This window comes from Leisingera sp. F5, from assembly GCF_001593695.1.
In genome coordinates this window covers 1-55,908 of record NZ_LUKH01000005.1, presented here as the reverse complement: position 1 = coordinate 55,908, position 55,908 = coordinate 1, and the positions used below count along the sequence as shown (strand labels likewise).

Here is a 55,908-nt window from a genome sequence, read left to right as displayed (position 1 = left end):
AAAGAAGCAGAATGCCTCAGATCAAAAGTGGGCCGCCTGCACTTCTTTCAGTTCAGGGATCACATCGGCTGTACCATGGCGCGTGACCATCAGCGCCGCAGCCTGCGCGGCCAGCAACATAGCTTTTGCCATCGGCAAGCCCTGGTCCAGACCCGAAAGTACATATCCGGTGAAAGTGTCCCCTGCCCCTGTGGTATCTACAGGCGTAACCGGAAGAGCGGGAACATCCAGCACATCTCCGGTTTCGCCGTCGATATGCCGGGCCCCTTTAGCACCAAGAGTGATAACCACGTCTTTGATGCCAAGCTCATCGGGCGACTTGCCAGACGCCTCTTTCAGCTGTCCGGCTTCCACCTCGTTCAGGATCAAGAAGTCGAGAAACGGAAGAACCGCTTTGACTGCGTCCGCGTCAAAGGGGGCGGCGGCGTAGCAGACCCGCATCCCCTGATCGCGGCCCGCACGGGCAGCTTCGGCCTGCATATTGGTTTCATTCTGCATCACCAGAATGTCGCCTGCATTAGCCTGTGAAAGCGCTTGGTCCAACTGATCCTGGGTCAGCGCACGGTTGGCGCCGGGAAACAGGATGATCTGGTTTTCCCCCTCCGGCTCCACCGCAATGATGGCGTGGCCGGTTGGGATGTCCACCTGGGCAATGTCTTGAATTCCAGTGCCATAATCCTTCAACCGCTCGACTGCCCAAGCCCCGTCAGGCCCAACAGCACCGATGTGATTAATCTCGCTGCCAGCGCGGGCGGCGGCAACGGACATGTTGGCGCCTTTCCCGCCTAGAAATCTGTCAAGGCGTTGGGCGGCAAGGGTTTCCCCCGCCGCCGGCAGATGCGGCAAGGCATAGACCATGTCCGCATTGATTGATCCCAGGTTCCAGATTGCCATTCAGATCACCCGATGTTGCAGGCTGCCAGTACCGCCATATTCAAAATGTCATTGGTGGTGGAGGTGGTCGAGCAGATCTGGATCGGCTTGTCGATACCGGACAGGATCGGGCCGATAACCGTGGCGCCGCCCATTTCCTGCATAAGCTTGACCGAAATCGAGGCTGAATGGCGGGCCGGCACAATCAGGATGTTGGCCGGGCCGGTCAAACGCTGGAACGGGTAATACCGCTGGGCCCGCTCGTTGAGCGCCACATCAACGGTCATCTCGCCTTCGTATTCGAAATCAACACCGCGTTTATCCAGAACGGTGGGCGCGACATGCATCTTTTCCGCACGTTCCGACACTGGGTAACCGAAGGTGGAGAAGCTGACAAAGGCCACCCGCGGTTCAAGCCCCATATGGCGGGCGACGCCCACGGCACGTTCAGCGATATTTGCGAGGTGGTTCTCATCCGGCCACTCATGCACCAACGTATCCCCGATCAGCACGATCCGCCCCTTGTGCAGCAGCGCAGTCACGCCAGCGGCACCATGATCGGCATCGGCATCAAAAACATGGTTGATCCGTTCCAGAACATGGGCCGATTTCCGGGTTGCGCCGGTGACCAGACCGTCGCCATGCCCATGCGCCAGCATCAGGCTGGCAAACACGTGCCGGTCACGCCCCACCAACCGGTGAATATCCTTGTGATCAAAGCCTTTACGCTGCAAGCGGCTGTACAGGAAACCCTTGTACAAATCGAAATTCGGCGTGTTGGCAGCGTTAACAATTTCCAGCTCACGCACGGCATCGCCAAGGCCGGCCTTTTCCAGCTTGGCCCGCACATCTTCCTGCCGGCCCACAACCAGAGATTTTCCAAAGCCGGAACGCTGATACATCACTGCAGCGCGCAGAGCGCGGGGATCGTCACCCTCAGCGAAGATCATCCGGGACTGGGCTGAACGGGCACGGGCATTCAATCCGCGCAGAATAGAGGCGGTCGGATCCATGCGGGATTTCAAACCCACCTCATAGGCATCCATGTCCACGATCGGACGGCGAGCGGCACCGGTATCCATGCCTGCCCTGGCCACCGCCAGCGGGATCCGGTGGATTAGCCGGGGATCAAAGGGAGTCGGAATGATATAGTCGCGGCCAAAAGACAGAGACTTGCCATAGGCCAGCGCCACTTCGTCCGGCACATCCTCGCGCGCAAGGGCGGCCAGAGCATGGGCACATGCGATCTTCATTTCGTCGTTAATGGCGCGGGCGTGGATATCCAGCGCGCCGCGGAACAGGTAGGGGAAGCCCAGCACGTTGTTGACCTGGTTCGGGTAATCGGACCGGCCGGTGGCGACGATGGCATCGACACGCACCTCATGCGCCTCTTCAGGAGTGATTTCCGGATCCGGGTTTGCCATCGCAAAAATCACCGGATTGTCGGCCATCGCGGCCACCATTTCCTGGGTTACCGCGCCCTTGACCGATACGCCCAGAAAGACGTCGGCACCGCGCATGGCTTCTTCCAGAGTGCGCAGATCCGTGGTGATCGCGTGGGCCGATTTCCACTGGTTCATGCCCTCGGTACGGCCCTGATAAATCACGCCTTTGGTGTCGCAAACGATGCAGTTTTCGTGCCGCGCGCCCATGGCTTTCAGCAGCTCGATACAGGCAATACCGGCTGCCCCTGCCCCATTCAGGACGATCTTCACATCCTCAATCTTCTTGCCCGACAGATGCAGCGCGTTGATCAGGCCGGCCGCGCAGATCACCGCAGTGCCGTGCTGATCATCGTGGAAGACGGGAATGTCCATCTCTTCCTTGAGCTTCTGCTCAATGATGAAACACTCCGGCGCCTTGATGTCTTCCAGGTTGATGCCGCCAAAGGTCGGCCCCATCAGCTTAACCGCTTCGATGAACTTGTCCGGATCCTCGGTATCCAGTTCGATGTCGATTGAGTTCACGTCGGCGAAGCGTTTGAACAGGACAGATTTGCCCTCCATCACCGGCTTAGAGCCCAAAGCCCCCAGATTGCCCAGACCCAGCACCGCCGTGCCGTTTGATATCACCGCAACCAAGTTGCCCTTGTTGGTGTAATCATAGGCGGTCTCAGGATTTGCCGCGATTGCTTCGCAAGGCACCGCAACCCCCGGAGAGTAGGCCAAAGACAGATCCCGCTGCGTTGTCATCGGGACAGTGGCATTGATCTCCCATTTGCCCGGAGACGGCTCCAGGTGAAACGCCAGGGCTTCCTCATCGGTGATCTTTGTTTTGGGCATTTTATCTCGTGTCCTCTCCTCGTCGCGGTCCGTCTTAGCCCAGCCAACCGCGCCCCTCAATCCGGGCTTTCAAGAATCTGTATAGCCAGAATTGAGATAAATGCGACTAAAGGGCGATGGATAGCGCCAGATTTTCACCTTAAAGTAGACGCCCGTCTGCTGTAATTTATTAATAGGTATTAACACGCACCTGTAAGCCAGGTGGCGCTGCGCGCTCGAACTCATGAGCCTGAAAAGCACGTGTCAGAATGACATTTGTCCGCCCGGAACACGGGCCTAGGATCAAAGGAATAATGAGGAATGATAAGTTTCCAAAACAATTCCGGCGCGATGGTTGCCTTGCAGACATTGGGTGGCGTCAATAGCCAGCTCGACACCGTGCAATACAGCATATCCACCGGCAAAGAAGTCAACACGGCGCAAGATAACGCCGCCCTCTGGGCGATCTCCGAACTGATGGATTCAGATATTTCGGGGTTGCGCTCTGTCTCAGACTCATTGTCGCTGGGTGAAGCCACCGTGGCGGTTGCTTCAGCCGGAGCGGAACAAATCACTGACGCTGTAACCGAAATGCGGTCACTGGCAGTTATGGCGGCCAGCGGGATGGGGGATTTCAGCAAATTCGAAGCGGCCCTGTCGCAAAAGACCGAGCAGATCAATTCCATAATCTCATCCTCCAGTTTCAACGGTGTGAACCTTCTGACAACTGATGTGGACGGCAACGGCGGCACATCGCTGACTGTCCCGTCTGCACTATCCGGGGCCGGAGGCGTGACCTCGCTCAGCGTAGATGGCGTGGACTTCGAAGGCAGCCCGCAGTTTGACATTGGCAACCGGACTGCCATCACCGACACTGCCAGCGCGTTGACCGCTCTAGGAGAAATCGAGGGGTTCCTGGCTTACGCAATCGACAGCTCCGCTGCTCTTGGCGCCAGCGCCGGCGGCATTGCCGAACAGAACCAGTTTGTCGGCAAGCTGTCGGATTCGATCACCCAGGGAGTCAGTTCGATGATCGACACCAGCATGGAGGAAGCGGCGACAAAACTTCTGGCGCTGCAGGCGCAGCAACAGTTGAGCACTCTGTCGCTCTCCATTGTCAACACAATGCCCGACACACTGCGCAACCTTTACTGACAGCAGACTGCCGCCGGAGGTCTTGGCGGCAGTCACATCCGGGTTTTCCTCGCACCGCCCCCATTGTACACGTCTTACAACGACGACCTGGGGGATTTTTCATGACCGTAACGCCCATGATGGCGCAGTATCTCGAGATCAAGGCAGCGCATGCGGATGCGTTGCTTTTTTATCGGATGGGCGACTTTTACGAGATGTTCTTTGAGGACGCAGTCAACGCCGCAGAAGCCTTGGACATCGCGCTGACCAAACGCGGCAAGCACAACGGCGAAGACATCCCCATGTGCGGCGTGCCCGTCCATGCCGCCGAAGGCTATCTGCTGACGCTGATCCGCAAGGGCTTTCGCGTTGCCGTGGGCGAGCAGCTGGAAAGCCCGGCCGAAGCCAAAAAGCGGGGTTCCAAATCAGTGGTAAAACGCGATGTGGTGCGGTTGGTGACACCGGGCACCCTGACCGAGGAATCTCTGCTGGAGGCGCGCCGCCACAACTTTCTGGTTTCTTACTCTGAACTCAGGGATGAGGCCGCACTGGCCTGGGCCGACATTTCGACCGGCGCGTTTCACGTGATGCCGGTCGCACGGGTCCGCTTGTCGCCCGAGCTGGCCCGCCTGGCGCCGTCGGAGTTGATCGTTGCTGATGGTCCGGCCTATGACGCTGCCCTCCCTCTGGCTGAAGAATACAAGATCCCGCTCACTCCGCTGGGCAAAGCGAGCTTTGACAGCACCGCTGCGGAAAAGCGCATCTGCACCCTGTTCAGCGTCAGCGCCCTGGATGGTTTCGGCACTTTCACCCGGGCCGAAGTCTCAGCCATGGGCGCGTTGATCGACTATCTGGAAATCACCCAAAAGGGCAAGCTGCCGCTGTTGCAGCCGCCGCAGCAGGAGGCGCAGGACCGGGTGGTGCAGATTGATGCCGCCACCCGCCGCAATCTGGAGCTGACCCGTTCCCTGTCAGGGGGCCGTGCCGGCTCGCTGCTGGCAGTTGTGGACCGCACTGTCACCCCCGGCGGCGCCCGCTTGCTGGAACAACGGCTGTCCAGCCCCTCCCGTAATCTCGATGCGATCCACCAGCGCCTTGCTGCATTGGATTTCGCTGTTGAACAATCTCAGACCGCCGAAGACCTGCGCGCGGCTTTGCGCAAAACACCGGACCTCGATCGGGCGCTCTCTCGCCTGGCGCTGGAGCGCGGCGGCCCGCGCGATCTGGCTGCTATCCGCAACGGGTTGTCGCAGGCCGAAGCAATTGCCGGGTTTTGCGCCGGGCTTGAACTGCCTGCGCTGATGGCCGGGGCCATGTCGGATCTGCAAGGTTTCGACGATTTGCTGTCTCTCCTGGATGCGGCCCTGGTGGCCGAACCGCCGCTTATGGCACGGGACGGCGGTTACATCGCAACCGGCTACGATCCGGAACTGGATGAAGCCCGCACCCTCCGCGACGAGGGGCGCTCAGTGATTGCTTCAATGCAGAAGAAATACGCGGAACACACCGGTGTCACTTCGCTGAAGATCAAACACAACAATGTGCTGGGCTATTTCATCGAAACCACCGCGACACACGCGGACAAAATGATGTCTCCTCCGCTGAACGAAACCTATATTCACCGCCAGACGACTGCCAATCAGGTCCGTTTCACCACAGTGGAGCTGAGCGAGATTGAAACCCGCATCCTGAATGCCGGAAACTTGGCGCTTGAGATTGAAAAGCGGCTCTATACTGGACTTTCCAGGGCAATTCTGGAAACAGCCGCCCGCCTGAACACCGCCGCCCGCGGGCTGGCCGAACTGGATCTGCTGGCCGGGCTGGCCGATTTGGCGCGTGGCGAAAACTGGACCCGCCCCAAAGTCGACAACAGCCGCGCGTTTCACGTGGAAGGCGGCCGCCACCCGGTGGTGGAACAGGCCCTGCGCCAGCAAGGCGGCGAAACCTTTGTGGCCAATGACTGCGATCTGTCAGCCCAGGACGGTGCCGCAGTCTGGCTGCTCACTGGCCCCAATATGGCCGGTAAATCGACCTTCCTGCGCCAGAACGCACTGATTGCACTGCTGGCCCAGATGGGCAGCTATGTCCCTGCGGAAAGCGCCCACATCGGCCTCGTCAGCCAGCTGTTCAGCCGGGTTGGCGCCTCGGACGATCTGGCCCGCGGCCGCTCGACCTTCATGGTGGAGATGGTCGAAACCGCCGCCATTCTGAACCAGGCAGACGACCGCGCCTTGGTGATCCTTGACGAAATCGGCCGCGGCACCGCTACCTATGACGGTCTGTCCATCGCCTGGGCAACGCTGGAGCATCTGCACGAGATAAACCGCTCCCGGGCGCTGTTTGCCACCCACTACCACGAGCTGACCCAACTTGCCGCCAAGCTGGAGGGCGTCGACAACGCCACCGTGGCGGTCAAGGAATGGGAGGGTGAAGTAATCTTCCTGCATGAGGTGCACAAGGGTGCCGCTGACCGTTCCTATGGCGTGCAGGTGGCGCAGCTTGCTGGCCTGCCCGCATCCGTTGTTGCACGTGCCCGCGACGTGCTCGACATGCTGGAACAGAGCAGCCGCGAGGGCGGTTCAAAGATTCAGATCGATGATCTGCCGCTCTTCGCCGCAGCCCCGCCGCCCCAACCCAAAGCCCCAGAGGGTCCTTCGCCGGCGACAGACCTCCTGTCAAAAATCCACCCGGATGACCTGTCGCCACGTGAAGCGCTGGAAATACTCTACAAGCTGAAAGAAGCCGCTGGCTGAAAAGACAAAGAGCGGCCCCATCCGGAGCCGCCCTTTCATCTTTTCAAAAATACTCGCCGAAGGCACAGGTCCGAAGGGCCTGTTTTGTTAGCCTGCCGGTGTCGAGGAAACACCAACCTGTGCCGCCCGCAGCAGACGGTCATGCAGCATGAACCCTTCCGCAGACACCTGAATGATGTCGCCTGCCTTGGTGCCCGGCACCGGTGCTTCGAACATAGCCTCATGCACCTGCGGATCAAACTTGTCGCCAACTTCCGGCGACACAACCCGGATGCCGTGCTTTTCGAACACACCCAGCAGCGAGCGCATGGTCAGTTCCACACCTTCGATCAGCGCCGCCGCAACTTCGCGCTGCTCGTCGGTCGCCGCTTCGATCGCGCGCTTCATGTTGTCGTAAACCGGCAGCATGTCACGGGCCAGTTTCGAGCCACCGTAATTCTCCGCTTCCCGGCGTGCCTTGTCACCGCGCTTGCGGGCGTTCTCAGCATCCGCCAGCGCCCGCATGAACCTGTCCTTCAGCTCATCCCGTTCCGCCCGGAGTGAATCGATTTCCAACGAGGCATCATCAAATTCCTCGGTCTGCCCCGCCAGCTCCTCAGCCTCGGCGGCAGCGATATCATCCAGAAAGTCTTCGTCCTTGAGCTCTGCCATGTTTCACCTCTAACTCCGGTCAGACAACAGTTTGCCGACCAGTTGTGCCGTATAGTCTACAATCGGCACAATCCGTCCGTAATTCAGGCGCGTCGGGCCAATCACCCCTACCGCACCGATGATCTTTCGATCCGCGTTCATATAGGGAGACACCACCAAAGAGGAACCCGAAAGTGAGAAAAGTTTGTTCTCCGAACCGATAAAAATGCGCACGCCGTCACCGTCTTCGGTCAGTTCCAGAAATTCGGCGATATCACGCTTGCGCTCTAAATCATCAAACAAGGTCCGTATCCGCTCCAGCTCCTCCGCCGCACCGGTTTCGGCCAGCAGATTCGCCCGCCCGCGCACAATCAGCCGGGCCTGCTCGCTGTCATCCTGCTCCCAGACCGCCAGCCCGCTTTCAATCATAGCATGTGCCAGGCTGTCGATTTCCTGGCGCCGCGCCGAGATTTCGGTCTGGATCTGCCGCTGCACCTCACTCAGTGTCTTCCCCTCGATCAGCGCATTGAGGAAATTCGCCGCCTCCCGCATCGAACTGGGCGTCTGCCCTGGTGGCGGGGTGAACAGGCGGTTTTCTACATGGCCATCTGAGAACACCAGTACTACCAGCGCCCGGTCGTGCGCCAATGAGACAAACTCGATATGCCGGATCTCCGCCTCATGTTTGGGCGTCAGCACCAGCGACGCGCCTTGCGTCACACCGGACAGCGCCGCACCGACCCGGTCCAGCATCCCGCCGACATCGCCGGCATTCCGCCCAAGTGTCGCATCAATCTTCTCACGGTCCTGCACGTTGAGGTCGCCAACCTCCAGCAACCCATCGACAAACATGCGCAAGCCCATTTGGGTGGGCACCCTGCCAGCGCTTACATGCGGGCTGTCCAGCAGGCCAAGATATTCCAGGTCCTGCATTACGTTACGAACCGTGGCTGCGCTTACCTTTTCGCTCAATGAACGTGTCAGCGTGCGGCTGCCAACTGGATCGCCGCTCTCCAAATAGCTTTCGACCACCGTCCGGAAAACTTCCCGCGAGCGGTCATTCAGGTCTTGCAGAATATTGTTCGCGTCGCTCATCGGTATTCCAGCGTTGCTTGCGGATTCAACATAAGAACCCAAAGCTAGATTGTCATTAAAGAGCAGCGTGGGAAAAGGTCAATCGGGCTTGCATAGCTTGGCGTCCGGGGGATATCCCCAAGCCAGCAAATAAAGGATGTGCCATGCGACCCTCAGGACGAGAACTGAATGAAATGCGCGCCGTGTCGATTGAGACCGGCTTCACCAAACACGCCGAGGGCTCCTGCCTGATCAAGATTGGCGATACCCACGTCCTGTGCACCGCCACCATCGAAGACCGGGTGCCGCCCTTTATCAAGGGAACCGGTCTTGGCTGGGTCACCGCTGAATACGGTATGCTTCCCCGCGCCACCAATACCCGTATGCGCCGCGAGGCTGCATCAGGCAAGCAAGGCGGCCGCACGGTTGAAATCCAGCGTCTGATCGGCCGCGCATTGCGGGCCGGCGTCGACCGCGTGGCTTTGGGCGAGCGTCAGATCACTGTCGACTGTGACGTCCTGCAGGCCGATGGCGGCACCCGTTGCGCCTCGATCACCGGCGGCTGGGTCGCCCTGCGCCTAGCGGTTAACAAGCTGATGAAAGCTGGCGACGTCCACATCGACCCGCTGATGGACCCTGTTTCGGCCGTCTCCTGCGGTATCTATGCAGGCCAGCCGGTGCTGGATCTGGACTACCCGGAGGATTCCGAGGCCGGCGTTGACGGCAACTTTATCATGACTGGCTCGGGCAAGCTGATCGAAGTGCAGATGTCCGCCGAAGGCTCCCTGTTCTCCCGCGATCAGATGAACCAGCTGATGGATCTGGCCGCCAAGGGCACCACAGAGCTGGCAGAGATGCAAAAGGCCGCCTGCAAATGATCCGCAAACTGGAAGGCGGCAAACTGCTTGTCGCCACCCACAACAAGGGCAAGCTGAACGAAATCACCGAGATACTTGCCCCCTTTGGTGTCAGCGTTGCCGGCGCCGGCGAAATGAACCTGCCGGAGCCGGAGGAAACCGAAGACACCTTTGTCGGCAATGCCCGCATCAAGGCTCATGCAGCGGCCAAGGCAACCGGCCTGCCAGCCTTGTCCGACGATTCCGGGATCACTATCGACGCTCTGAATGGTGCCCCGGGCGTCTACACCGCCGATTGGGCAGAAACCCCTAATGGCCGTGACTTCCAAATGGCGATGACCCGCGCCAATAACGAGTTGAACGCAGCCGGCCCCGAGGTCCCCCGCACCGCGCAGTTCCGCTGTACCCTGGTCATTGCCTGGCCCGACGGCCACGACGAAGTGTTCGAAGGCGTGATGCCCGGCCAGCTGGTCTGGCCGATCCGTGGCGCGCATGGGTTTGGTTACGATCCGATGTTCCAGCCGGACGGGTATAGCATCACCTGCGCCGAAATGGACCCAGCGGAAAAGAACAAGATCAGCCACCGCGGCAAGGCAGTTGCCCAGTTCATCCGGGGCTGTTTCGGTGGATGACTGGCGCAATGGGGGCTTTGGCCTCTACGTGCATTGGCCCTTTTGCCAGGCCAAATGCCCCTATTGCGACTTCAACAGTCATGTCTCCGCAAAAATAGACCAAAAACTATGGGTTAGAGCCTATCTGAGCGAACTCGACAGACTCTCGGAACAGCTCTCAGGCCGTGTCCTCAACTCAATATTCTTCGGCGGCGGCACTCCTTCTCTGATGCAGCCGGAAACTGTCGCCGCTGTTATCGATCGGGCACGTGAAATTTGGCCCTTTGCCAATGACATAGAGATCTCTCTTGAAGCAAATCCTGGCTCTGTTGAGGCAGGTCGCTTTGCCGGCTACCGGGACGCCGGAGTCAACAGGATCTCCATGGGCATTCAGGCCCTGAACGACGATGACCTGCGCCGGCTGGGACGTATTCACAGTGTCTCCGAAGCCAAAGCAGCCTTTGATATCGCGCGCAAATGCTTTGACCGAGTCAGCTTTGATCTAATTTATGCCCGCCAGGGCCAAACACTGAAAACCTGGGAAACGGAACTTCGCGAAGCACTTTCCATGGCTATTGACCACCTGTCGCTCTACCAGCTGACAATTGAGGACGGCACCGCTTTTGGTGATCGCTACGCCCGGGGTAAACTGCGCGGTCTGCCGGCCGACGACACCTCTGCGGATATGTATCAGGCGACCCAGGACATCTGCGCGTCTTTTGGCATGGCCGGTTATGAAATCTCCAACCACGCCAAGCCGGGTTCGGAGTCCCGGCATAACCTGATCTACTGGCGATACGGTGACTACGCCGGGATCGGCCCCGGCGCTCATGGCCGTTTGAGTATTGATTGTACCCGGTACGCCACGGAAACCCATCTGGCCCCAGGTGCCTGGCTGGAAGCGGTCAGTAAGGGAAATGGGGAATCCCTGCGCGCTTCTCTTTCGCAGGAAGATGCTGTGGCTGAATACATGATGATGGGGATGCGTCTATCCGAAGGTCTGGATTTAGCACGGTACACTCAACTTTCAGGTGTTAATCTCCCCGAGAGTCGACTTGAGGATCTTGTACAGATGGGCATGATCACTATCTCAGAGAAGAGGCTTCGCGCGACTGATCAAGGACGCGCACTATTGAATGCAGTGCTCCGCGAACTGTTGATGGACTGAAACAATGCGTTTTATCTATGCCGGTCTAGGACTGTTCTGTGTCGGTTTGGCCGTAATAGGTATTGTTCTGCCCTTGCTTCCAACTGTCCCCTTCCTTCTCCTTGCCGCGTTCTTTTTTGCCAACTCATCTGAACGCCTGCACAGTTGGATCGTTGATCACAACATTTTTGGTCCTATGATCCTAGATTGGCGCGACCACGGCGCCATCCGGCCGGGCGCAAAAATGGCGGCAACCGTTTCGATTGCCGCCGTCTTCGGACTATCTCTGCTTCTTGGTGCCCCTGGCTACATAGTAGGGATCCAGGCGGTTGTTCTCTCTTCTGTACTTCTTTTCATCTGGACCCGGCCTAGCGGCTGAGCAGATTGCACAGCTCATCCAGTTGATCCAGGCTTTCGTAGCTGATCGTTACGGCGCCGGCTTCACCGCCAGGCTTATGATCGATAGCCACTTTCATTTTCAGAACCGCCGACAGATCTCCTTCAAGAGCACGGGTATCCGCATCCTTTTCCTGCGGCTTTCTCGGTCTCTTTTCGGCAGACGTCTGAACTCCAGCGGCATCTTTCTTAACCAATGCTTCGGTCGCGCGGACAGATAGCCCCCCCTTGACGATCTTCACGGCAAGATCTGAAGCATTGTCCGAAGTGATCAGTGCCCGGGCATGGCCAGCCGACAGCTTGCGCTCCTGCACCAGGTTTTGAACATCATCCGGCAGGTGCAACAAGCGCACTAGATTAGCAATATGGCTCCGGCTTTTACCAAGTGCTTCGGCCATCCGTTCCTGCGTGTGGCCAAACTTTTCCATCAGCTGTTTGTAGCTCTGCGCCTCTTCCAGTGCATTAAGATCAGAGCGCTGGATGTTTTCAATGATGGCCACTTCCATCATCTCAAGATCCGAGTAATCCCGGATCAACACAGGAACCTCATGCAGCTGGGCAGCCTGAGAGGCGCGCCAGCGGCGTTCACCGGCCACAATCTCGAATCTTCCGCCCGGCCGCGGTCGCACGATCAGCGGTTGCAGAACGCCCTTTTCCTTAATCGAGGCTGTCAGATCATCCAAGTCTTCTTGCAAGAACTGCCGGCGCGGCTGATTTGGGTTGGCAATGACATTTTCGATCGGCACCAGAATTTCTGCATTCCTAGGTGCCTCTGCCTGCGTGCTCACCGGTGCAGGGTTCACATCTGCCATCAACGCTGACAATCCCCGGCCCAGCCCGCGTGGTTTTGTTTTTTTGTCTGCCATGATTGCCTCCGGTAGGTATTTTGCATTTACGCCGCTATCTTGTGATGTTTAGTAAGGATTTCCTCTGCCAGCGCTCGGTATGCCTGTGCGCCAAGGGAGTTTGTGTCATAGTTTAGAACCGGTTGCGCATAAGAAGGTGCCTCGCTCACCCGGACATTGCGCGGGATCTTTGTTTGAAACACCAGATCACCCAGATTATCCCGGGCGTCCTGCTCCACCTGCTGCGACAGATTGTTACGACGATCAAACATAGTCAGGACAATCCCTTCAATCCGAAGGTTTGGGTTCGCTGACTGCCGCACTTCTCTAATTGTCAGCATGAGCTGGGTCACGCCTTCCAAAGCAAAAAATTCACTTTGCAACGGTACCAGAACTGAGTGCGCAGCTACCATTGCATTGACTGTCAGAAGATTCAGCGAGGGCGGGCAATCAATCAGAATATAATCCCAATCATATTCATCCATCGCGGTTTGACGCAGAGCATCATGCAAAAGAAAACTGCGTTTTTCATTGGTAAACAGTTCGATATCAGCCGAGCTAAGATCAACAGTCGCTGGGATGATACACAGATCCTCAATCTCCGTCGTTTGAATGACGTCACTCAGAGATGAGTCTTCAACCAAAAGATCATAAGTTGTCAGATCCCGATCCGACGGTTCTATCCCAAGGCCAGTTGAGGCATTCCCTTGAGGATCAAGGTCGACGACCAACACACGAAGTCCGGTTTCTACCAACGCAGCCGCCAGATTTATGGCTGTTGTTGTCTTCCCAACCCCGCCTTTCTGATTTGCGACCGCGATAATACGAGGCCCCTCAGGGCGGGAATAATCAGACACGTGCCACTTCCCTTATTTTCAGGATTACTGCTTCTTGTTCTGTCAGACTTGTAACCTGTTCCGCATCGAACTGCCATTGCTGCCGCGCGTTATCCACTTCTTTTTTCCAGCTTGCCCCCTTAGGAAACAGCGCTATCCCTTCGGATGACAGATGACGCTCCGAAAATTCCAGCAACGTGGATAAGTCCGCCAAGGCCCGCGCAGACAGAACGTCAGCCGCCTGAGGCGTAACCATTTCAATTCTTTCCGTCAAAACAGTCGCTTTGACGGAACATTCCCGTGCAGCCGTTCTAAGGAATGCAGATTTCCTTTGATCACTTTCGATTAATGTCACCTTCATATTTGGTGCTTCATCTGCAGCCAAAATAGCGATAATCAGACCGGGGAACCCGCCCCCGCTACCTATATCAACCCAATGCTCAACAAAACCAGTGCAACGAAAAACTTGTATAGAATCGGCGATATGGCGCGTCCAAAGATGAGCCAGGCTCGACTTCGATACGAGATTTATTTTCGGGTTCCACCTTTTAATGATCTGTTCAAACATCTCAAGCCTCTGAAATGTTTCACGTGAAACATTAAGACTTTCAAAAAGCATTTCCTTATTCACGCGGATTTCCCCTCTCTGGAAAGACCACGACGCAAACGTGCCAGCAAAAGCGCAAGCGCAGCCGGCGTCATTCCGTCAATACGCGCAGCTTGCGCCAGAGTTTCAGGTCTGGACTGGGATAATTTACTTTGAAGTTCCTTGGAAAGACCTTCAATTCCTTCAAATGAAAAGTCGGCGGGAAAGCGATAACCCTCATCCCTCTTCATCGCCGAAACTTCCCGCTCCTGGCGTGCAATGTAGTTGGCGTAGAGAGCATCACGCTCCAACTGCCGACGGATCTCTTCCCCTACCCCCTCTAATTCCGGCATTAGCGGGATAACATCCTCAAAGGAGACATCAGGAAAAGCAAGAACATCTACACCATTTCGACGGTTTCCATCTTGATTGATACGTATTCCAGCCGAGGAAACCTGCTTGGGTGTAAATGATTGTGATTCCAGGATGTTTCGACCGGAGGTCAGACACTCGATTTTCTCCAAAAACGCAATCCGCCGGCCTTCGCTGACACAACCCAGTTCGATCGCCTTGGGCGTTAGCCTCTGGTCTGCGTTGTCTGCCCGCAAGGAGAGACGAAATTCAGCACGGGATGTAAACATTCGGTAGGGTTCACTGACACCATTTGTGGTGAGATCGTCGATCATTACGCCGATGTAGCTGGTAGACCGGCCAAACGTAACCGGTTCCTCCCCCCGAGCCATACGCGCAGCGTTCAAGCCGGCAACCAACCCCTGTGCGGCGGCTTCCTCATATCCGGTTGTCCCATTTATCTGCCCGGCCAAATACAAACCAGGAACGTCCTTCACAGACAGGTCCAGCTTCAAAACCCGAGGATCTATATAGTCATATTCAATTGCATACCCCGGCTGGAGGATCTCTGCTCTTTCAAGCCCCTTGATGGACCGGACATATGCCTCCTGGACGTCTTGCGGCAGGCTTGTAGAGATACCATTCGGGTAGACTTTGTGATCCGAAACACCCTCCGGCTCCAAAAAGATCTGATGCGATTCCTTGTCAGAAAAGCGAACAATTTTGTCTTCTATCGACGGACAGTATCTTGGACCGACACCTTCAATGTGCCCGCCGTACATTGCTGACCGCTCCAGGTTTTGCCGGATGATGTCATGTGTCTGCGTATTAGTGTGAGTAATCCCGCAGGAAACCTGTTTAGCGCTTATTTCCCTTGTCATAAATGAGAAGAAGACCGGATCATCGTCCCCTGGCTGGGCGTCCAGACTGTCCCAGTCGATAGTACGTCCGTCCAGTCGGGGCGGTGTACCCGTCTTCAGCCGACCTAGCGGCAGCTCAAAACCGTCCAGGCGTTCAGCAAGCTGTACGGAAGGTTTATCACCAATCCGGCCTCCAGGTCTGGAAATGTCTCCAATGTGAATAACCCCACGTAGAAATGTACCAGAGGTGAGAATAACCGTCCTGGCTGGAACTTCACTGCCGTCAGCCAATACTGCCCCTGCAACAGCTTCGCCCGACATGAGGAAGTCCGTCACTTCACCTTCGAGAATATCCAGGTTTGGCTGCGCTTCAGTTAGCCTCAGCATTTCCTGGCGGTATATCGTTCGGTCAGATTGCGCCCTTGGCCCTTGAACTGCAGGTCCCTTCCGGCGATTTAGGAGACGGAATTGTATCCCTGCAAGATCAGCAACACGGCCCATTACACCGTCAAGAGCATCAATTTCCCGGACAAGATGCCCTTTACCCAATCCGCCAATCGCGGGATTACAAGACATCACACCGATTCCATTGCGATCCAGCGTGATCAGTACTGTTTTTGCACCCATTCTTGCGGCGGCGTGAGCGGCTTCCGAGCCGGCATGTCCGCCGCCAACCACAATCACATCATACTTTGAATGTTTCACGTGAAACACTCCTTCACTTTCCCAGACAGAAGCTCGAGAAAATCTCATCAAGGAGATTCTCCACACCAATCCGGCCCACCAGTGTTTCCAGGGCCCGGATTGCCGAACGCATCTCTTCGGCGGCGATATCATAGAATTCCGAGCCACGCGACAGGATTTCCTGTGCCTCGGCCAAACTCACCAATGCAGACAGCATAGCATCCCTGTGTCGAGCGCGAGTCGCTATTCCAGCTTGAGATGACCGATTTTTCAGAACCGATGTGATGTGTTCGACTAACCTGTCGATACCCTCACCCGACCTTCCTGAGATCGCATTTACCGCGTTTTGGCGGAGGTCAGCCTTTGGTTGAAGACGGATATCACCATCCTCCATCGCGACATCCAGAACATCACAATCTTCAGCCAAAAATACACGCATGTCTGCATCTTCCGCGCGTTTCCGCGCTAAAGCGATGCCAATACCTTCAACGTGATCGTCGGTATCCCGCAGACCTGCGGTGTCCAGCAAAGTGACTGGCAATCCGGCCAGATCCATACGCACTTCGATAATATCGCGGGTGGTTCCGGCAAATTCAGATGTGATCGCCGCCTCGCGGCCGGCCAGCGCATTCAACAGTGTGGATTTTCCAACATTTGGTGCACCAACGATGGCCACCTCGAATCCGTTACGGATTCGTTCGGCAATTTTCACTCCATCAGTCTCTCTTTCAAGACCGGCTTGGACTTCAGCCAGCAGTGCCGAAACTTCCGGAGTTACATCAACAGGAACTTCCTCGTCAGCAAAATCAATTGTTACTTCGATCAAGGAAGCCGCGCGAATCAGACTGGTACGCCAAGTTTCAGCCAACTTCCCTAGCCCGCCGGCAAGAATAACCTGTGCCTGCTTGCGCTGTGCGTCGGTTTCCGCGTCAATCAGATCTGCGAGCCCTTCGACCTGAGCCAAGTCCAGGTTTCCGTTTTCCAAAGCGCGCCGGGTGAATTCGCCCGGTTCAGCCATCCGTAAACCAGTAAAGCGGCCTAGATTTTCAAGCACAGCTGATACAACAGCCGTGCTTCCATGCACTTGAAATTCAACAGTATTTTCACCAGTGAAGCTCTTGGGAGCCGTAAAGCTCAAAACCAATGCTTCATCAAGGCGCTCACCTGATTCGTCTTGCAAGATACGCAAGCTTTTGCCCCGCGCCGGCAAAACGCCTCCGCAAAGCTGCGCGCCGGCTTCATGCGCCAAAGGACCTGAGATGCGGATCACCGCAACTCCGGCCTTCCCTTGTGCGGAGGCCAGCGCAAAGATCGTGTCCATGGGATGGCCCTTTTTTATTCGCCCGCCCGGATCAGGTATTCATCGAGTCGAAGAACTCGGTGTTCGACTTTGTCTGCTTCAGTTTGGACAGAAGGAACTCAATCGCATCGGTAGTTCCCATCGGGTTCAGAATACGGCGCAGAACAAAGGTCTTGGCCAGATCGACCTTGTCGACCAGCAAGTCCTCTTTCCGGGTGCCAGACTTGAGGATGTCGATCGCCGGGAACACGCGCTTGTCTGCAATTTTGCGGTCCAGCACGATTTCCGAGTTGCCGGTGCCCTTGAATTCTTCGAAGATCACCTCGTCCATCCGGCTGCCCGTGTCGATCAGTGCAGTAGCGATGATGGTGAGCGAACCGCCCTCTTCGATGTTCCGGGCAGCACCAAAGAAGCGCTTGGGCCGCTGCAGGGCGTTTGCATCAACACCACCGGTCAAAACCTTGCCTGACGACGGCACAACAGTGTTAAAGGCCCTACCAAGTCTTGTGATCGAATCGAGAAGAATAACAACATCTCGTTTATGCTCCACCAGGCGCTTGGCCTTTTCGATCACCATTTCCGACACTGCAACGTGGCGTGTGGCAGGCTCATCAAAGGTAGAAGACACAACCTCGCCTTTCACCGAACGCTGCATGTCGGTCACCTCTTCCGGGCGCTCGTCGATCAGCAGCACGATCAGATAGCACTCGGGATGGTTCTTCTCGATCGAATGCGCGATGTTCTGCAGGATCACCGTTTTACCGGTCCGCGGCGGTGCCACGATCAGCGACCGCTGGCCCTTGCCGATCGGTGCGACCAGGTCGATCACCCGCGCTGAGCGGTCCTTGATGGTGGGATCCTCGACTTCCATCTTCAGCCGTTCATCCGGGTAGAGCGGGGTGAGGTTGTCAAAGGCGATCTTGTGGCGGGCCTTCTCAGGCTCTTCAAAGTTGATCATGGTGACGTTGGTCAGCGCAAAGTAGCGTTCGGTCTCCAGCGGCGCCTTGATCTGGCCGTCAACGGTATCGCCAGTCCGCAGGGAGTACTGACGGATCATGTCAGGCGAGACATAAATATCGTCTGGACCCGGCAGATAGTTAGCCTCAGGCGAGCGAAGGAAACCAAACCCGTCCTGCAACACTTCCAGCACGCCGTCACCGCTGATATCCCAGCCCTCATCCGCGCGTTCACGCAGGATCTGGAACATCATCTCGCCTTTACGCATGGTCGAGGCGTTTTCAATCTCCAGTTCCTCAGCCATAGCCAGCAGAGACTTGGGGCTTTTCGCCTTGAGATCGGACAGATTCAGGGATTGCACGGTCATATAGATACGGCCTCTACTCCCCCGCTTACCCAGGGGTTGGTCACACGACAGGATTGGAAAACACGGTGGCCCGGACGGGCCCGTTGGGAGCCATACATAGGGACTCGTTCCAGATGAGTCAAACGCCGGCTGCAGACGTTCCAGGCCTGACAGGCCCCTTTCTGCACCTCTGTGCTAGAATTTGAAGATCACCGAGACGACAATCACCACCATCAGAGCAGTTGGTACTTCGTTCATCATCCGAAACTGCCGGCCCGACAGCCTGTTCTTCCCTGCAGAAAAGTCGCGGAAGCGGAACAGCAGCCAATGGTGGAACCAGGTCATGGCGATCACGGATACGCCCTTGGTCCAGGGCCATACAAAGCCCCAGTCAACGATCCCAGGGGTCAACACAATGAACAGCCCTGCTGCCCACGACACGTACATTGCGGGTCGCATGATGATCCGGAGGAGCTTCTCTTCCATTTGCAGAAAGATCGGCACTGTGTCCTGGACATTCTCTGCTTGCTCCACGTGATACACGAACAGGCGGGGAAGGTAGAAAAGCCCGGCCATCCAGCTGATTACAGCCATGATATGCAGTGATTTGGCATACGGGTAGAGCGTGAACATCAGGTCGCTCAGGTCCATGGGCAGTTCTCCCCGGTCAGATCTGATCACCCTAATAATTAAAGATATATTAGAAGGATGATGTTTTTGTAGTGTGCATGGATTCCGGTGGATAAGTGAATCCTCCTCCGCTTATCCCCAGCAGGGATAAGATTCCAGATGGGATGGGACAGGCGGCATGGAAATTTTCTGAACGCCTTATAAATCGGGTGTTTTAACGCTGTGTTTACCTATCCGTGCTTGGGGATAAGACCGGGATGATCCGGGGAGAGCCGGCATATCCACGAAAACAAAGTTATCCCGCCCCACAAAGGACGACTCGGCGAACTGAATCCTGAGATTTGAGTCAACCCCGGGAGTCTTTACTTAGCCGCGGAAAACCATACAAAACGTCCTGAAACCGTCTGCTTCTTTCCCACGGGGTTTTCCACATGACTGCCCACATAGTGCTGGCTTCTGGTTCCGAAATCCGGGCGCATCTGCTGCGCCAGGCCGGGATAGAATTTGAAACCGATGTTCCGCGTCTGGACGAGCAGGCGATCAAGTCCGCGCTCTTGGCCGAAGAGGCTTTTCCGCGTGATGTCGCCGATGCGCTGGCAGAAGCCAAGGCACGCAAGATCAGCGGGAAGCACCCCGGAAAGCTGGTATTGGGATGTGATCAGGTTCTTGATTTCGACGGAAATCTCCTTTCAAAACCTGTCAGTGCCGATGAGGCGGTGTCTCAGTTGAAGGAGATGCGGGGCAAACGGCACATGCTGTTGTCTGCCGCCGTGATCTACCGCGACGGTGAGCCCATCTGGCGCCATGTTGGACAAGTCCGTCTGGTCATGCGGAACTGCACTGATGCATATCTCCAGGATTATGTCGCTCGGAACTGGCACAGCATCCGCCATGCAGTGGGCGCTTACAAACTGGAGGAAGAAGGTGTGCGGCTGTTTGCCAGCATTGATGGCAGCTACTTTAATGTCTTGGGATTGCCGTTGATGGAGCTTATCAGTTACTTGGGTTTGCAAGGGGTAATCGAGCAATGACAGTAGCAAAAATCCCGCTCGCCGGCGTGATCGGCTGTCCGGTTGCACATTCCAAATCACCGCAGTTGCACCGTCACTGGCTGAACACCTATGGCATTTCCGGCTACTATGTGCCGATGCATGTGGAACCTGATGATCTGGCCGAAACCGTCCGGTTGATGCCTAAAATGGGGTTTGCAGGTGCTAATGTCACAATTCCGCACAAAGAAAAGGTGATGGAAATTGCGGATAAGGTCACTGACCGGGCTAAACTGATCGGCGCTGCCAACACGCTGATATTTCGCAGGGATGGAACGATCCTGGCTGACAATACTGACGGCTACGGCTTCATCACCAACCTGCATCAAGGAGCACCGGATTGGGATCCGCAGTCCGGCCCGGCAGTTCTGTTGGGCGCGGGCGGTGCCTGCCGTGCGGTTGTTGCCTCATTGCTGGAAGCTGGAGTGCCGGAGATCCTGCTGACCAACCGCACCCGCGGTCGGGCTGACCAGTTGCATTCGGACTTTGGCAACCGTGTCCGGGTGGTCGAATGGGTTCAGGCCGGCAATGTCATCGAGGAGGGTGCGCTGATTGTGAACACCACCTCCTTGGGCATGGTCGGCAAACCGCGTCTGCGGGTTCCGCTGGATGGATTGCAGCGCAATGCAGTTGTGACTGACCTGATTTATGCGCCATTGAAAACCGAGCTTCTGCAGACGGCTGAGGATGCAGGTTGCACTGTGGTCGATGGGCTGGGCATGCTGTTGCATCAAGCGGTGCCCGGGTTCGAACGCTGGTTCGGACACCGCCCTGATGTGGATGCCGCGACGCGGGCGGCGGCTCTCAGATGAGTTTCAGCCTCGGCCTTACCGGCTCCATCGGCATGGGCAAAAGCACCACTGCCAAGCTGTTTGCCGCCCAAGGCTGCGCGGTTTGGGACGCGGATGCGGCTGTTCACCGGCTTTATGGCCAGGGAGGCGCAGCCGTTGCTGCCATGCAGGCGGCGTTCCCCGAGGCAGTCGAAGACGGCGAAGTCAGCCGCGCAGCGCTGAAACGTATCATCGGTGAAAACCCTGAGGCATTGAAGCATATCGAAGCTATTGTGCATCCGCTTGTCGCACGGGACCGGGCAGAGTTCCGGGAAGAAGCGCAAAGCGATATCCTGGTCTTTGACATTCCGTTGCTGTTTGAAACGGGCAATGATGCCGAAATGGACGCAGTGGCCTGCGTGTTCGTGGATGCAGAAACACAGAAGGAGCGGGTTCTTGCCCGCGGCACGATGACGGTTGAGCAATTCAAGCATATCCTTCAAAAGCAGCTGCCGATTGAGGAAAAACGCGCCCGTGCCGACTACGTGATCGAAACAGACACGCTGGAACACGCCAAGACACAGGTGGCTGTAATCCTCGCAGACATCAGAAGTAGGCTTAGCCATGCGTGAAATCGTTCTTGATACCGAGACCACCGGGTTTGATCCGTTTTCCGGCGATCGGATCGTCGAAATCGGAGCGGTGGAGCTTTTCAATCATATGCCCACCGGCAAGACGTACCACGAGTATATCAATCCGGAACGCTCGATGCCGGCCGAAGCGTTTTCGGTTCACGGCATCGGTCCTGATCTGCTGGAACCGCCTCAAAAGCCTGAACCCGGCGCGGTGACGCTGAGGGACAAGCCGGTTTTTGCCAGAGTCGGGCAGAGTTTCCTCGATTTCGTGCAGGATTCTAAACTGGTCATTCACAATGCCAGCTTTGACATGAAGTTCCTGAACGCTGAACTGGATTGGATGGGCCTGCCCAAACTGCCGATGGATCAGGCGCTCGACACGCTGGGGATGGCGCGTAAGCGTTTTCCTGGTTCGCCGGCGACGCTGGATGCGCTGTGCCGCCGCTTCAACATCGACAATACCAACCGGACTCTGCACGGGGCATTGCTCGACTCGGAAATTCTGGCCGATGTCTATCTGGAGCTCATCGGCGGCCGCCAGCCGGATTTCGGCCTGTCTGCTCAATCAACTTCTGGTGCAGCTAAGGCGGAAGATGACTGGCGCCCTGCTCCTCGCCCCTCGGCTTTGCCCCAGCGGATCACTGTGGAGGAGCTGGCAGCGCATGAAGAATTCGTGGCCAAGCTGGGTGATGAGGCTTTGTGGAAGGTTTCCTGAACCCTAGCCTGACCGGCAAAGTAAAAACGCCGCTGAAATCCAGCGGCGTTTTCTATTCCGAATATCCGAAACCTTACTGAGTAGGGGCTGCTGCTGCCGCTTCGGTCTGACGGCGGGCCAATTCGTTGCGGTAAATCGCTACAAAGTCGATGTTGTCCAGGTTCAGCGGCGGGAAGCCGCCGTCGCGGGTCACGTCCGACACGATGCGGCGCAGGAACGGGAAGGTCATGCGCGGGCATTCGATCAGCAGGAACGGGTGCAGCTGATCTTCCGGCACGCCGGCGATGTTGAACACGCCGACATATTCCAGTTCCAGAACAAACAGGACTTCGCCGCCTTCCTTGTTCTTGGATTCAACGGTCAGTTTGGTGACAACCTCATACTGGTTCTCGGCCGAGCGCTTTTTGGCGTCCAGGTTCACCTGCACGCTGACGTCGGGCTGCACGTCGCCGCCGGTGCCTTTTTGCGCCATCACGTTTTCAAACGACATGTCGCGGATGAACTGGCCCAGAATGTTCATCTGGACTTGCGGCTGCTGCTGGGCTTCGCCGTTTTCGGCCATCGGGATACTCCTGAAAATATGCTTTTGACCGTGCTTAGCAGCTTGGTCCGGGTAGCTCAACGGGGGCCGTCAACCCAGCCTGACGGGCCGCTTGGACGCTCACCTGGGGTCACATCTTCGAAATCCCCGTCAATGATATCATCCGGCCTGCCGGTGGTTCCAGGATAGTGGCGGCCCTGCATGCTGCCTGGCCCCATTTGGAACTGTGCAACGGTGACACGGGCCCGAATGTAGCGGTAAACCGCCAGCCGCACCGGCGGCATCAGCAACGCAAAGCCAAAGGCATCGGTAAAGAAACCCGGGGTCAGCAGCAGCGCGCCGGCAAACAGGATCATAGCCCCATGGGCCAAAGGTTCGGCCGGATCGGACAATTGCTGGAACGATGAGCGCAGCTGTCCCATTGCCATGCGGCCTTGGGTTTTCACCAGCCAGGTACCCAGCACCGCCGTCAAAACCACGATGGCCAGGGTCGGCCACAGCCCGATTGCGCCGCCAACTTGAATAAACAAAGCAATTTCAATGATGGGAACCATCAGAAAGGCCAGGAAGAGATACATGAGGGTTTCCTTGCGATCATACACCCGGGCGGTAGACTTGCCCCCGCCCGTCACCTACATAAGGTCTGACCGCTTTGGTTTCAAACAAAGCACGAACGCCTAGCATGAGGTATCCATGGAGTCGCCTGTGATTCAGCTTTTGGTTCTGGCCGGTATTGCTGTGTTTCTGATCCTGCGCTTGAAAAGCGTACTTGGAACACGCGAAGGTTTCGAAAAGCCACCGCTGCCGCAATCCGAAGCGCGGAGCCGCCGCCCCGATCTGGAAGTGATCGAAGGCGGCCCTGACCGCGACATTACCGATTATGTGGCCGATGACAGCCCGCAAGCGCAGGCCTTGGCTGCGATGAAGCGGGTTGAGCCGTCCTTCCAGGTCCAAGAATTCGTTCAGGGTGCACGCGGTGCCTACGAAATGATTTTGATGGGCTTTGAGCATGGCAACCTGGACGATATCCAGCCGTTTCTGGCCGAGGATGTGTTCGAAAGCTTTGTAGATGCCGTTGCGCAGCGTGAGGATCAGGGGTTCAAGATCGAGGCCGAGTTTATCGGCGTGCGCGAAACCACCGTGGCGGATGCCACGTTCGACACACAAACGGGCCGCGCTGAGATCACCATGCGTTTTGTTGGTGAGATGACGTCTGTTGTCCGCGATCGCGGCGGCGATATTGTCGAAGGCGACCCCAAGGCAGTGAAGCGTCAGAAGGACACCTGGGTTTTTGCCCGCAATATGGGTGCCGATGATCCCAACTGGCAGCTGGTTGCGACGGACGCATGATTGCGGCGCTTCGGGGGGCAATTGGGGCAGCTGCGATCGCAGGTGCCGCGATGACCGCCTCCGGGGCGCATTCTGAAACCGTGTCCAGCATCCTGGATTTTGCCCAGCTGGATGGCTGGGAAAAGGATGATCACGCCCAAGCGTTGCAAGTTTTTCTGGGAACCTGCAAGGACTTGAAAGATCCCGACTGGGCTGCCTTGTGCAAGGCAGCGCAATCGCAGCCCCCCGCAGGGGCGCGGGCGTTTTTCGAACTCTTCTTCCGCCCGGTTCTGATTGAGGATGGCGATCCGGCTCTGTTCACCGGCTATTTTGAGCCAGAGCTGAGCGGTTCCCGCTACCCGACAGGCCGGTTTCGCTATCCAGTCTACAAGATGCCGCCTGAGGCGCGCGGCACCGGTTTGTGGCTGCCCCGGCGGGACATTCTGACCAGTGGTGTCATGGAAGCCCGCGGGTTGGAAATTGCCTGGGTGGACGATCCGGTGGAGCTGTTCTTTCTGCAGATCCAGGGGTCTGGCCGGATCCGCTTGCCGGATGGCTCTATGATCCGGGTCGGCTATGGCGGCGCCAATGGCCACACTTATAAATCCATCGGCAAGGAATTGGTGCGTCGCGGTGTCTACAACGCCCATCAGGTCAGCGCCCAAGTGATTAAATCCTGGGTCCGGCGCAACCCTGCTGACGGCAAGGAGTTGCTGTTTCACAATCCGTCTTATGTGTTCTTCCGTGAAGTGCGCAAAGTGGCGGCTTCCAAGGGGCCGCTTGGCGCGATGAACCGCTCGGTCACGCCAATGCGCACCATTGCCGCCGACCCTGCATACACCCCGCTGGGTGCGCCGGTTTGGGTGGAAAAGGACGGGCATATGCCGTTGCGCCGCCTGATGGTGGCGCAAGACACCGGCTCTGCCATCAAGGGCGCGCAGCGGGCTGACGTCTTTGTCGGCACCGGCGATGCAGCTGGCGAGACCGCCGGCACCATGAAAGACCCGGGGAGGATGGTGGTTCTGCTGCCGATCCAGCGGGCCTATGCGATGCTGCCGGAAGACCTTTGAATGACACGGCGGAAACTGACAGGAGATGAGATCGACCTCTGGCACAAGGTCGTGAAACACGCCGAACGTATACATCCAGGTGCGCATTCTACGCCCCCTGCCCTGCCGATGCCGAAACCCAAACCGGTTAAGCAACCTGAGCCAAGACTGGACCCATTTGAGATTGGCAGCCGCGCCAGGCCCAAACCGCTGAAACATGATCTGAAGCCTTCGATTGCCCGCAGCCTGGCCGGGGATCCGGTGCAGATGGATGAAAAATCCTTTCGCCGCATGAAGCGCGGCAAACTTAAGCCGGAAGGCAAGCTCGACCTGCACGGCATGCGCATCGATTCGGCGCACCCTGCCCTCACCCGGTTTATCCTGTCTGCCCAAGCCTCCGGAAAACGGCTGGTGCTGGTAATCACCGGCAAGGGCAAGGACCGCGACGAGCCAGGCCCGATGCCGATCCCGCGCGGGGTGCTGCGCCACAAGGTGCCGCAATGGCTGTCACTGCCGCCGCTGGCGCAAGCAGTGATGCAGGTCACCCCTGCCCACATCAGCCATGGCGGTGAAGGCGCCTATTATGTCTATCTCAGACGCAGCCGGTGACTATCTGTTGTCCGCGGGCGTGCTTTCCAGTGCAACCTTGATGGTGCTGTCCTGGATAACAATCTGACCGGGCAGAATCTTTTGCAGCAGGTCCTGGTTGTGCGTGAATGTGTCTGCGGTTTCCCGTGCACCGTTCAACAGCGCAATCAGCGCCGGCGACGAGGCTGCCACAAAATGCTGCGATTCCGCTTCATCTGCAAAGGCCGTGGTGTCGATCACTTCAACCGGCAGACCGCTGACTGCATCAATACTGTCCAGATTCCCCAGTCTTTCGCGGCCATTCAAGCCGCGCAGGCGCTGTGACAGTGTCAGGACGTTATCTTTTCGTGAAACGAAAATCAGGAACGGCTGTGGCACCTGCGTGAATCTCCGCATCTGGGATTTGAACACGTCAACATCCAGATCAGGTGACATCAGGATGACACCGCCCAGGTTCTGTGCTGTCCAGCCGGGAGTTTTGATCTCCATCTGGCGCAGGGTTTCCATAGTCAGCAGCCCGCCCATGGAATGGGCGACAACCACAATCCGTTCGACTGCGGAAGCGCGCAGTTTGCGCAGCAGAGATTCCAGCCCGTCGCGGGCAAACAGCACGCTGTCGCCATCATAGGCATAGCCCAGCGGACGGCCCTTGCTCGGCCAAGAATAGATGACCGTTGCCCCGGGAACATTAATGTCGTGGGTCAGCTGGGCAGCCCGGAAAGCGGTCTCTGCCTGGGTGGAGTTGAAGCCGTGAACAAAAACCGTGACTTCGCGCTCCTGTTTGGGAAAATTCGCCAGTTCTTGCTTCAGCCGCGCAGAAAAGGCTGCCTCGGTCTCGAACGTCTTTCGTCCCGCCATGGTGAATTCAGTGGAGGGGTCCGGGTTTGCGTAGCCGAACTTCAGCGAGCCGGGCTTATGACCCGGCGGGATTGAAACCGTGAGCTCAAGCAGGCTGACTCCGTCGGTGCGCTCCGACCCAAAGGTGCCGTCCGGCAGCGGTTCGCGGTTTGTGGCTGCGAAAATGGTTTTGGGAGTACCCAGTTCCAACGCCTCAGGAACTGTTGGTGTAAAGGATCTGTCAGTACAGGCCGCCAGAAGGACCATAATCACACCGGAAATCAGGCGCAGCCCGTGCATATTGTTCACCTCAATCAATTGGCGGCAGGCTACTGCACCTGCCGCCAAAGTCCAGTGGCTGCTATAGATCCGGTGTATTAGAGCACGTAACGGCTGACATCCGCGGAACGGCCAAGCTCGCCGAGGTTTTTCTTCACGAAACTCGCGTCCACGGTGACCGCGTCGCCCGACCGGTCAGGCGCAGTAAAGGACAGTTCCTCGAACACCCGTTCCATCACCGTGTAAAGCCGCCGTGCGCCGATGTTTTCCACGGTCTGGTTTACTTCGGCGGCAATTTTGGCCAAGGCGGCGATACCGTCTTCGGTAAAGGTCACCTCAACCTCTTCCGTGCCCATCAATGCAGTGTATTGGAGGGTCAATGCGTTGTCGGTCTCGGTCAGGATGCGCACGAAATCCGCTTCGGTCAGCGCCCGCAGGCTCACCCGGATCGGCAGACGGCCCTGCAGCTCCGGCAGCAGATCCGAGGGTTTGGCGATATGGAACGCGCCGGAGGCAATGAACAGGATGTGGTCGGTCTTGACTGGTCCGTGTTTGGTGCTGACGGTGGTGCCTTCGATCAGCGGCAGCAGATCCCGCTGCACGCCTTCGCGGCTGACGTCGCCGCCGCGGGTCTCCTGGCGCGCGCAGACCTTGTCGATTTCGTCCAGGAAGACGATGCCGTTCTGCTCCACCGATTCCAGCGCGGTGCGGGTGACGGTTTCATCGTCCAGCAGCTTGTCGGCCTCTTCGCTGATCAGCACTTCATAGCTTTCAGAAACGGTCAGTTTCTTGCGGGTGGTGCGCCCACCCATCGCCTTGCCGAACAAGTCGCCCAGGTTCAGCGCACCCATATTGCCTCCGGGCTGGCCGGGGATTTCGAACATATTGCCCATCGGGTTGGATGTGTCTGCAACATCCAATTCGATCACAGTGTCGTCGAGTTCACCCGATTTCAGCTTCTTGCGGAACATTTCGCGGGTGGCTTCGCGCGCGTCTGAGCCGGCGATCGCTTCCAGCACCCGGTTCTCGGCAGCTTTCTGCGCGTTGGCTTTCACATCTTCGCGCATGAATTCGCGAGTCTGGGCGATGGCGCTGTCTGCCAGATCCCGGATGATCTGCTCCACATCGCGGCCCACATATCCGACTTCAGTGAACTTGGTCGCCTCGACTTTGATGAAGGGCGCGCGCGCCAGTTTTGCCAGCCGGCGGGAGATCTCCGTCTTGCCGACACCGGTGGGGCCAATCATCAGGATGTTCTTCGGGTACACCTCATCCCGCAGGTCATCAGCCAGCTGCTTGCGCCGCCAGCGGCTGCGCAGGGCCACGGCAACGGCACGTTTGGCTTCTTTCTGGCCGATGATGAAACGGTCCAGCTCAGAAACGATTTCGCGTGGGGTCAAATCAGTCATGGGTACTTCCGTTTCAGTGGGATGGCGGCAGCCGGTCAAGCGGCAGAACGCCAGACAATAGGGAGAGCAGCGCAGCACGGATATGGCTCCAGAAAGCCCCTAGAGCGACCAGGAACACGCCGAGCGCCAGGATCGTAATGGCGGTGCCTTCACCGTTGAAAACAGTTCCTGCAAGGGTAACGCTATAGCCGATTGCGGCAATCAGGAACGAACGCCGGTCAATGATGATTGCGATCATGGCAAACAGCAGCAGCACACCGAGCAGCAGCATGTTGGAACCTGAGGTGCCGGCGTCCAGCAAGCTGAGCGCAATTGTATTCACCAGGGCCGGCGCCGCAACGACGTGCAGCCAGAAACCTTGGGCCGAGCGTCTGGTTACCCGGTGCGGATCGCTGAGATCAAAGGCCATGGCTGCTGTAAATACGGCAAATCCGACGGCCAGCGTGATCCAGGCAAACGGCCCGCTGGCCGACAGCAGGAAAAGGTCGCTTATGCCGGCAGGCGTGCCTGCCTGTATCGATCCTGATAAGAGGGCGAGAACAAAAACACCCAAGGCGATCAGTGCCATGGCAAAAGGAACGCGAAAGCGCAGCCAGAAAATAGCAATGGCAACGGTTGCCAGCGCAAATGGCAGCGGCAGGCTCGAAAAATCGTTTTGCGCGATCATGAAGGGCTGGGAGTAGCCTGCCGAAAAACCGGTGCCGGCGTTGCCGGCCCACAGAAGTGAGAGTGCGATCGCGGGTGCCACCATGCGGCGTCGGCGTATGAAGTATTCAGACAGCATCCATAGCACGGCTGCACCGGCGATGGCCGAATAGACGGCCTTGTCCTGATAGCCGCCGATTGACCCGGCCAGATCAACCGCTGTGAAGGCCATCCAGCCAGAGGCCAGGATTAACAGCCCGATAACAATGAAGATTTCATTAAATCCCTTGAACAGCTCAAAGGGTTCATCGCCAGGTGCCAAGTTCTCCCGCGCGCCTCTGCGGCTGTGCGCCAATGCCAGAAGCGAGGCAGCTTGGGCCTCGGACAGCAAGCCGGATCCTACAGCAGCCCGCAAATCATTGTTATCAACCTGGGTCACGTCAGTTTTCCTGACCTATGCTCTCAACTGTGAGGTTGCCATTGGTGTAGACGCAGATATCGGCAGCGATGGCCATGGCATCGCGGGCCACATCTTCGGCGGATTTGCCGCTGTCCATCATGCCGCGGGCGGCGGCCAGGGCAAAGTTCCCGCCCGAGCCGATAGCAGCGACATTGTGCTCAGGCTCCAGCACGTCGCCAGCACCGGTGATCACGAGCATGTCCGCACCATCGGTGACGATCAGCATGGCCTCCAGTTTCTGGAGGTATTTATCGGTGCGCCAGTCCTTGGCCAGTTCGACACTGGCGCGTGCAAGCTGGCCGGGAGTCGCCTCTAGCTTGGCTTCCAGCCGCTCCAGCAGGGTGAATGCATCGGCTGTGGATCCGGCAAAACCCGCCACCACGTCAAATCCGCCCGGCGACAGGCGGCGCACCTTGCGGGCCGTGCCTTTTATCACCGTCTGCCCCAGCGACACCTGGCCATCGCCGGCGATGACAACCTGGCCATCTTTCTTCACGCCGATGATGGTGGTGCCGTGCCAGCCGGGGAATTGATCGTCTGCCATTTGTGCCTCCGCTTTGTTGCCCACTATATGGAACCATCCCACCGCCGGCACAAGAGAGCGCACAAAGTCCGGTACCAGGCAGCAGCTGTATGGTTGTCCACAGCTATGCAGAAATTGCAAATCGGGGCTGATAAACCGGCAATTGTGGGACTCAGCTGCACATCCTACATGGGGTTCACAACCGGCACAGGGTCGGCTGTTTCTCAGAAGGACTAGCGCTATGACCACCGCAAACATCTACGCGCCGCTCGGAGCAGTCACCGTTCTCCGCGTGGTCGATGTACTGATCAACGTGAAGACCGCTCTCGTGGAATGGAACGAGACCCGTGAAACCCGCAAGGCTTTGGCACAGTTGTCGGATGCTCAGCTGGAAGACATCGGCATGAACCGTGCTGATATCGCCAATATCTGATATCAGATGATCAACAGTTTTGAATGAGCCGCCCGTAATTGGGCGGCTTTGTTCATTTTGGGACGCTGGTTTTATACTTGCCAGCCTGATCCGGCAGCCAGGCCTCAATAGCAGCCGTGGCGACCACATGACGCGTTCCGGCTTCTGCATCCTCTACATCCAGCCCGCCCATAACGGCGCGCACGCTGGCGCGGCCCCGCGGCAAATCCTGGGACACCAGATCGCAATCCACTGCCTCCGGCTGCTGCACACCGATTGTCACGTCCACCCGCATTTCGCTGTGATCAATCCCGAGCTTCGCAAACAGGGTGATCGACGAATGGTGCAACGCGTCCTGCACCGCGCGGCGGGCAGCCTTGGTGTAATCCTGGCCATACAAATCATTGCCGGTGCCCATTTCCAGGATGATGCGTTTTTCGGTCATTCCGCGGCCTCCATGTCAATGGACACAACCACGGCCGCATTGGCGATCACCGTGCACCCGCCGTGGGGCTTTTCGATATTGAGCCCACCGTCCACAACCCGGATACTGGGCTGGCCGTAAGGAAATATCTTCAGCAGCGCATTGTTGTCCACGGCTTCGGGTTTCTGAACGCCGATCTCTGCCTCGATGATCATGTCTTCTTTCTGGAAATCAAACAGTTCCGCCATGCTGACGGAGTTGTGCCACAGCGCGTCCTTGATCGCGCGGCGGGCAGCTTCGGTGTAATCTTCGCGCCTGAGCGATGTGCCCATGCCGAATTCCACCAATACCCGAGTCTTGGCCATAGTGCCTCCTGTACCTGTTCCGGGCGGGACCGTTGCAGGCAATGGACGCAATGGAAAGAGCCAGTTTACTGTCCGCAGATACACCAGCGCTTGCGTGCAATAAAAAAGGGCTGTCCCCGCGGGGACAGCCCTCTGAAATCCGCGAAAAGGATCAGGCTCAGATCGAGTCTTCGATCCAGCTTTGCAGCGCGGCTTTGGGCGCGGCGCCGGCACGGTTCGAAACCACTTGCCCATCCTTGAAGATAAACAGCGCCGGAATACCGCGCACGCCCATGGCGGCGGCCGAATTCGGGTTGTTGTCGACATCGACCTTGGCAATTTTCACCTTGCCGCCGAATTCCGCGGCCAACTCTTCCAGAGCGGGGCCGATCTGCTTACAGGGACCGCACCACTCAGCCCAGAAATCCACCACAACGGGGATATCTGAGTTCTTGACTTCGGCGTCAAATGTGGCGTCGGTGACGGCTACGGTGGACATATGCATGTCTCCATGAGTGTGTGGCAACTGGAGTTGGAACCTAGGTACGGCTTAACCGATCGTCAAGGTTCCATCCTCCGCAGAAGCGCGCCTGTCACAAGCTCGTGCGGCAGCTGCATTAGGGTTGCATTGCAGGTCCAAAGCAACGCGGTTTCAATGGCGCGATCCGGATAAATCTGTGCAAGCGCATGGGCATAGGCGCCCATCTGCCGCAGCAGGCCTTCGGGGCATTTTTCAGGCGTTTCAGGTATAGTTGCGTTGGATTTGAAATCCACTGCCAGGACTTTTTCCGGGGTTACGATCAGCCTGTCGATAACTCCATGCAGGCGTGAGCCATGCAAATCTGCAGTAATAGGCACCTCGGCCAGAGTGTCCGGCTCAAAAATATGAAATAAATCAGCGTTTTTGAGAACGGCTGAGGCTTCGGCCAGAAGATCGGCGCTGTCTTCTGCACCTTGCAGAAGGTTTTGCGCGAGCTTCGGCCAATCAACCTCGGATCGGCCGGGCAGATGCTCCAGCAGCAAATGCAGCCTGCTGCCGCGGGCTTTGGCGGCCTCTTCTTCCAAGCCCTGATCCCCCGGCAAGGCCTTGGCCCCGCCCAAATCCGAAGGGCTGAGCGCCGGAGCCGGTGCTGCATAAGGTCTGGCCAGCCGGGTAAAGACTTCCGGCAAGGTGTGTTTCTCAGCGTCCTGGGCTGGCGTTTCAATCAGCGGCAGCCCGTCCCAATCACCGTGTTGCAGACGCAATCCAGTGCCACCTTCGTTTTCAAACTCCACCGCTCCGCCATCCCGCAAAGCGCGTTCCGTCATACGGTACCAGCTGTCGTTCTGCTCACCGACGTCGCCGGCTGCGGCGACGATCAGCCATTTTTCTGCCCGGGTTAGAGCCACATACAATAGGCGCAACCGTTCATTTTGAAGTTTTTCCTGGGCGGCTTCACGGGCGGCCAGCATAGTGGCTGGCATTTGGTCCTTGGGCAGCTTCCACACCGGGGTGCTACCGGCCAGCATGATTTCCGCATCGCGCGGCGCTTGGCGTTTGGCAGTATCCGGCAGAATCACAATAGGCGCTTCCAGGCCTTTGGAGCCATGCACCGACATCACCCGGATCATATTGCCGGCTGCGCCCATCTGGCGTTTGATTTCCAGATCGTCGGTCTGCATCCAGACCAGGAAGCCGGTGAGACTGGGCACATCGGTGCGTTCATAAGCCAGTGCCTGCGAAAGCAGCGCATTGATGCCGTCCTCGGCTTCCGGCCCCAGCCGGCCCAGCAGTTTCTGGCGGCCGCTGTGGCGTGTCAGGATGCGTTCGATCAGATCATAGGGGCGCAGGAAATCCACATTGGCGCGCAGGTCATTCAGCACGGCCATGGAATCAGGAAACTCCTCTGCCCGCGCGCGCAGCGCCGGCCAGAGATACATTGCCTCACGCCGGTGGGCGAGGTCGAACAGCGCTTGTTCATCCCAGCCGAACAGAGGCGACTTAAGTGCTTCCGCCAGTGACAAAGAGTCCTCCGGCAGGGCCAGGAATCGCAACAGTGCAGCGATGTCCTTTACCGCCAGTTCCGCACCTATTTTCAACCGGTCAGCGCCGGCAATGGGCAGTTCGGCCTTCTTGCAGGCACGGATGATCTCAGAGAACAGATCGGACCGGCGCTGCACGAGAATCAGGAAATCACCTGCCTGAACCGGCCTGCGCTGGAAGGTGCCGCGTTCAGCGCCGTCCTCAGGAATTGTGACGCCGGTGCCGATCATTTGCTTGATCGACTGGGCGATGCGTTCCGCCAGGATCACTGTGTGATGGCGGCTGCTGGGCCGGTCAACGGGACTGGTCCAGTCAGGATCCTCGTCGTCCTCGACCTTTCCGACCACCGGCCAAAGGTCCACCCGGCCCGGCAGGTCGGACTTGAAGGCCCGATGCAGCGCTTCCTTGCGAAACCCTGCACGCGGGCTGTCGCGGAACACCAGATCCACCAGTTTCAGGATCGCAGCAGAAGACCGGAAAGAGAAATCGAGCGAGGCATCCTGCAGCCCTGCCCCTGTTTCCGCCAGCCGGTTGCCGAATTCCTGCTGCATCCGGTCAAACGCATCGGGGTCGGCGCCCTGGAAAGAATAGATCGACTGTTTCTTGTCGCCGACCACAAAGATCGTGCGCTCGACATCCGAGCGCGCACCCACGCCGGCAGTGAATTCCTGCGCCAGCTTTTCAATCACGTCCCATTGCACCGGGCTGGTGTCCTGCGCCTCGTCTACCAGAATGTGGTCGATTCCGCCGTCCAACCGGTACAGTACCCAGGCGGCAACGCCCGGATCGTTCAGCAATTGCCGGGCCTTCAGGATCAGGTCGTCAAAGTCGAGCCAGCCGCGCAGCTGTTTGCGGTGCTCATACTCCGGCAGGAAGGCGGTGGCAAAGCGATGCAGATCCTGGCTTTTGCGTGCGGCAGCCAGGGCCAGGCGTTTGGTGCGGGCATCTTCGATGCGCAGCATCAGCGGTTCCAGCTGGTCCATTAGCGAGAGATGCGATTCGCGTAGCTTTTTGGTTGGGAACTTATCGACTTTGGCAGTGAACGGCTCTTTGGCGCTGGCGCCAGTGAGGAAGACGCTTTCCAGCGTGCTCAAGTCGGCAAGTGCCGGCGTGGCTATGCCAGTCAGCTTTACAGCTGCCTTTTGATCGGTCGCACCGCCCTGCCCCAGCATCTGGCGAGTGCGCTGCAGCAGTTCTTCCTCTCCGCCTAAATACACCAGGGTTTCCAGCGCGGATTCGTCAAAACCTTCAGGCAGCTCAAACAGCTCCAGCAGCCCGTCCCAGTCCAGCGGCTGGCCGAAATCGGCGCGGCGCTGGCAGATGGAGGATGTCAGGGTCTCAAAATCGCTGTCGCTGACATGGCGTGCCAGGGAGTCGACCAGCGGGGCCTCGGACCCTCGGGCGAAACCCTCCATGATTTCCGCACGCAGCAGCTGGCCTGCGCGGTCGTCCATCTCTGAAAATTGCGGGCTGACGCCGGCCTCCAGCGGGAAGCGGCGCAGAAGCGAGGCACAGAAGGAGTGGATGGTCTGGATTTTCAACCCGCCTGGCGTCTCAATCGCGCGGGCAAACAGGGTGCGGGCCTGTGCCAGATCCTCGGCGCCGGTGTTGACCTCGCCCAGCTCCGTCAAGGCGGCGATCAGCGCCGGATCCGCCAGCATTGCCCATTCGCCCAGCCGCTTGAACAGCCGGTTCTGCATCTCGCTGGCGGCGGCCTTGGTGTAGGTCAGGCACAGGATGTGCTGCGGCTGCACGCCCTTCAGCAAGAGCCGCGCCACCCGGTCGGTCAGAACTTTGGTCTTGCCGGATCCAGCATTGGCCGCCAGCCAGGTAGAGGCATCGGGGCGTGCGGCGCGGAACTGCGCCTCGGAGGCGGCGTTGCGGATGGTCATGACAGATTCTCCGGCCGGGGCGTGGCGCTGCGATCCCATTCGCCGTAACGCGCAAGGTGGTCGTAGTCGCCGGCGATGTCGTCGCGATACACCATGCGGCGACTCGAATAACCTTGCTCAGGCTCGAAATAGGCACCGATCAGAGTGTGCAGCTCGTCCCACACCTTGGCTGGCGGTTCTTCTTCCAGCGGTGCACGCACTTCCTTCATGCTGGATCCAAGCCCGATGAACAGGGCGCGGGCAACTTCTGCCGGGCCAAGGCCGTCAAAGGCGCCTTGCTCGGCCATGGCTGCTTCGATCAGCAATTGCTTTTCGAACTTCTTCTGCTGCGATTCCGAGGGCGGCGCACCGGTTTTGTAATCATAGAGATGCAGGGACCCGCGATCGTCCATGTCGATCCGGTCGGCGCGGCAGGCGATGGTAAAATCCAGTGGGTCCAACCGGGTGCTGCCTTTGGCCTCAAAGGCCACCGGTTTTGCACGGGCCTGGCGTTCCTGCTCAGCCAGCACAAAGTCTCCGGCGATCTTGCGGATGCGGCTGTGCCACAGGATGCGCGCAACCGGCCAGGGGACGTGGCTTTCCAGCAGCTGGCGGGTTTTGTCGATCAGGTGACCGGCAGTCAGCAGGGAAGGATCCGCTTGGGCTTCCTTGATGAACTGTTCAAACACCTCATGCACCACAATGCCGCGCAGCAAGGCGTCAGGCTCTTGCACCAGCGGATTCAGAGGCTTCAGCCGCAGAATATGCTTGGCGTAAATTGCATATGGGTCGCGGATCAAGCGGGGGATTTCCGTGATGGTGAGCCGACGCGGGCGGGCGGCAACCGGTGGCCGCGGCGATGGGCGCGGCATTTGCGGGACCGGTGTTGGCTCTTCCAGAACCTCTGCCTGGCCGAGCCACTTGAGGCCTTTCGTCCGCATGGTTTCCAGCGCATCCCCGCCGCCCTGATCTGGCAGTCCGGACAAGAGGTTGGTTAGCCGATTCAGCCAGCGTGAGGGCACGGTGTCTGCTTCTTCAGAGCGTTCGGCGCGCGTCAGCCAGACTTCGGGTGCAGCGATGGCCTGTTGAAAGTCATGCGCTGACAGGCCGATTCGGCGTTCCGGCAGCAGCAGCCCTGCCTGGTTGCGCAGTTGCCGGTTCAGCCAGGGATCGGGGCTGGCGGCCTCTGGCCAGCTGCCCTCGTTGAGGCCGCCAAGAATCACCAGATCGGCGCCCTGCACCCGCGCCTCCAGTGTGCCCCAGATCATGATCGAGCCATAGGGCGCATCACGGTCGCGCACCTCGCCCTGGCTCAGCAACGCACCCAGAAGATCGGCAAAATCGCGGGCGGACATATCGCCGCCATAGGGGGCTTCGGCTTCCAGGTTTTCAATGCAAGAGCGCGCGGCTTGACCAGCCTTCTTGTCCCATAGCGTACTGCTGCCGTCTGATTGGCTGCCGGCAGCGATATATTCAGCGTGGCCGCGCAGACGCCGGACCCAATCGGTCAAGGGAAGGGTGCCTGTAACTTCCTGATCTGCGAAACAAGCGCTGAGCCACGAAGTCCAGCCTGGGGTCAGATTGCGCCCCTTTTCAAATCCGGCAAAAGCTGCGGCATCGGGGAAGGGCGGGCCGTTTCGGCGCAGGGACAGCTCAAGCTCGCGGGTTTGGCGCAGGTGATTGCCACGGTCCGCGCCATCGTGGGTCAGCGGGTGTTTTAGCAGTGTCAGCAGGCTGTCGCATGCCAGTGGTTTGCAGAACAGCCCAGCCACATGGCGCAGGAAACGGCCCGGAGGCGACAGCTGCAGGGGCTGGCCGGCAGAATCGTCAGGAAGGATATCCCAGCGGTCCAGCGCTGCCGAGACCTGGCGGGTCAGCATCCGGTCCGGCGTAATAAGCGCGGCGGTTTGCCCGTCTTCCGCTGCTTGGCGCAGGCGGAGAGCGATGGCCAGAGCTTCGGCGCGGGGGTTGGGGGCCTCGATCAGGGTAACGTTATCTGTAGCCGGTTTCAGACCAGACAGATTTGGGCCTTCGCTCATCCAGGCATCGGTCACCGGGGCTGGACGCAAAGCAAGAGAAACCAGTTGGTTGCGCTTAGAAGATACTGGCGGTGTATCTGTCCAGCGCTGCACGTCGCCTGGTGAAAGTTCCAAGTCTTTCAATAATTTGTGGAACCGGTACTGTGGATGATCCTCCGAAATCATCGGATCATCCAGCCTGTCCCAAACATGATCCGGCTGGTCAAAGTCAAAACCGGGAAGTACGACTGCGCCTTGCGGCAGCCGGGCGATGGCCTGCATCAGCATTAGCGTAGTCCCGCGGGAACCGGTGGAGCCGGCCAGGATCACTGGATGCGGCGGCGGGTTCTCCTGCCATTGCCCGATCAGGTTCAGCACCGCCTGCCGCTGCCGCGCCTGGGAATCCATCGCACCTTCATGCAGGCCAGTGAACTCATCAGCAATTCCGATAAAGGCCTGCGCCCGTGCCCAGTGACCGGACATGTCGGAAACATCCAGCTCGCGGATCGCATCAGTACTGACGCCTTCTCCCTGCATCTCGTCTATCAGCGCAGCAAGACTGTCGGACAAGTCATAGAGCGACGCCCTGGAGGCCAGGTCGGGCTGCGCATCTAATAGTTTTGCGATCAACTGAGACAGTTCCAGCCGCCGCCGCAGCGGCGGCAAAACGGGCGGCAGCCCGTCCAGCGTGGAGCGCTGTGCCAGATCGGCCAGCAGCAGTATGCGCGGCAGCAGCAGGGCAGGGCCATTGTCAAACAGGGTGCGGACACGCCGCGCCATACGGGAGGTGTTGACGATCAGTTCAACCCTCGCCAATGCTTCGGGTGGCTGATCCTGGCTGCGGATGCGCAGTCCGTCGGTCAGTGCTTGCGGGAAGTCGACACCGCAGGGCAGAGCAAAGACGCGCGGTTTTGCGGAAGGTTCAAACATCATCTGCGGCTATCAGATCCTCGGCCAGTGTGATCCCCTCTGGATAGCCCACATCGCACCAGCTGCCGGGATATTCCAGGGCAAACAGCCGGTTTGCTTCGGCCATCCGGTTCCACAGGACATTCAGAGAGAACACCCGCTCCTCAATCTGATGAAGATCCTGTGTTTTCAGGATCTGAACCCCGCCATAGACTAACTGTCCGCCGCGGCTGATGCGGCCGTCGGCATCAGCCGCGAAATCTCCACCGCCGGTGCGGCCCGCTGCACGCTTCAGCGGCACACAGACCAGAAGTGCGTCCATGCGGTGGGGTTCCCAAGCTTGAAGGGCCAATTGCAATGGGTTCGGACCGCTCCATATGGCGTCGGTGTTCATGGTGAAAACCGGCCCGTCTTCCAACAGCGGCAAAGCCTGGCGCAGACCGCCGCCGGTGTCGAGAATATCGGGGGATTCGAGACTGATGAGCACATTTTTAGTCTCTAAAAAGGTCTTTAGCGGCTCAGGCTTGTAATGCAGGTTTGCCACTATCCGGGCTGGCCGGACGGCTTGGGCGAGCTCCAGCGCATGGGCGATCAGCGGCCGTCCTGAGACTTCGATCATCGGTTTCGGCTTGTCGCGGGTCAGCTCCCGCATCCGGGTTCCAAACCCTGCGGCAAACAACATAACGGCGTCAGGAGAGTGCTGCATCAGGGCCTCAGCCTGTCCAGAGTGTCCGGGACTGGGGGGGGCAGGCTTTCACGTAACAGATCCGCGACCGGAGCCAGCGCAGGATGCTCCAGCCCGCGAATGAAATGGCTCCACACCCGCGGGATCAAGTCCACGTAATGGGGCTTGCCGTATTCCTGGCTTAGCCGGGCAAAGACGCCGAGGATACGCAGGTTCCGCTGCACGCCCAGTACAGTATAGGCCGTGCGGAAACCGGACTCATCCACTCCGGCGGCAGAGATATAGCGATCAATCATCTGCATTTCGATGGCGGCCGGCACGTCGCGGCGGGCATCCTGCAGCAGCGACACCAGATCATATGCGCAGTGGCCGGCGCGGGCGTCCTGGAAATCCAGCAGACCTACTCGCGCCACCCCGTTGCGGTCCGGCAGCCACAGCAGGTTTTCGGCGTGGTAGTCACGCTGAACCAGAACAGGATCGCCTTTGACAGATTCACGCAGGATGTCTTCGAAGTGATCCTCGAACCGGGACTGCAAGTCAGGATCATGGCCGCCGAGGATGCCGTCGCGGTATTTCAGCAGCGCCAGACCGGCCATTTCTGCCATCATTCGCGAGCCATATGGTTCCAGATCCGGCATCGGTGCTTGGTGCAAGGAAACCAGCGCATCGGTGGCCGCCTTATAGAGCTCCATTTCCAGCGCCGGTTTCTGAAGAACGACGCGTGCAAAAAGATCATCGCCCAGGTCTTCCAGCAGCAAAAAGCCATTCTCAACGTCCTGTGCCAGGATCTCCGGGGCGCTGAGACCTTGGGTATGCAAGTATTCGGCAATGCGGATGAAAGGGCGGACATCTTCGCCCTTTTCCGGCGGCGCGTCCATCAGCACAACGGTCTTACCATTGTCAGCCATCAGGCGTTCATAGCGCCGGTTCGAAGCGTCGCCGGCCAGCGGTCCCCGTTGCCAGTCGCCAAATGGCGTGGCCGAGAGAAATGTTTCGCACAGGGTGTTGCGGTCAGTCATGCGCAGATGCGCTCCATCAGGGGCCGCCATTTCATGTCGCTCCAGCTAAGCGTCAGATGGCGGCGGTCTTCATGCTTCGGATCCAGCGCCAATTTCAGGTGGATGGCGTGGGCAGGGGTCAGTTCGGCCAGGCGGTCGGGCCATTCGACTAGGCAGATGGCGCTGTCAAACGCTTCGATCAGACCCAGTTCTTCCAGCTCATCCAGCGACGACAGCCGGTAAAGGTCGGTGTGCCACAATTCACCGGCGGGCACGTCATAGGTTTGCACCAGTGTGAAAGTGGGCGAGGGGACGTCTTCCGGCACATCCATCAGCGATTGGATCAAGTGGCGGGCGAAATGGGTCTTGCCGGCGCCGATTACCCCTTCCAGCAACAGGCAATCGCCGGGGCGCAGGGCTCCGGCGATTTGTGCGGCCAAACGGGCCGTATCATCCGGTGAGTTCAGCGTGCGGGACGCGGTATCCGTGGTCATGGTGCTAGAATGGCGCCGCCGCCGGTCTGCTGCAAGCCGGTTTCCGGGCTCAGCCCTGGCTGATAGCAGGGAAGCGCTGCTGGCCTGCCGGCAAGGCCACGGTTTCCGGCGCCCGGAAGCTGACCATCGTAGCACCGTTCTGAATTGCGGAGACCTTGCAGATCATACGCGTGCCGTCGCGCAATTGGACATGGGACCACCAGGCTTCGCGCCCTTCTCCGCCAGCGACAAAATCGCGAATCTCCCCCCAGACAGGAGTTGGAGCGCAGGTGTCCTGCCAGATCCGGCTGGCATCCATGATCGACACTTTGGCAAAGCTGGCTTCCGGATCCATTGACCAGAGGCTGCCATAGGCACTGTTGGAAAAGGTCATGCTGCCATCGCTGGCGAAGACCGCAATCGCCTCGTCCATCTGATCCATGATCGACTGGCCCATCTCCAGCTCGGAGCGGAACTGGCGGGTGAGGGTGACCTCGGCCGTGATGTCTTCGAACAGGAAGGCAATGGCGCCGTCCGGGTGCGGCCGGCCCGAAACCTTGTAGACGGACCCCGACGGCAGCGACCATGTTTCCTGGTACCGGCCTTCGGCAGCGGCCTCCAAGAGGTCAGCCATCTGGTGGCGCCAACTGGAGTAGCTTTTCGGTTCCGGCATCATCCGCTGGTCGCGCAGCCGGTCGAAGAAAGTCAGCAGATTGGGCCGCGAGCTGAGGAAGTTGGCGGGCAGGGCGGTGAGGTCGATCAGCACCGGGTTGAACAGCACCAGCTGGCGGTTGCGGTCAAAAATCGCAAGGCCGATCGACAGCTGGGCAAACGTCTTGGCCAGAGTCTGCACGAAATTGCGCTGGGCAACCTCGGCGTCGACTACGGCATTCACATCCACCGCGTGGCACAGCCAGCCGGCTTCGGTTTCTGTGGTGGAAACGTTGTACCACAGTTTCTTGTTGCTTTCCGGCAACGGGATGTAGATCCGCTCCGGCTTGCCGCTGGTCATCGGGTCGTGGAGGTCAGTGAACAGGGGTTCGGCAAAGTCGGCATTGCGGCCGCGGATCTTCTGGCTGAGGTCGTCATAGGCGAGGTTAGACCAAGTGACGTTGCCCTCCTCCGACTGCAGCCAGACCGGGTAGGGCGCCTGATGCACAGCAGCGCGCAGGGTGGTCAGCTCCTGATCCAGGGATTTATTCTGTTCTTCCAAGGTGCTGCGGCGCAGCTGGACGCGGGTGACCCCATCGATCCATTCGCAATGCGCCTCGCGGCTTTCGGCGGATGCAGTGCCGGAAAGCACGAGCGGACCGACATCTTTGAGGAAGCCCGGCGATTGCGGCAGGCCCGGGTAGCTGCGGGCCAGTTGGTCGCGCAGCATGCCCCAGTCAAAGTTTTCCGCCTGGTCGCCAATGAATTTGCGCGCGCCCGAAGACCAGCCGATCAGGCTGTTTTCGTCAAACAGGAACACCGCATCAGTGCGGCCGTCGCCGGCCAGCAGATCATGTTCCATGCCATTGCGGCGCGGATTAGGCGACAGCCACCAGACCGCCGCAGCCGCTGTTGCAGCACAAAGCGCTGCCAGTACAAACCATTCGATCGAAGCGAAGTCCTGCATATCGTCCTGCCCAGTTCAGCTCTCGTTTACCCGCATGGTTCCCTAATAATGGTTAAATGAAGTTTAATTGGTTGCCCAAAAGTGAATAGTTAAATTTCTAAAGGTATATTTTTCCCAATGACAGGGCCGCCGTCCGCCATGGCATCGATTTTTTTGCGCGGCCAGGCTACCTCTACAATGGCGCCGCGCCGTTCGCGGTAGGGGCTGAGAGTCTGGAAAGGGTCTGCGCCATTGGCGAATCTTAGCTGTGCGCCAGTGCGCTGCAGCAGCGTTTTGGCAATGAACAAACCCAGCCCCATGCCCTCATACTCGGGCCGCTGCTTCAGCTCGTTTTCGCCCCTTCGGCGGCGCACAAACGGATCGCCAATGCGGCCCAGAAGATGCGGCGGAAATCCCTGGCCATCGTCGCAGATCCGCAGGATGATCCGGTCGTTGTTCCAGGCAGCATCGATCCAGACGGTGGAGCGGGAGAAATCCACTGCATTCTGCACCAGATTGCGCAATCCATGAATGATCTCGGGCTTACGCATCACCGTCGGCTGCTGGAAATCACCCCCCTCCAGCGGCTCCTCATGGTAGATGACGGATTTGCCGCGGTTCATGTGCGGCTCTGCTGCTTCGGTCACCAGGGTTGAAAACGGTGCCTGACGCAAATGCAAATCGTCATTTCCGGCCCGGCCCATGCCGCGCAAGATGTCGCGGCAGCGGTCGGCCTGTTCACGGATCAGCGCGGCGTCTTCGCGCAGGTCAGGGCGGTCGTCCAGCTCTTCGATCAGCTCGGCACTGGCGAGTTTTATGGTGGCCAGCGGCGTGCCCAGCTCATGCGCCGCCGCCGCGACCACGCCGCCCAGGTCGGTCAGCTTTTGCTCGCGCGACAATGCCAGCTGGGTGGCGCTGAGCGCATCCGACATTGAGCGCATTTCATTGCTGACCCGGAAGGAATAGGCGCCGATGAACAGGATGGCGATAACGATGGCGATCCAATTGCCGAAGATGAACACATCGGGGATACGCAGGATGAATCCCTGCTCAGTGCGCAGCGGCAGGTGGAATTCCGCCATCAGGGTGACCAGAATTACGGCGGTGGCACCTATGGTCAGGGTGGAGCGCAATCCCATAACAGCGGCGGAAATAGTCACTGGCCCCAGCACCAGCAAGGCAAAGGGGTTGTTCAGCCCGCCAGTCAGATACACCAGGAAGGCTAGCTGCAGCAGATCGAACAGCACCATCAGGAAGTTCTCAAACTCGGTCAGGCGCTTGTTTTCCGGGAAGGCGAAAATGGCGATCAGATTGCCTGCGGCTGAAATGCCAATAGCCAGATAGCACAGGCCCAGCTCCAACTGCAGGTTAAAGCGGTGCTGCGCCACTGCAATGGCGGTGACTTGTCCGGCAATGGCCACCCAGCGCAGCAGGATCAGGGTCCGCAGCCGGATCCAGTGGCTGTGTTCCTGGCCGCTCATCAGTTTGAAGATGCGATCGCTCATAAGGTCTGTTGCTCCCGCAGATGTGACGCCGTGCGCCAGTTGCATCGGCTGTATTTCTTGATAGGTCTGGCGCAGCAAACGATCAACAACCCTTCCCTGACGAAAAGTGTGATCTCATGACCCGCGTCTATGCTCTTCTTGCTGTTGCTTTTGTTGCTGCCCTTGTGGGTGGTGCCTGGTTTATGACCCGCGGAGGGGCTGGAGGCGACAAATTCGCACAGTGCCGCAGCAGCCAGATCGCTGGCGGCACCGATACCATCGGCGGGGCGTTCGAACTGGTCAATGCCAAGGGTGAGACAGTCACTGACAAGGATGTGATCACCGAACCGTCTATTGTTTACTTCGGCTACACCTTCTGTCCCGACGTTTGCCCGATGGATTCAGCCCGCAATGCGGATGCTGCGGATGTGCTGGCAGAACGCGGCATCAGCGTGACGCCAGTGTTCATTTCCATCGACCCGGACCGCGACACCCCTGAAGCTGTTGGAGATTTCGCCGAAAACCTGCATGAAAAGATGATCGGGCTGACCGGGTCTCTGGACCAGGTGAAGGCCGCCAGCAAGGCCTACAAGACCTACTTCAAGAAGAACGAAGGGGATGAGGATTATTACCTCGTCGACCATTCCACATTCTCCTATCTGGTGCTGCCCGAGGACGGCTTTGTGGAATTCTTCCGCCGTGATGAAACGGCCGAGCAGATGGCCGACAAGACGGCCTGCTTCATCGAAAAAATCTAAAGCAGGATAGCTGTTTGACCTTTTCCCCTGCCCGGACATATTCTTGCGTGAACAGATAAGAATTTCGCGGAGGACCGGGCATGGCCGAAACTGCTCTGCAGGATATTGGACCCGACAAGACACTGCTGCTGGTTGACGATGACGAGCCGTTTCTGCGGCGTCTGGCCAAGGCAATGGAAAAACGCGGCTTCACAGTGGAGACCGCGGGGTCGGTTGCCGCAGGCAGTGCCATTGCAACGGCCCGCCCGCCGGCCTTTGCGGTGGTGGATCTGCGGCTGGAAGACGGCAATGGTCTGGATGTGGTCGAAGTGCTGCGGGAAAAACGCCCGGATAGCCGCGTTGTGGTGCTGACTGGCTATGGCGCCATCGCCACGGCTGTCGCAGCGGTCAAGATCGGTGCGACAGATTACCTGTCCAAGCCGGCTGATGCCACCGACATCATGAACGCTTTGCTGGCTAACGAGGATGTGCTGCCGCCGCCACCGGAAAACCCGATGAGCGCCGACCGGGTGCGCTGGGAACATATCCAGCGGATCTATGAGCTGTGCGACCGCAATGTCTCGGAAACTGCACGGCGGCTGAACATGCACCGCCGTACCCTGCAGCGTATTCTGGCCAAACGCAGCCCGCGCTAAAGCTCAAAGCTGCTCCATCAATTCCGCGTGGCGGCCCAAAAACGCCACCCGGGTTTCCAGCGGCGGGCGCAGAACGATATTGAAACCTTCGATGGTTTCCGGCTTTGGACGTCCAAAGAAACTGCTGGCCTCTTTTTCTGAAAAACCGGCGATCTGCACCGCTTCCATCCAGGCGCTGATCTTGTCGGCCCGCTTGATTTGCGTCTTCACAGTCTTGGGCAGGGCAGCGGGCAGACCAAACCGCAGGTGAATGGCTGCGGTCAGCCGCAAGTCCAGTTCGCCATACCCCGGTCCCACAGCGGCTTTGACCGGAGAGATCATATCCCCGATCACATATTCGGGGGCATCATGCAGCAGTGCTGCCAGCCGCCATTTGACCGGCGCCTTGGGATGCATCCGGGTGAAGAGGTCTGCAACCAGCAGTGAATGCTCAGCTACGGAATAGGCGAAATCCCCCCTGGTTTGGCCGTTCCAGCGCGCGACAAAGGCCAGGCCGTGGGCAATATCCTCGATCTCGATATCCATCGGCGTCGGGTCCAGCAGATCCAGGCGGCGGCCGGACAGCATACGCTGCCATGCGCGGGCGGGTTTTGCGGGCATGAGGTTTTCCTGTCGCTGCACTCCCCCCTTTGACTAACCGTTGTGCGGCAACCCGGCAATGCTTGCCGGGTTTGGCCGCGGGATGCCTGAACACAGGCAAAAACGGAGTGTTTATGCCTTGTGAGTTTGAAACGGGCACTGCGCGGCCCAATATTATAGGTATACAAGGGGCACCGCCCCCTCTCTGCGGCAACCCCTTTTCGTGACGTGACACGCAATGGAAAGGAGTTTGTCATGTTTAAGCGTCTTCTTGGTATTTCACTGTTATTCGGCATGGCAGCGACGGCGCCGCCAGCCTTGGCAGCCAGCTGCGGCGACCGCGAGGTCATGACCCGGAAGCTGGAAAGCGGATACTCCGAACGGCTGACCGCCGGCGGATTGCAGAAAAGCCGTCCTGAGGCCACTGTGATTGAGGTCTGGTCATCGGATGAAACCGGAACTTTTACTGTTCTGGTCACACATGCGAATGGGGTCAGTTGCGTTGTTGCGACCGGTTCCTCATTCTTCCACATTTTGGAAAATGCGCCGGACCCAGGCACGCCAAGCTGACACTGGCCGCCTGACAGGCTCCCCCCAACAGCCTGCTCCACCATAAAAAGCCAGAGCCATAGGCTCCGGCTGCGGGTATCTTCGTTGAATATCAACAATTGCAGTGTTAGGCCCTGCTGCAACTTTACTCGTAACCTGAATGGAGCAGACAATGGCCGGGGATTACATCGTCAAGGACATCGCGCTGGCCGGGTTCGGCCGCAAAGAGCTGGACATCGCTGAAACCGAAATGCCGGGTCTGATGTCCCTGCGCGCGGAATACGGCGAAAGCAAACCGCTGAAAGGCGCGCGGATTGTCGGCTCACTGCATATGACCATCCAGACAGCTGTGCTGATCGAAACGCTGGTGGCGCTGGGCGCCGATGTGCGCTGGGCGTCGTGCAACATCTTTTCGACCCAGGACCACGCTGCCGCGGCCATCGCCGAATCAGGTATCCCGGTCTTTGCGATCAAGGGCCAGTCGCTGGAAGAGCATTGGGATTACCTGGATAAATCCTTCATGTTCCCTGAGGGTCCGAACCTGATCCTCGACGACGGTGGCGATGCCACCCTTTATGTTTTGCTGGGCGCACGTGCCGAAGCGGGCGAAGACATCATTCCGGTGCCGCAGTCCGAAGAAGAAGCTGTCATCAAGGTGCAGATCCAGAAGCGTATGGAAGCGTCCCCGGGCTGGTTCACCAAGACCCGCGATGCGATTCTGGGCGTGTCCGAAGAGACCACCACCGGCGTGCACCGTCTCTATGATCTGCAGAAGAACGGCCAGCTGCCGTTCCCGGCGATTAACGTCAATGATTCGGTCACCAAATCGAAGTTCGATAACAAATACGGCTGCAAAGAATCGCTGGTCGACGGCATTCGCCGTGCCACCGACACCATGATGGCCGGCAAGGTCGCCGTGGTCTGCGGCTATGGCGACGTGGGCAAAGGTTCCGCGGCCAGTTTGCGCGGCGCCGGCGCCCGGGTCAAAGTCACCGAAGCTGACCCGATCTGCGCTCTGCAGGCCGCAATGGACGGTTTCGAAGTGGTGCTGCTGGAGGAGGAAGTCGGTTCTGCCGATATCTTCATCACCACAACCGGCAACAAGGACGTGATCCGCATCGAGCACATGCGCGAGATGAAGGACATGGCGATTGTCGGCAACATCGGCCACTTCGACAACGAGATCCAGGTTGCCGCGCTGAAGAACCACAAGTGGACCAACATCAAAGAACAGGTGGACATGATCGAGATGCCTTCGGGCAACCGCATGATCTTGCTTTCCGAAGGCCGCCTGCTGAACCTTGGCAATGCCACTGGCCATCCGAGTTTCGTGATGTCGGCCTCCTTCACCAACCAGGTGCTGGCCCAGATTGAGCTGTGGACCCGCGGCGATCACTACGGCAACGACGTCTACATCCTGCCCAAGCATCTGGACGAGAAAGTCGCCCGCCTGCACCTGGGCCGCATCGGTGTCAAACTGACCCAGCTGAGCGCTGAGCAGGCCGCCTATATCGGCGTTAAGCCCGAGGGCCCGTTCAAGCCGGAGCATTACCGCTACTAAGCAGCTGTGCTTGCCAAAAAAATCAGCGCCGCTGGAATTTCCTGCGGCGCTTTTTCGTTCCTGAGGTGAATTTCAGCGCGGGCTGGGCATATGATCACCGCGGCCTTCGGGCGTGAGATCAAAGAGGTTCCACATCGACCATAGTGCATCGACATGACGCGGCTGCCAGGGGCTGGGCTCAAAGAGCATCTCCGATCCCCAGAAATGCCGGATACCGTCCTCTGATCTGGTGAAGACATGCAGCATTGGCAGCTGCGCGTCCTCGCTGTTTTCACCCAAGTAGTCCTGCTGATAGCTGGTACCTGCAGCAGAATAGAGCGGCAGATCCTGCCAGCCCTTTGCGATCTGCAGTGCTGCGAGCCGTTCCGGCGACGATTGTGCGACAATCGCAAACCCCATGCGCGTGTGCACATGGGACACTTGTCCGCGCCAGCCATCAAGAAGCGCTGCACACATCGGACAGGCGGCCTTGCTATCCGGACCGTACATCAGAGAATAGACCGCTAGGGTGCTATGCTGGCCGAACAGGTCCAGCAGGGATGCCGAAGCGCCGCTGGTGCAGCGGAATTCATAAGTCTCCGCAGCCCGCCCGCCGGCAGGCAAAGACCGGCGCAGGGCGGCAACTTTTTCGGTTTGTGCGCGCAAAGCGAGCTCAGCTTGCAACAGTTCATTGCGGGCTTTGCGGTAGGCGGCACTCTCGTTAGGGAAGTTTACCGGCATTGCGTGCCTTTCTTGACTGGAGATACCTTATATTAACAATAATGTTAAATAATGTTGCGATCTGTCAAGAGGTTTCACAATTTCGGCAGTGAGATCCGGGGTTTTGTGCCTGGCTTCCAGCGTCGCTGATTTAGCTCGCATTGTCTGGGTTATTGATTTGCGGAATCGTGTTTCAAAGGGCTACACATAAGACACCGGCCAGGACGGCCAGGTACCAGATTTTCAAACGCGTGTGGTGGATAGTGGAGCACGCGGGGTGGAAGGGAAGGTCCTGATTGTCCTCAGGTCCTTCCCTTTTTCAATTCAGAACAGGCTCAGCACCAGGCCGGCAACTGCGCAGGCCAGCGTCGCATAGCCGCTATCAATCAGCGTCAGCTTCACCGGCCGCATTCCATACATGTTGTTCAAGGCAATCCAGGGGCTGATCAAGAACAGTCCGACACCTGCGCCGCCAACCAGGCCCGCGCCAAGGGTCTCGATGCCGGACAGAGTGAACACATGGCGCATCATGCCAACAACGATCAGCTGCAAGAGAAAAGCCATCGCAAAAATCATTGGGCTCTGACCGCCCTTCGGTTTTCCGTCTTCATCACATTCAACACCGGCGGCCTCGATCCACGGTTTGGCGAGGGCACCGTAATATCCTGCCCCCAGCGCAAATGCCGCCGCAGCCGCCACGATCACACTCAGAAATTCCATACTGTTCTCCTCAATGGTTTCAGCCACTTAGGAACAGATTGACAGATCAGCTGGGATCTGTCTCTCCCAACGCGCAAATGGCAGACCATTCCGCCTCGCTCACCGGCTGCACCGACAGGCGGGAGTTTTTGACCAATACCATATCTTCCAACTGCGGGTCGGACTTGATCCGATCCAATGAAACCGGCTTAGAAAAAGGCCGCACTGCTTTGATGTCAACACACTCCCAGCGGTCGTCTTCGGTGGTGCTGTCAGGATGGGCCTCGGCGCAGACCTCAACGATGCCGACCACGGATTTCTCTTTCTGCGAGTGATAGAAAAACCCGCGGTCGCCGATCTTCATTTCACGCATGAAATTGCGCGCCTGGTAGTTGCGCACGCCGTCCCATTCCTCGCCCGCGTCGCCTTTGGAGACCTGGTCATCCCAGCTCCAGGTGGAGGGTTCGGATTTGAACAGCCAGTAGCGCATCAGCCGATGACCTTTTTCCAGGTGATCAATTCGACAGCTTCAAAGAGGCCGGCCTTGTTGTAAGGGTCGTTTGCCGCCCAGGTCTCACCCGCTGCCATGTCTTCGACATCCAGAATAACCAGAGATCCGGCCATATTGCCATCCTGATCCAGCAGCGGACCTGCCTGCGCTACGGCGCCGGTGTCGTTGATATAGCCTAGATGGGCGTCACGGTTGTCCAGCCGGGTTTGCAAATGGCCGGGTTTGTCACGAGCGATCAATGCAATGAGCATTTTATTCCTCTTTTAGCGGTCTTTTAAGCAAATGTGCCGCTGCCTCGCCAATCGTCAAGCGTTGATCTAGCAAATTGGTTACCGTGAGTGTGACCGGCATGTCCAAATTCATCCTTTGCGCCTGCTCCGCGACCGCCTTTGCGGTGGCTGCCCCTTCGACTGTGATGGTGGAATCGAAATCCTCCTCCCGGCCAATGGAAAGTCCAAGACGGTAGTTGCGGGACAGCTCGGAACTGCAGGTCAGCGTCAAATCGCCAAAGCCGGATAGCCCGGCCAATGTCTCTGATTTTGCTCCACAGGCCAGTGCCAAACGCTGCATTTCGGCATATCCCCGTGTCATTAGTGCAGCGCGGGCACTATCGCCAAGCCCGGCCCCAATGACCGCTCCGCAGGCAATTGCCATCACGTTTTTCAAAGCGCCGCCGATTTCGGCTCCAATGGTGTCTGTGGTGCGGTAGAGCCGCAGGTTGGCCGTGGTCAATTGCTCCTGGAGTGCCTTGCCCTGCTCTGCCTCGTTGCAGGCAAGGGTTAGTGCGGTTGGCAGCCCGCGCGCAATATCCACGGCAAAGCTCGGCCCCGTCAGCAGCGCTGAACAGGTACCCGGGAGAACTTCCTGGATGACTGCCACCGGGCCGAGGCCAGAGTCCAGCTCGATCCCTTTGCAACAAGCGACAAGCGTCTTTCCGGTCAAGTGATCCTTGTGCTGTTCCAAGGCACCACGCAGGGTTTGCATCGGTACCGCCAGCAGCAGGACACGGGATTCGCAGGCTTTCCCGATGTCAGAAGTGATCACAAGATTCTTGGGCAGTTCAACGCCCGGCAGCCGGGTGCCGTTGCGGCGGCTGTCCTGCATCGCCTGAGCTTTCATCGCGTTGCGCGCCCACAGGGTTACCGGGCCATTGCCTGCCAGGGAGATTGCCAAAGCTGTGCCGAAGGCGCCGGATCCCAGTACAGAAATGCTCATGCCTTGGCTCCTTTTCGGCCGGATCCGATCAGCGCCGGACTGCTTTGATCCAGCGGCCAACGGGGGCGGGCGGTCAGGTCCAGCCCGTCGCGGGCGCCGGCCTTGAACCGTTCCAGGCCAGCATAAGCAATCATCGCCGCGTTATCGGTGCACAAGTGCAACGGCGGTGCGGTAAAGGCGGCGCCTGACTCGGCACAAACAGTCTCTAATGCGGCGCGAATGGCGGTATTTGCTGCAACCCCGCCGGCAACGGCAACGGTTGGTTGCGCAGGTTGCTCTTTCAGATACAGGCGGATAGCGCGGCGGGTTTTTTCGGCCAACGTGTCAACCACAGCGGCCTGGAAACCGGCGCACAGATCAGCCCGGTTCTGTCGGGTAAGGCCGCCTTTTTCTGCCGCGATTTGGTCACGCATGCGCATCAATGCAGTTTTCAGGCCTGAAAAGGACAAGTTGCAATCCGGCCGGTCCAGCAAGGGCCGGGGAAATCGGTAGCGTTTGGGATCGCCTTTTTCCGCCTCCGCCTGCACTGCGGGTCCGCCGGGTTGCGGCAGGCCCAGCAGGCGGGCGGTCTTATCAAACGCTTCGCCCGGAGCATCGTCGATGGTGCCGCCGAGGCGGGTGAAATCCTCAGGTCCGCGCACCAGCAGGTATTGGCAGTGCCCGCCGGAAACCAGCAGCATCAGGTAAGGGAAGGCAATCCCATCGGTCAGCCGCGGCGTCAGCGCGTGACCGGCCAGGTGATTTACTCCAACCAACGGCAGGCCGGTCGCCGCAGAAATGCCCTTGGCGCACATAACGCCAGACATCACTCCGCCAATCAGCCCGGGGCCGGCGGTCACGGCGACCGCATCCATGTCTTTCAAGGTCAGCCCGGCCCCGGCCAGCGCATCGCGCACGCAAATGTCCAGCTTTTCGGCATGGGCGCGGGCAGCGATCTCCGGCACCACGCCGCCAAAGGCGCTGTGCAACTCAGTCTGGCCGAACACGACCGAAGACAGAACTTTGGGCTGGGTGCCCTCCGATTGCCGCACCACGGCGGCGGCGGTATCGTCACAGCTGCTCTCCAGCCCCAGAATTGTCAGGGTCTTTGTCATGGCCTTACCGTTGCATCGCTTTGCCGCCGGGGCTACCACCTAAGCGGATTGCAAACAATCCCGGGAGCCCGCGATGGTGCCTTTGCTGATGACACGCCCGCTGGCAGCGGCAGAGCGGTTTGTGGCCGGGCTGCCCCAAGGGGCACGTGCCGGGTTGCAGGTGATCTATGCGCCGCTGATGCAGATTCGGCCGACACAGGCGCAAATCAGCCTGGATGGCGTGAAAGGCGTGATATTCACATCGGCCAACGGGGTCGAAGCCGCTTCACGTGAAACTGCGGCCGGTCTGCCGGCTTTTTGTGTTGGCGAGCGCACCGCCAGGGCTGCTGCGGACGCCGGCTGGCAGGCGGTTGGCCTGGGGCAATGCGCGGATGAATTGGTCGAAAGAATGCTGCAACAACCGCCGGAAGCACCGCTTTTGCATTTGCGGGGCACCCATGCTCGGGGCGGGATTGCACAAAGGCTTACTGATGGCGGTATCCCCTGCCGTGCGCAAACCGTGTATGATCAGATACTTCTGCCGTTGTCAGGGGAGGCGCAGGCTGTGCTTTCTGCGCAAAATGATGTGATCGTGCCGCTTTTTTCTCCCAGAACTGCGCGTCATTTTGCCAGTCTGTGCGAGGATGCTGTGCATTTGCACCTGATTGCGCTTAGTCAGGCTGTTGCCGAACCATTGAAAAGCTTGAATTGCAAGGTGTTGCGCGTAAGTAAGGAACCCAATGCCGAAGCCATGGAAGAGGCTGTCCTTGATGCCGCAGCGCAGCTGTCCCGGCTTGAGGGTAAGGGGCACGCAGAGTAGTGTCCGGCGTGTTCGCAGGAATGTATTTTAGGAAACGAGGGGGAGGCCGGCGTGGCTGACAAGAAAAATCCGGAAGACGTGATTGAGCCTGGCCCCGGTGAATCCCAGCCGGTTGAGGACACCGCTGAAGCGCTTGAACAGGATATGACTGACGAAAGCGCCACTGATGCGGTTGACGTATCTGAGAACATCGAGTCCGCGGTTTCCGAGACCGAGACCGAGACCGAGACCGAGACCGAGACCGAGACCGAGACCGAGACCGAGACCGAGACCGAGACCGAGACCGAGACCGAGACCGAGACCGAGACCGAGACCGAAATTGCGGCTCCTGATTGGGAGGCGACCTCGGAAGAAACCACCGCCTTTGAACCGGCAGAGCCAGTTGCGCAAGCTGAGCCGCCCCGCGAAATCGAACGGGTGGTGGAGAAGCGCGGCGGATTCGGTTCTGCCCTGCTGGGCGGCGCCGTGGCTGCGGTCATTGGATTTGTTGTCGGCCAGGGCGGTTGGCTTGACAGTGTTCTGCCGGCTTCGCTGCAAAACCAAGGCACAGATCTGACGGCGCTGGAAACCGGTCAGTCGGACCTGCAGGCGTCCTTGGCTGACTTGAAACAACAATTCGAGGCCAGCCCGTCGCCGGATTTGTCGCCTCTTAAGGCGCAGATCGAAGCCTTTGCCGCCGATATCGAACCGCTGAAAACCGCGCAGGCGCCGGATGCGGTGCTGCGTGCGGAGTTGGAGGCGTTGGTCGCACGCGTTGCGGCGCTGGAAACCCGGCCTCCGGAAGGCGCCTCGCCCGAAGCTGTGGCCGCGTTTGAAACCGAGCTGGGTAAGCTGCAGGACAGCCTTGCGGCGCAGCGTTCCGAAGTCGAACAGATGCTGGCACACGCCCAGGCGATGGACGCGGCGAGTGCCGAGGCCGCACGGATTGCCAGCGCCCAGACGCAGCTGGCGCAGCTGCGTTTTGCCTTGGACACCGGTAACAGCTATGCGGCCAGTGTGCAGGAGCTTGCGGCCCTCGGTGTTGATGTTCCGGAAGCCTTGTCCGGTCCTGCGGAGAGCGGAGTAGCGTCGCTGTCTGCCTTGCGGGACGGGTTCGCTCCGGCTGCCCGCGAGGCGCTGGCCTCCGCCCGGGAGGACACAAAGGACGGCAGCGGCCTGCTGGATTACGTGAACCGTCACCTGGGCGCCCGCTCTGTCACCCCGAGGGACGGGGACGATACGGATGCGGTCCTGTCCCGCGCCGAAGCGGCCGTGGCCGCGGGCAAGCTGCAGGAAGCTCTGTCAGAACTTTCTGCCCTGCCCGATTCTGCACGAACTGCTATGTCCAGCTGGGAAGCCGCTGCAAATGCGCGGGTGGCAGCCGTGACTGCCGCCACTGATCTGGCTCAAAGCCTGCAAGCCAAATAAGGAAGCCGCCATGCTCTGGTCGTTGTTGAAGATCCTCGTTTTCGTCGCGATTATCGCGCTTCTGGCATTCGGCGCGGGTCTGCTGATGGAAACTGCCGGCGGGGTGCAGATAACCGTAGCCGGCACTGAATATACTCTGGGTGCGCTGCAATCGGTGATTGCGCTGGGCGTACTGGTCTTGGGAGTCTGGCTGTTCCTCAAGCTGCTGTCGCTTCTGCTTGCCACGCTGCATTTTTTGAATGGTGATGAAACCGCCTTGTCGCGGTATTGGGATAAGGGGCGCGAGCGCAAAGGCTATCAGGCGCTGGCCGATGGTCTGATGGCGCTGGCCTCGGGTGAGGGGCGTCTGGCGCTGGCCAAGGCAGCGCGGGCCGAGAAATACCTGCAAAAGCCGGATCTGACTGATCTGTTGGTGGCACAGGCTGCGGAGATGACCGGCGACACTCGCAAAGCGGCCGAAGCCTATAAACGGCTGCTGTCGAACCAGCCGACCCGTTTTGTCGGTGTGCGCGGGATCATGAAGCAGAAACTGTCCGAAGGCGACACAGAGACAGCCCTCCAGCTGGCCGAGAAAGCACTAGCGCTGCGACCCAAGCATGAGGAAGTGCAGGATACGCTGCTGCGTCTGCAGGCCCAGGCCGAGGATTGGGCCGGTGCCCGCAAGACACTGTCCACCAAGCTCAAGACCGGCACCCTGCCGCGCGACGTGTTCAAGCGCCGCGACGCGGTGCTGGCGCTGTCGGCCTCAAAGGGGATCCTGGACGAAGGCGCGACGGTCGAGCAGCAGGAGCAGGCAATCGAGGCCAACCGCTTGTCGCCGGATCTCGTGCCGGCCGCGGCAATGGCCGCCCGCGCCTATATCGCCAAGGGCAAGAAACGCCCGGCAGCCCGGCTGCTGAAAAAGACCTGGGAAAGCCAGCCGCACCCTGATCTGGCCCATGCCTTTGCAGAAATCGAGCCGGAGGAAAGCGCCGCCGAGCGCGTCAAACGCTTTGATCAGCTGGCCCGGCTTAAACCGCAGGATGACGAGACCCGGCTGGTGATGGCCGAGCTGAACATCGTCGCCGAAGACTTCCCCGAAGCCCGCCGCTGGCTGAGCGATCTGGCCGAACGTGCACCTGATGCTCGTGGGCTGACGCTGATGGCTGCGATCGAGCGCGGCGAAGGTGCCGGTGACAAGGTGGTGCAGGGCTGGCTGGCCAAGGCGCTGACCTCTCCGCGCGGGCCGCAATGGGTCTGTGATAGCTGCAACCATATTCACGCGGAATGGGCGCCGGTTTGCGAACATTGTGCGAGCTTTGATACCCTGTCCTGGAAGCGGCCGGAAACGCCGGAAGTTGCCAGTCTTGCAGCAGCACATATGCTGCCGCTGATCACTGGTGCGCCGGAAGACAAGGTATCGGAGACGGTGGAAGAGGCTGAGGTTTTGGAATCCGGTCAGGAACCAGTGTCAGAGTCTCAGGACCAGATAAAAGAGCCGAATTGAGATAATATTTATAGCAAGGTACGGCAGGATTTCCGGCCGTACCTTCCACTCTCAGAGATGGGCGGCCATCAGCTTACAGAAACAAGCAAGCCCGAGAATACGGCGAGTGCTGGGCCAGAGACAATGTGCATCTATATTTTCGGGGATATGGTGCCCAGGAGAGGACTCGAACCTCCACGTCCATACGGACACTAGCACCTGAAGCTAGCGCGTCTACCAATTCCGCCACCTGGGCAGGTGTCGTGGGACCGGCGTATAAGGCGGTTCGTGAGAAGCGTCAAACGGAAAACCGCCGAAGATCCAACGTAGGCTGGAATGACGGTCCGGGCCGCCCTATCGTCGAGTGAGAAAGTCCATCTTAGATGCCACATGAGTCAGAAATCTTGCCCAGGCCTGGTGTGCTTCGCTGTTCCAGTCTGGACCCAGTGTGTCGGCAAGAGCCCCGGTGAAACTGCTTATGAAGCCATGGAAATGGGCATCTGACACCTCAAGTTTGCGATGCTTTTCACCTTGCTGTTGCAAGATCGAATCCAGCCGTTCGGAGTCATCCAGCGCTTCGGCGATATGGGTCAGCGAGGCCAGCAGCTTTCCTTCTTGCTGGGTCAGGTCGTCAGGAAACAGGCTCCGGATATCCGGGCAGACAGCAAAGAAATTTCCGTAGAACGCCGGCACAAAGGCTTCGATATTCATCCGCCCGCATTGCCATGCTGATGTCGAT

General features: G+C 58.7%; 56 protein-coding genes and 1 tRNA gene. 21 read left to right on the top strand and 36 right to left on the bottom strand.

The features are described from left to right. Nucleotides 1–21 precede the first annotated feature (21 nt). Together A2I95_RS04600 and A2I95_RS04595 are read right to left on the bottom strand one after the other, a co-directional pair. Nucleotides 22–894 (bottom strand): ribokinase, encoded by an 873-nt coding sequence (locus tag A2I95_RS04600; protein WP_291728307.1) that lies wholly within the window; start codon nt 892–894, stop codon nt 22–24. Between the two features lie 5 nt (nt 895–899). Continuing rightward, a complete protein-coding gene (locus A2I95_RS04595) occupies nt 900–3,155 on the bottom strand; it encodes an NADP-dependent malic enzyme (protein ID WP_291728305.1) in 2,256 nt (751 codons plus the stop codon). 300 nt (nt 3,156–3,455) lie between these two features. Between A2I95_RS04595 and A2I95_RS04590 the strand changes: the two genes are divergently transcribed. Together A2I95_RS04590 and mutS are read left to right on the top strand one after the other, a co-directional pair. Further along, entirely contained in the window at nt 3,456–4,289 is an 834-nt protein-coding gene (locus tag A2I95_RS04590; protein WP_291728303.1) for a flagellin, read from the top strand. A gap of 101 nt (nt 4,290–4,390) precedes the next feature. After that, nucleotides 4,391–7,021 carry a DNA mismatch repair protein MutS gene (mutS, locus tag A2I95_RS04585; RefSeq protein WP_291728301.1) on the top strand — a complete coding sequence of 877 codons (2,631 nt, stop codon included), beginning with the start codon at nt 4,391–4,393 and terminating at the stop codon, nt 7,019–7,021. An 87-nt stretch (nt 7,022–7,108) separates the two neighbouring features. Here mutS and A2I95_RS04580 read toward each other — a convergent pair whose 3' ends face one another. Both A2I95_RS04580 and hrcA read right to left on the bottom strand, forming a co-directional pair. Continuing rightward, nucleotides 7,109–7,672 carry a nucleotide exchange factor GrpE gene (locus tag A2I95_RS04580; protein ID WP_291728299.1) on the bottom strand — a complete coding sequence of 188 codons (564 nt, stop codon included), beginning with the start codon at nt 7,670–7,672 and terminating at the stop codon, nt 7,109–7,111. 9 nt (nt 7,673–7,681) lie between these two features. After that, the gene (gene hrcA, locus A2I95_RS04575) at nt 7,682–8,746 is read right to left on the bottom strand and encodes a heat-inducible transcriptional repressor HrcA (protein WP_291728298.1); all 1,065 of its coding nucleotides are present in this window, start codon (nt 8,744–8,746) and stop codon (nt 7,682–7,684) included. A 143-nt stretch (nt 8,747–8,889) separates the two neighbouring features. On the opposite strand from hrcA, the gene rph reads away from it, so the two are divergent. Genes rph through A2I95_RS04555 form a run of 4 tightly spaced genes read left to right on the top strand, consistent with a single transcriptional unit; the run spans nt 8,890 to nt 11,719 of the window. After that, nucleotides 8,890–9,603 (top strand): ribonuclease PH, encoded by a 714-nt coding sequence (rph, locus tag A2I95_RS04570; RefSeq protein WP_259988621.1) that lies wholly within the window; start codon nt 8,890–8,892, stop codon nt 9,601–9,603. Beyond that, entirely contained in the window at nt 9,600–10,214 is a 615-nt protein-coding gene (gene rdgB, locus A2I95_RS04565; RefSeq protein WP_291728294.1) for an RdgB/HAM1 family non-canonical purine NTP pyrophosphatase, read from the top strand. Before rph ends, rdgB begins: the two co-directional genes overlap by 4 nt. Beyond that, entirely contained in the window at nt 10,207–11,361 is a 1,155-nt protein-coding gene (gene hemW, locus A2I95_RS04560) for a radical SAM family heme chaperone HemW (protein WP_291728291.1), read from the top strand. The genes rdgB and hemW overlap by 8 nt, the downstream gene beginning before the upstream one ends. A gap of 4 nt (nt 11,362–11,365) precedes the next feature. Further along, nucleotides 11,366–11,719: a YbaN family protein gene (locus A2I95_RS04555; protein ID WP_291728289.1), complete on the top strand. Its 354-nt coding sequence runs from the start codon at nt 11,366–11,368 to the stop codon at nt 11,717–11,719. Here A2I95_RS04555 and A2I95_RS04550 read toward each other — a convergent pair. The 7 genes from A2I95_RS04550 to A2I95_RS04520 all read right to left on the bottom strand — a co-directional run bounded on the left by A2I95_RS04550 (nt 11,709) and on the right by A2I95_RS04520 (nt 19,152). Next, entirely contained in the window at nt 11,709–12,602 is an 894-nt protein-coding gene (locus tag A2I95_RS04550) for a ParB/RepB/Spo0J family partition protein (protein ID WP_291728287.1), read from the bottom strand. The genes A2I95_RS04555 and A2I95_RS04550 overlap by 11 nt on opposite strands. A 26-nt stretch (nt 12,603–12,628) precedes the next feature. Next, nucleotides 12,629–13,438, bottom strand: coding sequence for an AAA family ATPase (locus A2I95_RS04545; RefSeq protein ID WP_291728285.1), 810 nt, complete (start codon nt 13,436–13,438; stop codon nt 12,629–12,631). Next, on the bottom strand, nt 13,431–14,048 hold the full coding sequence (gene rsmG, locus A2I95_RS04540) for a 16S rRNA (guanine(527)-N(7))-methyltransferase RsmG (protein WP_291728283.1): 618 nt from the start codon (nt 14,046–14,048) through the stop codon (nt 13,431–13,433). The genes A2I95_RS04545 and rsmG overlap by 8 nt, the downstream gene beginning before the upstream one ends. Further along, entirely contained in the window at nt 14,045–15,919 is a 1,875-nt protein-coding gene (gene mnmG / locus A2I95_RS04535; protein ID WP_291728281.1) for a tRNA uridine-5-carboxymethylaminomethyl(34) synthesis enzyme MnmG, read from the bottom strand. The genes rsmG and mnmG overlap by 4 nt, the downstream gene beginning before the upstream one ends. 13 nt (nt 15,920–15,932) lie before the next feature. Beyond that, nucleotides 15,933–17,219 (bottom strand): tRNA uridine-5-carboxymethylaminomethyl(34) synthesis GTPase MnmE, encoded by a 1,287-nt coding sequence (mnmE, locus tag A2I95_RS04530; protein ID WP_291728279.1) that lies wholly within the window; start codon nt 17,217–17,219, stop codon nt 15,933–15,935. A gap of 31 nt (nt 17,220–17,250) precedes the next feature. Further along, nucleotides 17,251–18,522, bottom strand: a complete 1,272-nt coding sequence (gene rho, locus A2I95_RS04525; protein ID WP_027256978.1) for a transcription termination factor Rho — start codon at nt 18,520–18,522, stop codon at nt 17,251–17,253. A gap of 174 nt (nt 18,523–18,696) precedes the next feature. Further along, a complete protein-coding gene (locus tag A2I95_RS04520) occupies nt 18,697–19,152 on the bottom strand; it encodes a CopD family protein (RefSeq protein ID WP_291728277.1) in 456 nt (151 codons plus the stop codon). A 410-nt stretch (nt 19,153–19,562) separates the two neighbouring features. Here A2I95_RS04520 and A2I95_RS04515 point away from each other — a divergent pair, with 410 nt between their 5' ends. From A2I95_RS04515 to dnaQ, 4 genes are read left to right on the top strand one after another with little or no spacing between them, the layout of a single operon-like run. Continuing rightward, complete coding sequence (locus tag A2I95_RS04515) at nt 19,563–20,162, top strand: nucleoside triphosphate pyrophosphatase (RefSeq protein WP_291728275.1); 600 nt, start codon at nt 19,563–19,565, stop codon at nt 20,160–20,162. Then, nucleotides 20,159–20,992 carry a shikimate dehydrogenase gene (locus tag A2I95_RS04510; RefSeq protein WP_291728273.1) on the top strand — a complete coding sequence of 278 codons (834 nt, stop codon included), beginning with the start codon at nt 20,159–20,161 and terminating at the stop codon, nt 20,990–20,992. Before A2I95_RS04515 ends, A2I95_RS04510 begins: the two co-directional genes overlap by 4 nt. Further along, on the top strand, nt 20,989–21,582 hold the full coding sequence (gene coaE / locus A2I95_RS04505; protein ID WP_291728272.1) for a dephospho-CoA kinase: 594 nt from the start codon (nt 20,989–20,991) through the stop codon (nt 21,580–21,582). Before A2I95_RS04510 ends, coaE begins: the two co-directional genes overlap by 4 nt. Continuing rightward, nucleotides 21,575–22,300 carry a DNA polymerase III subunit epsilon gene (gene dnaQ, locus A2I95_RS04500; protein WP_291728270.1) on the top strand — a complete coding sequence of 242 codons (726 nt, stop codon included), beginning with the start codon at nt 21,575–21,577 and terminating at the stop codon, nt 22,298–22,300. The genes coaE and dnaQ overlap by 8 nt, the downstream gene beginning before the upstream one ends. Before the next feature lie 73 nt (nt 22,301–22,373). On the opposite strand, the gene secB is transcribed toward dnaQ, so the two are convergent. Together secB and A2I95_RS04490 are read right to left on the bottom strand one after the other, a co-directional pair. Further along, nucleotides 22,374–22,862 (bottom strand): protein-export chaperone SecB, encoded by a 489-nt coding sequence (gene secB, locus A2I95_RS04495; RefSeq protein WP_027256972.1) that lies wholly within the window; start codon nt 22,860–22,862, stop codon nt 22,374–22,376. A 56-nt stretch (nt 22,863–22,918) separates the two neighbouring features. Next, complete coding sequence (locus A2I95_RS04490) at nt 22,919–23,419, bottom strand: FxsA family protein (RefSeq protein WP_291728268.1); 501 nt, start codon at nt 23,417–23,419, stop codon at nt 22,919–22,921. Between the two features lie 115 nt (nt 23,420–23,534). Here A2I95_RS04490 and A2I95_RS04485 point away from each other — a divergent pair, with 115 nt between their 5' ends. The 3 genes from A2I95_RS04485 to A2I95_RS04475 are packed head-to-tail and all read left to right on the top strand — an operon-like array spanning nt 23,535 to nt 25,828. After that, nucleotides 23,535–24,191: a Tim44/TimA family putative adaptor protein gene (locus A2I95_RS04485; RefSeq protein WP_291728266.1), complete on the top strand. Its 657-nt coding sequence runs from the start codon at nt 23,535–23,537 to the stop codon at nt 24,189–24,191. Then, nucleotides 24,188–25,240, top strand: coding sequence for a murein transglycosylase A (locus A2I95_RS04480; RefSeq protein ID WP_291728264.1), 1,053 nt, complete (start codon nt 24,188–24,190; stop codon nt 25,238–25,240). Before A2I95_RS04485 ends, A2I95_RS04480 begins: the two co-directional genes overlap by 4 nt. Next, the gene (locus tag A2I95_RS04475) at nt 25,241–25,828 is read left to right on the top strand and encodes a Smr/MutS family protein (RefSeq protein ID WP_291728261.1); all 588 of its coding nucleotides are present in this window, start codon (nt 25,241–25,243) and stop codon (nt 25,826–25,828) included. Here A2I95_RS04475 and A2I95_RS04470 read toward each other — a convergent pair whose 3' ends face one another. The 4 genes from A2I95_RS04470 to hslV form a co-directional block, all read right to left on the bottom strand. Beyond that, nucleotides 25,829–26,944, bottom strand: coding sequence for an alpha/beta fold hydrolase (locus A2I95_RS04470; protein ID WP_291728259.1), 1,116 nt, complete (start codon nt 26,942–26,944; stop codon nt 25,829–25,831). A 77-nt stretch (nt 26,945–27,021) separates the two neighbouring features. Beyond that, on the bottom strand, nt 27,022–28,332 hold the full coding sequence (gene hslU, locus A2I95_RS04465) for an ATP-dependent protease ATPase subunit HslU (RefSeq protein WP_291728258.1): 1,311 nt from the start codon (nt 28,330–28,332) through the stop codon (nt 27,022–27,024). A gap of 13 nt (nt 28,333–28,345) precedes the next feature. After that, entirely contained in the window at nt 28,346–29,416 is a 1,071-nt protein-coding gene (locus tag A2I95_RS04460) for a hypothetical protein (RefSeq protein ID WP_291728256.1), read from the bottom strand. 1 nt (nt 29,417) lies between these two features. After that, the gene (gene hslV, locus A2I95_RS04455; RefSeq protein WP_291728254.1) at nt 29,418–29,981 is read right to left on the bottom strand and encodes an ATP-dependent protease subunit HslV; all 564 of its coding nucleotides are present in this window, start codon (nt 29,979–29,981) and stop codon (nt 29,418–29,420) included. A gap of 220 nt (nt 29,982–30,201) precedes the next feature. Between hslV and A2I95_RS04450 the strand changes: the two genes are divergently transcribed. Next, nucleotides 30,202–30,393 (top strand): DUF1127 domain-containing protein, encoded by a 192-nt coding sequence (locus A2I95_RS04450; protein WP_027256963.1) that lies wholly within the window; start codon nt 30,202–30,204, stop codon nt 30,391–30,393. 52 nt (nt 30,394–30,445) lie between these two features. On the opposite strand, the gene A2I95_RS04445 is transcribed toward A2I95_RS04450, so the two are convergent. The 10 genes from A2I95_RS04445 to regB form a co-directional block, all read right to left on the bottom strand. Then, nucleotides 30,446–30,817, bottom strand: coding sequence for a Lin0512 family protein (locus tag A2I95_RS04445; RefSeq protein ID WP_291728250.1), 372 nt, complete (start codon nt 30,815–30,817; stop codon nt 30,446–30,448). Beyond that, a complete protein-coding gene (locus tag A2I95_RS04440) occupies nt 30,814–31,161 on the bottom strand; it encodes a Lin0512 family protein (protein WP_291728248.1) in 348 nt (115 codons plus the stop codon). The genes A2I95_RS04445 and A2I95_RS04440 overlap by 4 nt, the downstream gene beginning before the upstream one ends. A 157-nt stretch (nt 31,162–31,318) precedes the next feature. Beyond that, the gene (trxA, locus tag A2I95_RS04435) at nt 31,319–31,639 is read right to left on the bottom strand and encodes a thioredoxin (RefSeq protein WP_027256960.1); all 321 of its coding nucleotides are present in this window, start codon (nt 31,637–31,639) and stop codon (nt 31,319–31,321) included. Between the two features lie 62 nt (nt 31,640–31,701). Continuing rightward, nucleotides 31,702–35,055: a double-strand break repair helicase AddA gene (gene addA / locus A2I95_RS04430; protein WP_291728245.1), complete on the bottom strand. Its 3,354-nt coding sequence runs from the start codon at nt 35,053–35,055 to the stop codon at nt 31,702–31,704. Continuing rightward, a complete protein-coding gene (addB, locus tag A2I95_RS04425; RefSeq protein ID WP_291728243.1) occupies nt 35,052–37,985 on the bottom strand; it encodes a double-strand break repair protein AddB in 2,934 nt (977 codons plus the stop codon). Before addB ends, addA begins: the two co-directional genes overlap by 4 nt. Further along, nucleotides 37,975–38,667, bottom strand: coding sequence for a nucleotidyltransferase family protein (locus A2I95_RS04420; RefSeq protein WP_291728241.1), 693 nt, complete (start codon nt 38,665–38,667; stop codon nt 37,975–37,977). Before A2I95_RS04420 ends, addB begins: the two co-directional genes overlap by 11 nt. Further along, entirely contained in the window at nt 38,667–39,665 is a 999-nt protein-coding gene (locus tag A2I95_RS04415; RefSeq protein ID WP_291728239.1) for a phosphotransferase, read from the bottom strand. Before A2I95_RS04415 ends, A2I95_RS04420 begins: the two co-directional genes overlap by 1 nt. After that, complete coding sequence (tsaE, locus tag A2I95_RS04410) at nt 39,662–40,138, bottom strand: tRNA (adenosine(37)-N6)-threonylcarbamoyltransferase complex ATPase subunit type 1 TsaE (RefSeq protein WP_291728237.1); 477 nt, start codon at nt 40,136–40,138, stop codon at nt 39,662–39,664. Before tsaE ends, A2I95_RS04415 begins: the two co-directional genes overlap by 4 nt. 49 nt (nt 40,139–40,187) lie before the next feature. Beyond that, on the bottom strand, nt 40,188–41,735 hold the full coding sequence (locus A2I95_RS04405; protein ID WP_291728235.1) for a PAS-domain containing protein: 1,548 nt from the start codon (nt 41,733–41,735) through the stop codon (nt 40,188–40,190). An 89-nt stretch (nt 41,736–41,824) separates the two neighbouring features. After that, a complete protein-coding gene (gene regB / locus A2I95_RS04400; protein WP_291728233.1) occupies nt 41,825–43,219 on the bottom strand; it encodes a sensor histidine kinase RegB in 1,395 nt (464 codons plus the stop codon). A 116-nt stretch (nt 43,220–43,335) separates the two neighbouring features. Between regB and A2I95_RS04395 the strand changes: the two genes are divergently transcribed. Then, the gene (locus A2I95_RS04395) at nt 43,336–43,956 is read left to right on the top strand and encodes an SCO family protein (RefSeq protein WP_291728231.1); all 621 of its coding nucleotides are present in this window, start codon (nt 43,336–43,338) and stop codon (nt 43,954–43,956) included. Between the two features lie 80 nt (nt 43,957–44,036). Next, nucleotides 44,037–44,591, top strand: coding sequence for an ActR/PrrA/RegA family redox response regulator transcription factor (locus tag A2I95_RS04390; RefSeq protein WP_027256951.1), 555 nt, complete (start codon nt 44,037–44,039; stop codon nt 44,589–44,591). Between the two features lie 3 nt (nt 44,592–44,594). Here the strand turns inward: A2I95_RS04390 and A2I95_RS04385 are convergent, their stop codons facing one another. Next, on the bottom strand, nt 44,595–45,191 hold the full coding sequence (locus tag A2I95_RS04385) for an HD family hydrolase (RefSeq protein WP_291728227.1): 597 nt from the start codon (nt 45,189–45,191) through the stop codon (nt 44,595–44,597). 234 nt (nt 45,192–45,425) lie between these two features. On the opposite strand from A2I95_RS04385, the gene A2I95_RS04380 reads away from it, so the two are divergent. Both A2I95_RS04380 and ahcY read left to right on the top strand, forming a co-directional pair. After that, nucleotides 45,426–45,740 (top strand): hypothetical protein, encoded by a 315-nt coding sequence (locus tag A2I95_RS04380; RefSeq protein ID WP_291728225.1) that lies wholly within the window; start codon nt 45,426–45,428, stop codon nt 45,738–45,740. 151 nt (nt 45,741–45,891) lie between these two features. Further along, nucleotides 45,892–47,280 (top strand): adenosylhomocysteinase, encoded by a 1,389-nt coding sequence (gene ahcY / locus A2I95_RS04375; protein WP_291728224.1) that lies wholly within the window; start codon nt 45,892–45,894, stop codon nt 47,278–47,280. 72 nt (nt 47,281–47,352) lie between these two features. On the opposite strand, the gene A2I95_RS04370 is transcribed toward ahcY, so the two are convergent. The 6 genes from A2I95_RS04370 to tsaD all read right to left on the bottom strand — a co-directional run bounded on the left by A2I95_RS04370 (nt 47,353) and on the right by tsaD (nt 51,498). Continuing rightward, a complete protein-coding gene (locus tag A2I95_RS04370; protein ID WP_291728222.1) occupies nt 47,353–48,000 on the bottom strand; it encodes a DUF899 family protein in 648 nt (215 codons plus the stop codon). A 303-nt stretch (nt 48,001–48,303) separates the two neighbouring features. Next, on the bottom strand, nt 48,304–48,699 hold the full coding sequence (locus A2I95_RS04365) for a DUF1761 domain-containing protein (RefSeq protein ID WP_291728220.1): 396 nt from the start codon (nt 48,697–48,699) through the stop codon (nt 48,304–48,306). A 46-nt stretch (nt 48,700–48,745) separates the two neighbouring features. Then, entirely contained in the window at nt 48,746–49,168 is a 423-nt protein-coding gene (locus tag A2I95_RS04360; RefSeq protein WP_291728218.1) for an EVE domain-containing protein, read from the bottom strand. Then, entirely contained in the window at nt 49,168–49,440 is a 273-nt protein-coding gene (locus tag A2I95_RS04355; protein WP_291728216.1) for a YciI family protein, read from the bottom strand. Before A2I95_RS04355 ends, A2I95_RS04360 begins: the two co-directional genes overlap by 1 nt. 1 nt (nt 49,441) lies before the next feature. Next, complete coding sequence (locus A2I95_RS04350) at nt 49,442–50,404, bottom strand: NAD(P)H-dependent glycerol-3-phosphate dehydrogenase (protein WP_291728215.1); 963 nt, start codon at nt 50,402–50,404, stop codon at nt 49,442–49,444. Next, entirely contained in the window at nt 50,401–51,498 is a 1,098-nt protein-coding gene (gene tsaD, locus A2I95_RS04345) for a tRNA (adenosine(37)-N6)-threonylcarbamoyltransferase complex transferase subunit TsaD (RefSeq protein ID WP_291728213.1), read from the bottom strand. The genes A2I95_RS04350 and tsaD overlap by 4 nt, the downstream gene beginning before the upstream one ends. A gap of 154 nt (nt 51,499–51,652) precedes the next feature. Between tsaD and A2I95_RS04340 the strand changes: the two genes are divergently transcribed. Genes A2I95_RS04340 through A2I95_RS04330 form a run of 3 tightly spaced genes read left to right on the top strand, consistent with a single transcriptional unit; the run spans nt 51,653 to nt 55,190 of the window. Next, complete coding sequence (locus A2I95_RS04340; protein WP_367150786.1) at nt 51,653–52,297, top strand: uroporphyrinogen-III synthase; 645 nt, start codon at nt 51,653–51,655, stop codon at nt 52,295–52,297. Nucleotides 52,298–52,348: 51 nt separating this feature from the next. Continuing rightward, nucleotides 52,349–53,704 carry a hypothetical protein gene (locus tag A2I95_RS04335; protein WP_291728209.1) on the top strand — a complete coding sequence of 452 codons (1,356 nt, stop codon included), beginning with the start codon at nt 52,349–52,351 and terminating at the stop codon, nt 53,702–53,704. A 10-nt stretch (nt 53,705–53,714) separates the two neighbouring features. Further along, nucleotides 53,715–55,190, top strand: coding sequence for a heme biosynthesis HemY N-terminal domain-containing protein (locus tag A2I95_RS04330; RefSeq protein ID WP_291728207.1), 1,476 nt, complete (start codon nt 53,715–53,717; stop codon nt 55,188–55,190). Nucleotides 55,191–55,338: 148 nt separating this feature from the next. Here A2I95_RS04330 and A2I95_RS04325 read toward each other — a convergent pair. Together A2I95_RS04325 and A2I95_RS04320 are read right to left on the bottom strand one after the other, a co-directional pair. Beyond that, nucleotides 55,339–55,425, bottom strand: a tRNA-Leu gene (locus A2I95_RS04325). A gap of 98 nt (nt 55,426–55,523) precedes the next feature. After that, nucleotides 55,524–55,908: globin domain-containing protein (locus A2I95_RS04320; protein ID WP_367150784.1), on the bottom strand; the 385-nt coding region annotated here is incomplete at its 5' end.

Bases quoted from the DNA above. Each gene is read 5' to 3' on its own strand.
- A2I95_RS04600 (WP_291728307.1), bottom strand. From the start codon at position 894: ATGGCAATCTGGAACCTGGGATCAATCAATGCGGACATGGTCTATGCC.
- A2I95_RS04595 (WP_291728305.1), bottom strand. From the start codon at position 3,155: ATGCCCAAAACAAAGATCACCGATGAGGAAGCCCTGGCGTTTCACCTG.
- A2I95_RS04590 (WP_291728303.1), top strand. From the start codon at position 3,456: ATGATAAGTTTCCAAAACAATTCCGGCGCGATGGTTGCCTTGCAGACA.
- mutS (WP_291728301.1), top strand. From the start codon at position 4,391: ATGACCGTAACGCCCATGATGGCGCAGTATCTCGAGATCAAGGCAGCG.
- A2I95_RS04580 (WP_291728299.1), bottom strand. From the start codon at position 7,672: ATGGCAGAGCTCAAGGACGAAGACTTTCTGGATGATATCGCTGCCGCC.
- hrcA (WP_291728298.1), bottom strand. From the start codon at position 8,746: ATGAGCGACGCGAACAATATTCTGCAAGACCTGAATGACCGCTCGCGG.
- rph (WP_259988621.1), top strand. From the start codon at position 8,890: ATGCGACCCTCAGGACGAGAACTGAATGAAATGCGCGCCGTGTCGATT.
- rdgB (WP_291728294.1), top strand. From the start codon at position 9,600: ATGATCCGCAAACTGGAAGGCGGCAAACTGCTTGTCGCCACCCACAAC.
- A2I95_RS04555 (WP_291728289.1), top strand. From the start codon at position 11,366: ATGCGTTTTATCTATGCCGGTCTAGGACTGTTCTGTGTCGGTTTGGCC.
- A2I95_RS04550 (WP_291728287.1), bottom strand. From the start codon at position 12,602: ATGGCAGACAAAAAAACAAAACCACGCGGGCTGGGCCGGGGATTGTCA.
- mnmE (WP_291728279.1), bottom strand. From the start codon at position 17,219: ATGGACACGATCTTTGCGCTGGCCTCCGCACAAGGGAAGGCCGGAGTT.
- rho (WP_027256978.1), bottom strand. From the start codon at position 18,522: ATGACCGTGCAATCCCTGAATCTGTCCGATCTCAAGGCGAAAAGCCCC.
- A2I95_RS04520 (WP_291728277.1), bottom strand. From the start codon at position 19,152: ATGGACCTGAGCGACCTGATGTTCACGCTCTACCCGTATGCCAAATCA.
- A2I95_RS04515 (WP_291728275.1), top strand. From the start codon at position 19,563: ATGACTGCCCACATAGTGCTGGCTTCTGGTTCCGAAATCCGGGCGCAT.
- A2I95_RS04510 (WP_291728273.1), top strand. From the start codon at position 20,159: ATGACAGTAGCAAAAATCCCGCTCGCCGGCGTGATCGGCTGTCCGGTT.
- coaE (WP_291728272.1), top strand. From the start codon at position 20,989: ATGAGTTTCAGCCTCGGCCTTACCGGCTCCATCGGCATGGGCAAAAGC.
- dnaQ (WP_291728270.1), top strand. From the start codon at position 21,575: ATGCGTGAAATCGTTCTTGATACCGAGACCACCGGGTTTGATCCGTTT.
- secB (WP_027256972.1), bottom strand. From the start codon at position 22,862: ATGGCCGAAAACGGCGAAGCCCAGCAGCAGCCGCAAGTCCAGATGAAC.
- A2I95_RS04490 (WP_291728268.1), bottom strand. From the start codon at position 23,419: ATGTATCTCTTCCTGGCCTTTCTGATGGTTCCCATCATTGAAATTGCT.
- A2I95_RS04485 (WP_291728266.1), top strand. From the start codon at position 23,535: ATGGAGTCGCCTGTGATTCAGCTTTTGGTTCTGGCCGGTATTGCTGTG.
- A2I95_RS04480 (WP_291728264.1), top strand. From the start codon at position 24,188: ATGATTGCGGCGCTTCGGGGGGCAATTGGGGCAGCTGCGATCGCAGGT.
- A2I95_RS04475 (WP_291728261.1), top strand. From the start codon at position 25,241: ATGACACGGCGGAAACTGACAGGAGATGAGATCGACCTCTGGCACAAG.
- A2I95_RS04470 (WP_291728259.1), bottom strand. From the start codon at position 26,944: ATGCACGGGCTGCGCCTGATTTCCGGTGTGATTATGGTCCTTCTGGCG.
- hslU (WP_291728258.1), bottom strand. From the start codon at position 28,332: ATGACTGATTTGACCCCACGCGAAATCGTTTCTGAGCTGGACCGTTTC.
- hslV (WP_291728254.1), bottom strand. From the start codon at position 29,981: ATGGCAGACGATCAATTCCCCGGCTGGCACGGCACCACCATCATCGGC.
- A2I95_RS04450 (WP_027256963.1), top strand. From the start codon at position 30,202: ATGACCACCGCAAACATCTACGCGCCGCTCGGAGCAGTCACCGTTCTC.
- A2I95_RS04445 (WP_291728250.1), bottom strand. From the start codon at position 30,817: ATGACCGAAAAACGCATCATCCTGGAAATGGGCACCGGCAATGATTTG.
- A2I95_RS04440 (WP_291728248.1), bottom strand. From the start codon at position 31,161: ATGGCCAAGACTCGGGTATTGGTGGAATTCGGCATGGGCACATCGCTC.
- trxA (WP_027256960.1), bottom strand. From the start codon at position 31,639: ATGTCCACCGTAGCCGTCACCGACGCCACATTTGACGCCGAAGTCAAG.
- addA (WP_291728245.1), bottom strand. From the start codon at position 35,055: ATGACCATCCGCAACGCCGCCTCCGAGGCGCAGTTCCGCGCCGCACGC.
- addB (WP_291728243.1), bottom strand. From the start codon at position 37,985: ATGATGTTTGAACCTTCCGCAAAACCGCGCGTCTTTGCTCTGCCCTGC.
- A2I95_RS04420 (WP_291728241.1), bottom strand. From the start codon at position 38,667: ATGCAGCACTCTCCTGACGCCGTTATGTTGTTTGCCGCAGGGTTTGGA.
- A2I95_RS04415 (WP_291728239.1), bottom strand. From the start codon at position 39,665: ATGACTGACCGCAACACCCTGTGCGAAACATTTCTCTCGGCCACGCCA.
- tsaE (WP_291728237.1), bottom strand. From the start codon at position 40,138: ATGACCACGGATACCGCGTCCCGCACGCTGAACTCACCGGATGATACG.
- A2I95_RS04405 (WP_291728235.1), bottom strand. From the start codon at position 41,735: ATGCAGGACTTCGCTTCGATCGAATGGTTTGTACTGGCAGCGCTTTGT.
- regB (WP_291728233.1), bottom strand. From the start codon at position 43,219: ATGAGCGATCGCATCTTCAAACTGATGAGCGGCCAGGAACACAGCCAC.
- A2I95_RS04395 (WP_291728231.1), top strand. From the start codon at position 43,336: ATGACCCGCGTCTATGCTCTTCTTGCTGTTGCTTTTGTTGCTGCCCTT.
- A2I95_RS04390 (WP_027256951.1), top strand. From the start codon at position 44,037: ATGGCCGAAACTGCTCTGCAGGATATTGGACCCGACAAGACACTGCTG.
- A2I95_RS04385 (WP_291728227.1), bottom strand. From the start codon at position 45,191: ATGCCCGCAAAACCCGCCCGCGCATGGCAGCGTATGCTGTCCGGCCGC.
- A2I95_RS04380 (WP_291728225.1), top strand. From the start codon at position 45,426: ATGTTTAAGCGTCTTCTTGGTATTTCACTGTTATTCGGCATGGCAGCG.
- ahcY (WP_291728224.1), top strand. From the start codon at position 45,892: ATGGCCGGGGATTACATCGTCAAGGACATCGCGCTGGCCGGGTTCGGC.
- A2I95_RS04370 (WP_291728222.1), bottom strand. From the start codon at position 48,000: ATGCCGGTAAACTTCCCTAACGAGAGTGCCGCCTACCGCAAAGCCCGC.
- A2I95_RS04365 (WP_291728220.1), bottom strand. From the start codon at position 48,699: ATGGAATTTCTGAGTGTGATCGTGGCGGCTGCGGCGGCATTTGCGCTG.
- A2I95_RS04360 (WP_291728218.1), bottom strand. From the start codon at position 49,168: ATGCGCTACTGGCTGTTCAAATCCGAACCCTCCACCTGGAGCTGGGAT.
- A2I95_RS04355 (WP_291728216.1), bottom strand. From the start codon at position 49,440: ATGCTCATTGCATTGATCGCTCGTGACAAACCCGGCCATTTGCAAACC.
- A2I95_RS04350 (WP_291728215.1), bottom strand. From the start codon at position 50,404: ATGAGCATTTCTGTACTGGGATCCGGCGCCTTCGGCACAGCTTTGGCA.
- tsaD (WP_291728213.1), bottom strand. From the start codon at position 51,498: ATGACAAAGACCCTGACAATTCTGGGGCTGGAGAGCAGCTGTGACGAT.
- A2I95_RS04330 (WP_291728207.1), top strand. From the start codon at position 53,715: ATGCTCTGGTCGTTGTTGAAGATCCTCGTTTTCGTCGCGATTATCGCG.